Source organism: Humibacillus xanthopallidus (genome assembly GCF_044793955.1).
Lineage (GTDB): Bacteria > Actinomycetota > Actinomycetes > Actinomycetales > Dermatophilaceae > Humibacillus > Humibacillus xanthopallidus_C.
In genome coordinates, this window is the sequence record NZ_CP084995.1 from 3,442,764 (window position 1) to 3,499,096 (window position 56,333).

At 72.4% G+C, this 56,333-nt stretch carries 52 protein-coding genes and 1 tRNA gene (2 of these 53 cut by a window edge); 25 read left to right on the plus strand and 28 right to left on the minus strand.

The features are described from left to right. A protein-coding gene (locus LG278_RS15440) for an energy-coupling factor transporter transmembrane component T family protein (RefSeq protein ID WP_404388232.1) crosses the window boundary here: on the plus strand, positions 1–310 show its final stretch. It extends 314 nt beyond the left edge of the window; the window shows 310 of its 624 coding nt (coding positions 315–624); its start codon lies beyond the left edge, outside the window; it ends in the stop codon at positions 308–310. Between the two features lie 352 nt (positions 311–662). On the opposite strand, the gene LG278_RS15445 is transcribed toward LG278_RS15440, so the two are convergent. From LG278_RS15445 to LG278_RS15455, 3 genes are all read right to left on the minus strand, one after another. Then, the gene (locus LG278_RS15445; protein WP_404388233.1) at positions 663–1,835 is read right to left on the minus strand and encodes an NADP-dependent malic enzyme; all 1,173 of its coding nucleotides are present in this window, start codon (positions 1,833–1,835) and stop codon (positions 663–665) included. A 166-nt stretch (positions 1,836–2,001) separates the two neighbouring features. Then, complete coding sequence (locus LG278_RS15450) at positions 2,002–3,312, minus strand: HD-GYP domain-containing protein (RefSeq protein ID WP_404388234.1); 1,311 nt, start codon at positions 3,310–3,312, stop codon at positions 2,002–2,004. Then, the gene (locus tag LG278_RS15455; RefSeq protein WP_404388236.1) at positions 3,309–4,619 is read right to left on the minus strand and encodes an HD-GYP domain-containing protein; all 1,311 of its coding nucleotides are present in this window, start codon (positions 4,617–4,619) and stop codon (positions 3,309–3,311) included. The genes LG278_RS15450 and LG278_RS15455 overlap by 4 nt, the downstream gene beginning before the upstream one ends. Before the next feature lie 443 nt (positions 4,620–5,062). Between LG278_RS15455 and LG278_RS15460 the strand changes: the two genes are divergently transcribed. Further along, positions 5,063–5,137 carry a 50S ribosomal protein bL37 gene (locus LG278_RS15460; protein WP_369791897.1) on the plus strand — a complete coding sequence of 25 codons (75 nt, stop codon included), beginning with the start codon at positions 5,063–5,065 and terminating at the stop codon, positions 5,135–5,137. Between the two features lie 100 nt (positions 5,138–5,237). On the opposite strand, the gene rsrA is transcribed toward LG278_RS15460, so the two are convergent. From rsrA to LG278_RS15480, 4 genes are all read right to left on the minus strand, one after another. Then, positions 5,238–5,528 carry a mycothiol system anti-sigma-R factor gene (gene rsrA / locus LG278_RS15465; RefSeq protein WP_404388237.1) on the minus strand — a complete coding sequence of 97 codons (291 nt, stop codon included), beginning with the start codon at positions 5,526–5,528 and terminating at the stop codon, positions 5,238–5,240. Next, positions 5,525–6,220, minus strand: coding sequence for a sigma-70 family RNA polymerase sigma factor (locus LG278_RS15470; RefSeq protein ID WP_404388238.1), 696 nt, complete (start codon positions 6,218–6,220; stop codon positions 5,525–5,527). Before LG278_RS15470 ends, rsrA begins: the two co-directional genes overlap by 4 nt. A 125-nt stretch (positions 6,221–6,345) precedes the next feature. Beyond that, entirely contained in the window at positions 6,346–6,984 is a 639-nt protein-coding gene (locus LG278_RS15475) for an alpha/beta family hydrolase (protein WP_404388239.1), read from the minus strand. After that, positions 6,981–7,826, minus strand: a complete 846-nt coding sequence (locus tag LG278_RS15480) for an SOS response-associated peptidase (protein ID WP_404388240.1) — start codon at positions 7,824–7,826, stop codon at positions 6,981–6,983. Before LG278_RS15480 ends, LG278_RS15475 begins: the two co-directional genes overlap by 4 nt. A 122-nt stretch (positions 7,827–7,948) precedes the next feature. Between LG278_RS15480 and LG278_RS15485 the strand changes: the two genes are divergently transcribed. The 5 genes from LG278_RS15485 (at position 7,949) to LG278_RS15505 (ending at position 12,302) form a co-directional block, all read left to right on the plus strand. Continuing rightward, positions 7,949–8,479 carry a DoxX family protein gene (locus LG278_RS15485; protein ID WP_404388241.1) on the plus strand — a complete coding sequence of 177 codons (531 nt, stop codon included), beginning with the start codon at positions 7,949–7,951 and terminating at the stop codon, positions 8,477–8,479. A gap of 70 nt (positions 8,480–8,549) precedes the next feature. Further along, complete coding sequence (aroA, locus tag LG278_RS15490) at positions 8,550–9,851, plus strand: 3-phosphoshikimate 1-carboxyvinyltransferase (protein ID WP_404388243.1); 1,302 nt, start codon at positions 8,550–8,552, stop codon at positions 9,849–9,851. Continuing rightward, positions 9,848–10,888 (plus strand): ribosome small subunit-dependent GTPase A, encoded by a 1,041-nt coding sequence (rsgA, locus tag LG278_RS15495; RefSeq protein WP_404388244.1) that lies wholly within the window; start codon positions 9,848–9,850, stop codon positions 10,886–10,888. The genes aroA and rsgA overlap by 4 nt, the downstream gene beginning before the upstream one ends. Before the next feature lie 101 nt (positions 10,889–10,989). Continuing rightward, entirely contained in the window at positions 10,990–11,775 is a 786-nt protein-coding gene (gene hisN, locus LG278_RS15500) for a histidinol-phosphatase (protein WP_404388245.1), read from the plus strand. Then, positions 11,772–12,302, plus strand: coding sequence for a GNAT family N-acetyltransferase (locus LG278_RS15505; RefSeq protein WP_404388246.1), 531 nt, complete (start codon positions 11,772–11,774; stop codon positions 12,300–12,302). Before hisN ends, LG278_RS15505 begins: the two co-directional genes overlap by 4 nt. A gap of 112 nt (positions 12,303–12,414) precedes the next feature. Here the strand turns inward: LG278_RS15505 and LG278_RS15510 are convergent, their stop codons facing one another. Next, positions 12,415–13,812, minus strand: a complete 1,398-nt coding sequence (locus tag LG278_RS15510) for a M16 family metallopeptidase (RefSeq protein WP_404388247.1) — start codon at positions 13,810–13,812, stop codon at positions 12,415–12,417. Next, positions 13,809–15,110 (minus strand): M16 family metallopeptidase, encoded by a 1,302-nt coding sequence (locus LG278_RS15515; protein ID WP_404388248.1) that lies wholly within the window; start codon positions 15,108–15,110, stop codon positions 13,809–13,811. Before LG278_RS15515 ends, LG278_RS15510 begins: the two co-directional genes overlap by 4 nt. A 114-nt stretch (positions 15,111–15,224) precedes the next feature. On the opposite strand from LG278_RS15515, the gene LG278_RS15520 reads away from it, so the two are divergent. After that, a complete protein-coding gene (locus LG278_RS15520; protein WP_404388249.1) occupies positions 15,225–16,979 on the plus strand; it encodes an aminotransferase class V-fold PLP-dependent enzyme in 1,755 nt (584 codons plus the stop codon). A 31-nt stretch (positions 16,980–17,010) separates the two neighbouring features. Here LG278_RS15520 and LG278_RS15525 read toward each other — a convergent pair whose 3' ends face one another. Further along, positions 17,011–17,199 (minus strand): hypothetical protein, encoded by a 189-nt coding sequence (locus tag LG278_RS15525; RefSeq protein WP_404388251.1) that lies wholly within the window; start codon positions 17,197–17,199, stop codon positions 17,011–17,013. Positions 17,200–17,280: 81 nt separating this feature from the next. Here LG278_RS15525 and LG278_RS15530 point away from each other — a divergent pair, with 81 nt between their 5' ends. Further along, positions 17,281–17,808 (plus strand): MarR family winged helix-turn-helix transcriptional regulator, encoded by a 528-nt coding sequence (locus LG278_RS15530; protein WP_404388253.1) that lies wholly within the window; start codon positions 17,281–17,283, stop codon positions 17,806–17,808. A 105-nt stretch (positions 17,809–17,913) separates the two neighbouring features. Here the strand turns inward: LG278_RS15530 and LG278_RS15535 are convergent. Beyond that, a tRNA-Met gene (locus LG278_RS15535) sits at positions 17,914–17,990 on the minus strand. 140 nt (positions 17,991–18,130) lie between these two features. Further along, the gene (locus LG278_RS15540; RefSeq protein WP_404388255.1) at positions 18,131–21,163 is read right to left on the minus strand and encodes a UPF0182 family protein; all 3,033 of its coding nucleotides are present in this window, start codon (positions 21,161–21,163) and stop codon (positions 18,131–18,133) included. Positions 21,164–21,400: 237 nt separating this feature from the next. Here LG278_RS15540 and LG278_RS15545 point away from each other — a divergent pair, with 237 nt between their 5' ends. Further along, positions 21,401–21,940 carry a PPA1309 family protein gene (locus tag LG278_RS15545; protein ID WP_404393671.1) on the plus strand — a complete coding sequence of 180 codons (540 nt, stop codon included), beginning with the start codon at positions 21,401–21,403 and terminating at the stop codon, positions 21,938–21,940. Between the two features lie 36 nt (positions 21,941–21,976). Here the strand turns inward: LG278_RS15545 and LG278_RS15550 are convergent, their stop codons facing one another. Continuing rightward, positions 21,977–23,116: a PDZ domain-containing protein gene (locus LG278_RS15550; protein ID WP_404388257.1), complete on the minus strand. Its 1,140-nt coding sequence runs from the start codon at positions 23,114–23,116 to the stop codon at positions 21,977–21,979. Beyond that, positions 23,113–23,577, minus strand: coding sequence for a molybdenum cofactor biosynthesis protein MoaE (locus LG278_RS15555; protein WP_404388259.1), 465 nt, complete (start codon positions 23,575–23,577; stop codon positions 23,113–23,115). The genes LG278_RS15550 and LG278_RS15555 overlap by 4 nt, the downstream gene beginning before the upstream one ends. 161 nt (positions 23,578–23,738) lie before the next feature. Here LG278_RS15555 and LG278_RS15560 point away from each other — a divergent pair, with 161 nt between their 5' ends. Both LG278_RS15560 and LG278_RS15565 read left to right on the plus strand, forming a co-directional pair. Further along, a complete protein-coding gene (locus LG278_RS15560; protein ID WP_404388261.1) occupies positions 23,739–25,589 on the plus strand; it encodes a zinc-dependent metalloprotease in 1,851 nt (616 codons plus the stop codon). Further along, positions 25,586–26,149: an NUDIX hydrolase gene (locus LG278_RS15565; protein WP_404388263.1), complete on the plus strand. Its 564-nt coding sequence runs from the start codon at positions 25,586–25,588 to the stop codon at positions 26,147–26,149. Before LG278_RS15560 ends, LG278_RS15565 begins: the two co-directional genes overlap by 4 nt. Here LG278_RS15565 and LG278_RS15570 read toward each other — a convergent pair. Further along, a complete protein-coding gene (locus LG278_RS15570; protein ID WP_404388264.1) occupies positions 26,136–26,687 on the minus strand; it encodes a YgjP-like metallopeptidase domain-containing protein in 552 nt (183 codons plus the stop codon). The two genes, LG278_RS15565 and LG278_RS15570, sit on opposite strands and share 14 nt — an antisense overlap. Positions 26,688–26,890: 203 nt before the next feature. On the opposite strand from LG278_RS15570, the gene LG278_RS15575 reads away from it, so the two are divergent. From LG278_RS15575 to LG278_RS15585, 3 genes are all read left to right on the plus strand, one after another. Continuing rightward, positions 26,891–27,052, plus strand: a complete 162-nt coding sequence (locus LG278_RS15575) for a DUF5679 domain-containing protein (protein WP_141823589.1) — start codon at positions 26,891–26,893, stop codon at positions 27,050–27,052. A gap of 164 nt (positions 27,053–27,216) precedes the next feature. Continuing rightward, positions 27,217–28,266: a hypothetical protein gene (locus LG278_RS15580; RefSeq protein WP_404388266.1), complete on the plus strand. Its 1,050-nt coding sequence runs from the start codon at positions 27,217–27,219 to the stop codon at positions 28,264–28,266. Positions 28,267–28,373: 107 nt separating this feature from the next. Continuing rightward, positions 28,374–29,711, plus strand: a complete 1,338-nt coding sequence (locus tag LG278_RS15585; protein WP_404388268.1) for an ABC1 kinase family protein — start codon at positions 28,374–28,376, stop codon at positions 29,709–29,711. Between the two features lie 412 nt (positions 29,712–30,123). Here LG278_RS15585 and LG278_RS15590 read toward each other — a convergent pair whose 3' ends face one another. The 5 genes from LG278_RS15590 to ppk2 all read right to left on the minus strand — a co-directional run bounded on the left by LG278_RS15590 (position 30,124) and on the right by ppk2 (position 34,284). After that, the gene (locus LG278_RS15590) at positions 30,124–30,258 is read right to left on the minus strand and encodes a hypothetical protein (RefSeq protein WP_404388270.1); all 135 of its coding nucleotides are present in this window, start codon (positions 30,256–30,258) and stop codon (positions 30,124–30,126) included. A gap of 74 nt (positions 30,259–30,332) precedes the next feature. After that, a complete protein-coding gene (locus LG278_RS15595; RefSeq protein ID WP_404388271.1) occupies positions 30,333–30,620 on the minus strand; it encodes a WhiB family transcriptional regulator in 288 nt (95 codons plus the stop codon). A 276-nt stretch (positions 30,621–30,896) separates the two neighbouring features. After that, entirely contained in the window at positions 30,897–31,157 is a 261-nt protein-coding gene (locus LG278_RS15600) for a hypothetical protein (protein ID WP_404388273.1), read from the minus strand. A 140-nt stretch (positions 31,158–31,297) separates the two neighbouring features. Continuing rightward, positions 31,298–33,448 (minus strand): ATP-dependent DNA helicase UvrD2, encoded by a 2,151-nt coding sequence (locus tag LG278_RS15605; RefSeq protein ID WP_404393673.1) that lies wholly within the window; start codon positions 33,446–33,448, stop codon positions 31,298–31,300. After that, positions 33,445–34,284 carry a polyphosphate kinase 2 gene (gene ppk2, locus LG278_RS15610; RefSeq protein WP_404388274.1) on the minus strand — a complete coding sequence of 280 codons (840 nt, stop codon included), beginning with the start codon at positions 34,282–34,284 and terminating at the stop codon, positions 33,445–33,447. Before ppk2 ends, LG278_RS15605 begins: the two co-directional genes overlap by 4 nt. 178 nt (positions 34,285–34,462) lie before the next feature. On the opposite strand from ppk2, the gene LG278_RS15615 reads away from it, so the two are divergent. Continuing rightward, on the plus strand, positions 34,463–34,687 hold the full coding sequence (locus LG278_RS15615) for a mycoredoxin (RefSeq protein WP_404393675.1): 225 nt from the start codon (positions 34,463–34,465) through the stop codon (positions 34,685–34,687). Between the two features lie 54 nt (positions 34,688–34,741). On the opposite strand, the gene nudC is transcribed toward LG278_RS15615, so the two are convergent. Further along, the gene (gene nudC, locus LG278_RS15620; RefSeq protein ID WP_404388275.1) at positions 34,742–35,764 is read right to left on the minus strand and encodes an NAD(+) diphosphatase; all 1,023 of its coding nucleotides are present in this window, start codon (positions 35,762–35,764) and stop codon (positions 34,742–34,744) included. Positions 35,765–35,849: 85 nt separating this feature from the next. Between nudC and LG278_RS15625 the strand changes: the two genes are divergently transcribed. Then, a complete protein-coding gene (locus tag LG278_RS15625; RefSeq protein WP_404388277.1) occupies positions 35,850–37,265 on the plus strand; it encodes a phosphotransferase in 1,416 nt (471 codons plus the stop codon). Positions 37,266–37,268: 3 nt separating this feature from the next. On the opposite strand, the gene LG278_RS15630 is transcribed toward LG278_RS15625, so the two are convergent. The 6 genes from LG278_RS15630 to moeB form a co-directional block, all read right to left on the minus strand. After that, positions 37,269–40,706: an ATP-dependent helicase gene (locus tag LG278_RS15630; protein ID WP_404388278.1), complete on the minus strand. Its 3,438-nt coding sequence runs from the start codon at positions 40,704–40,706 to the stop codon at positions 37,269–37,271. Beyond that, positions 40,703–43,933 carry an ATP-dependent helicase gene (locus LG278_RS15635; RefSeq protein WP_404388279.1) on the minus strand — a complete coding sequence of 1,077 codons (3,231 nt, stop codon included), beginning with the start codon at positions 43,931–43,933 and terminating at the stop codon, positions 40,703–40,705. Before LG278_RS15635 ends, LG278_RS15630 begins: the two co-directional genes overlap by 4 nt. A gap of 186 nt (positions 43,934–44,119) precedes the next feature. Further along, positions 44,120–46,303, minus strand: a complete 2,184-nt coding sequence (katG, locus tag LG278_RS15640; RefSeq protein WP_404393677.1) for a catalase/peroxidase HPI — start codon at positions 46,301–46,303, stop codon at positions 44,120–44,122. Between the two features lie 72 nt (positions 46,304–46,375). Beyond that, positions 46,376–46,804 (minus strand): Fur family transcriptional regulator, encoded by a 429-nt coding sequence (locus LG278_RS15645; protein ID WP_404388281.1) that lies wholly within the window; start codon positions 46,802–46,804, stop codon positions 46,376–46,378. A gap of 67 nt (positions 46,805–46,871) precedes the next feature. Continuing rightward, on the minus strand, positions 46,872–47,588 hold the full coding sequence (locus LG278_RS15650) for an MGMT family protein (RefSeq protein ID WP_404388283.1): 717 nt from the start codon (positions 47,586–47,588) through the stop codon (positions 46,872–46,874). 31 nt (positions 47,589–47,619) lie between these two features. Continuing rightward, positions 47,620–48,798: a molybdopterin-synthase adenylyltransferase MoeB gene (gene moeB / locus LG278_RS15655; RefSeq protein WP_404388285.1), complete on the minus strand. Its 1,179-nt coding sequence runs from the start codon at positions 48,796–48,798 to the stop codon at positions 47,620–47,622. A gap of 88 nt (positions 48,799–48,886) precedes the next feature. Here moeB and LG278_RS15660 point away from each other — a divergent pair, with 88 nt between their 5' ends. The 4 genes from LG278_RS15660 (at position 48,887) to LG278_RS15675 (ending at position 50,691) form a co-directional block, all read left to right on the plus strand. Continuing rightward, the gene (locus LG278_RS15660; RefSeq protein WP_404388287.1) at positions 48,887–49,549 is read left to right on the plus strand and encodes a TetR/AcrR family transcriptional regulator; all 663 of its coding nucleotides are present in this window, start codon (positions 48,887–48,889) and stop codon (positions 49,547–49,549) included. Positions 49,550–49,604: 55 nt separating this feature from the next. Next, positions 49,605–49,826, plus strand: coding sequence for a DUF3107 domain-containing protein (locus tag LG278_RS15665; protein WP_404388288.1), 222 nt, complete (start codon positions 49,605–49,607; stop codon positions 49,824–49,826). Between the two features lie 178 nt (positions 49,827–50,004). Next, positions 50,005–50,280, plus strand: a complete 276-nt coding sequence (locus LG278_RS15670) for a GlsB/YeaQ/YmgE family stress response membrane protein (RefSeq protein ID WP_404388289.1) — start codon at positions 50,005–50,007, stop codon at positions 50,278–50,280. 141 nt (positions 50,281–50,421) lie between these two features. Then, entirely contained in the window at positions 50,422–50,691 is a 270-nt protein-coding gene (locus LG278_RS15675) for a GlsB/YeaQ/YmgE family stress response membrane protein (protein WP_404388290.1), read from the plus strand. An 86-nt stretch (positions 50,692–50,777) separates the two neighbouring features. On the opposite strand, the gene LG278_RS15680 is transcribed toward LG278_RS15675, so the two are convergent. Continuing rightward, positions 50,778–51,485 (minus strand): ferritin-like fold-containing protein, encoded by a 708-nt coding sequence (locus LG278_RS15680; RefSeq protein WP_404388291.1) that lies wholly within the window; start codon positions 51,483–51,485, stop codon positions 50,778–50,780. A gap of 248 nt (positions 51,486–51,733) precedes the next feature. Here LG278_RS15680 and LG278_RS15685 point away from each other — a divergent pair, with 248 nt between their 5' ends. The 4 genes from LG278_RS15685 to LG278_RS15700 all read left to right on the plus strand — a co-directional run. Continuing rightward, on the plus strand, positions 51,734–53,560 hold the full coding sequence (locus LG278_RS15685) for a DEAD/DEAH box helicase (protein WP_404388292.1): 1,827 nt from the start codon (positions 51,734–51,736) through the stop codon (positions 53,558–53,560). Positions 53,561–53,732: 172 nt separating this feature from the next. Then, the gene (locus LG278_RS15690) at positions 53,733–53,993 is read left to right on the plus strand and encodes a hypothetical protein (RefSeq protein WP_404388294.1); all 261 of its coding nucleotides are present in this window, start codon (positions 53,733–53,735) and stop codon (positions 53,991–53,993) included. A gap of 52 nt (positions 53,994–54,045) precedes the next feature. Continuing rightward, positions 54,046–55,866, plus strand: a complete 1,821-nt coding sequence (gene glmS / locus LG278_RS15695; RefSeq protein ID WP_404388296.1) for a glutamine--fructose-6-phosphate transaminase (isomerizing) — start codon at positions 54,046–54,048, stop codon at positions 55,864–55,866. 57 nt (positions 55,867–55,923) lie between these two features. After that, positions 55,924–56,333 carry the 5' portion of a pyridoxamine 5'-phosphate oxidase family protein gene (locus tag LG278_RS15700; RefSeq protein WP_404388297.1) on the plus strand. The gene runs 136 nt beyond the window's last position, so 410 of the gene's 546 nt are visible here — the first part of the coding sequence; it begins with the start codon at positions 55,924–55,926; its stop codon lies beyond the right edge, outside the window.

The following is a 56,333-nucleotide window of genomic DNA, read 5'->3' on the forward strand; positions in this document are numbered from 1 at the left end:
CGCGGCGGGACTGCTCACGGCGACGACGCCGGTCACGACGATGCTCGACGCCGTCGTGCACGGCGCCCGACCGGTCTCGCGCTGGGTCGACCCCGAGGTCGTCGCCCTCACCCTGGCGGTAGTCCTGCGCTCGGTGCCGTGGGTGGCCGGCGCCTTCGGCGTGGTGCGCGACTCCGCGCGGGCCCGGGGCCTCGAGCGCAACCCCCGCGCCCTGGTCGTGCCGACCGTCCTGCAGGTCGTCGCCTACGGCCGAGCGACCGGTGAGGCGCTGGCGGCACGCGGCCTCACCGATCCCGCCCAGCACCCCTGACGCCTCAGCCCACCCACGTCGAGTGCCCACTTCTCGACATGCCCCAACGCCGGCACCGGGCCGGACACCCCGTCAGGAAGTGAGCCCTCGACCAGCAGCGCGAGTCGAGTGCCCACTTCTCGACGTGCGCCAGCGCCGGCGAAGGGCAGGACTCCCTGTCCGGAAGTGAGCCCTCGACCAGCAGCGCGAGTCGAGTGCCCACTTCTCGACATGCCCCAACGCCGGTGCCGGGCAGGACTCCCTGTCCGGAAGTGAGCACTCGACCAGCAGCGTGAGTCGAGTGCCCACTTCTCGACGTGGCCCAACGCCGGCGAAGGGCCGGACACCCCGTCAGGAAGTGAGCACTCGAGCTTCAGCGGGGGGCGTGGCGCGCCACCGCGGCCGCGACGGCGGGTGCCACGCGCTCGTCGAAGACGCTCGGCACGATCTGCTCGGCGGTCGGGTGCGGGGTGAGGCTCGCGATGGCGTGCGCCGCCGCGAGCTTCATCTCCTCCGTGATGGCGCGAGCGCCCGAGTCGAGGGCCCCCCGGAAGATGCCGGGGAAGGCGAGCACGTTGTTGATCTGGTTGGGGAAGTCGGAGCGTCCCGTCGCCACCACCTCGGCGAAGCGCCGCGCCACGGAGGGGTGCACCTCGGGGTCGGGGTTGGCGAGCGCGAAGATGATCGCCCGCGGTGCCATCCTCATGAGGTCACGCTCTGCGACGGTGCCACCGGAGACCCCGATGAGCACGTCGGCGCCCTCGAGAGCCTCTCCGATCGTGCCGGTGACGCCCCCGGAGTTGGTGTCACGCACGAGGTCGGCCTTGTGCACCGGCAGTCCGGCCTCGTCGGCACGGTCCGGGCCGAGCACCCCGCGGGAGTCGGTGACGATGACATCGCCCACGCCTGCCGCGAGCAGGATGCTCGTCACGGCGACGCCCGCCGCGCCCGCCCCTGCCACGACGACGGTGAGCTCGCCCAGCCTCTTCTCGACGACCCGCACGGCGCCCAGCAGGGCGGCCAGGGCCACAATGGCGGTCCCGTGCTGGTCGTCGTGGAAGACCGGGATGGTGAGCCGCTCCTTGAGCCGGCGCTCGATCTCGAAGCACCGCGGGGCCGAGATGTCTTCGAGGTTGATGCCGCCGTAGGTCGGTGCGATGCGCACGACGGCCTCGACGATCTCCTCGACGGTGCCGGTCTCCATGCACACCGGCACGGCGTCGACGTCGGCGAAGTGCTTGAAGAGCACCGCCTTGCCTTCCATGACCGGCATCGCCGCCAGCGGCCCGACGGCTCCCAGACCGAGCACGGCGGTGCCGTCGCTGACGACGGCGACGGTGTTGCGGCGGCTCGTGTAGACGTCGGCCAGGGACGGGTCGACGGCGATCGCGCGGGAGACGTCGGCGACCCCGGGCGTGTAGAGCAGGGAGAGGTCGGCTGCGTCGCGCAGCTCCGACGTGGCGTGCACCGCGAGCTTGCCGCCCTCGTGCACGACGAAGACCGGGTCGCGTGGGTCGAAGAGCTGATGGGTGGGCAACGCACTCATGGCTGGAACACCTCGTTCGCGTGACGGAGAAGGGCAGGCGCCCTGACTGGTGGAACCATGCCGGGGTCATGCCTGCAAGGTCGTTCTCGCGTAACGGGGGTTGCCCGAGCGGCCATCGTCGCACGGGGCCGGTGCTGGCTCAAGGCATTTCGGAGTGACCGGCGTCTCAGGTGGGAGGTTGGTCGCTGTGGTGAGGGGCGACGTCGAGCACGCGCAACAGGGCATCGACGACGCGTGGGTCGTACTCGTAGCCGAGACCGAGGTAGATCCGCTCGAGGGCGGCGTCGCGGGAGCGGCGGCCCCGGGCCCCCCGGTTGAGGTCCTCGTAGGCGTTGACGACCTTGATGATGCGGCTCGTCAGCGGGATCTCCTCTCCGAGCTCACGCACCTGCCGGTAGGGCGTCGTCTGGTGCTCGAGGATGCGGGCGACCCCCTCGAGGACACCGGTCTCGCGCACGATCGCGACGGTGTCGGCCTCGATGCGCCGCTGGTCGGCCGGCGCGGCCAGCACGGTGGCGCCGCCGGGGATCGGCTCGACGAGGGCCACCTGGCCGATGTCGTGCAGCAGGGCGGCATACTCCAGGTCGAGCATCTCGCGCTCCGGCAGCGCGAGCTCCCGCCCGACGCGCAGCGAGAGGTCGGCGACGCGCTCGGAGTGCCCGGCAGGTGTGTAGCCCGCGGCATCCGTGAGGCGTGACAGGGTGCGGATGCTCTGGAGGTAGGTCGCCCGGATGCTGACGTAGCGCCGGAAGGCGAAGAGCGTGAGCACGAGAGGCACGAGGAAGAGCGGCAGGGCCGCGATGCCGAGCGTGGGGGCCGCGAGCGCGATGAGCACGCCGGTGACGGCGACCGGCGTCGACAGCGCCACCGACGACACGAGCTCCTCGGCGACGAGGCGTCGCAGGCCTGCGCCTGCGGAGAGCCGACGCAGCGCCGCCGTGAGGGCCACGTCGGCGAACAGGCCGACGGCCGCGATCGCCAGCATGGTGATGGCGTCGCGCCACGGCGGCTGCCCCGAGTCGATGACCGTCGAGCCGGGTGCCTGCCCGAGGTGGACGGTGCGGTAGAGCAGCGCCACGACGACGACGGCGACCAGGCGCCCCGTCACCTCGACGAAGCTGACACCGTGGCGGGCCGCGAGCCGCGCCCCGACCCCGACGGCCGTTGCCACCGCGGTCACGCCGATCACGACGGCCGCCGCGTAGGTGATGGGCTGGCTCCCGGGCACCTCGACGATGAAGCAGAGCCCGAAGGCGCTGGCGGTCGCGAGCGGCGCCGCTCCGCGCAGTCCGGGCGCCGAGATCTGGAGCCACTCGCCGAGGGCGATGGTGAGTGCGGACGCGGCGAGCAGGCCGAGGCTCGCGCCGCTCCCCCACCCCGGGAAGTCCCCGGCCGCCTGCGCGGCGACGATGCTGACCACGAGGATCACGACCCCAAGGACGAGGGCGACCATCTCGGAACGCGTGCTGCGGCTCATGTCCGATCCCCTGCCACGATGACCGCCGCTGCGGGCCCGTGCTTGTCGAGGGCTGCACTGAGCGCCATCAGCACGGCCGGGTCGAAGCGGCCCTCGTCGTGCGAGAGCGTGGCCACGACCCTGCCGCGCGACAGGGGCTCGTGACCACCGCGACCGACGATGTCCTCGAACGCCGTGACGACGGCCAGCACTCGCGCGACCACCGGGATCGCCTGGCCGGAGAGGCCGTCGGGCGAGCCGCGGCCGTCGAAGCGCTCCCCCTGGTGGCGGATGCCCGACCGGGCGGGCTCGAGGAAGTCGATGCCCTCGATCATCCGCGCCCCGAGCACGCAGTGGCGGTCGACGACCCGACGCTCGGCGGCGCTGAGCGAGCTCCGTGGCCGCCGCAGCAGTCGCGTCGGCACGCCGAGGTGACCGATCTCGTGCAGCATCGCCGCATAGCGCACGGTGCCGATCTGGCTGGGCCCGAGTCCCATCTCCTCGGCGACCCACTCGGCGAGCCGGGCGACGCGCAGGCTCCGGTCCGCGGCAGTGGGGTCCTTGGTGGCGAGCGCCGTGACAAGCGTGTCCACCGTCCGCTCGTGCGAGCGCAGCTCGTCACCGAACTGGATGAAGGCCCACCGCGCGGCCAGCAGCGGAGCGAGGATGAGGACGGCGCTGAACGGCCCCAGGTCTGCCGGGAACCACAGGATGACGAAGAGGAAGCCGATGGCGCCGTAGCCTACGTAGGCCACGCCCGAGCTGACGAGCACCCTGCGCAGGAAGACGAGGAACGGCACACCCTGGAAGAGGTGGATGACCCCAGAGAGCAGCAGCGCGTTGGTGATGCACTGCACGACGTCCGCAATGAGCAGCGGGAGGCCGAGCTGGGTCGCGATGTCGGTCAGACCAGAGAGCGAGCCGAGGTCCTCGGACCCGCGTGACCAGGCATAGGCCCACCCGCCGGCGACCCCGACGATCGCTGTCATTGCAGCGTTGAAGACCCGCTGGAACCAGCGCATTTTGGGGTCGCGGTCGATGACGACCGAGATGAGACCCACGCACCACGCGCCGAAGGGCCCGAGGATCGCCCCCGACGCGAGCAGGATGATCGACAGGAACGAGAAGCCGATGCGCGAGGTGACGGTCGGCTCGCGCAGCTGGAAGCTGAGGATGCCCATCGCCGAGAGCAGCAGCAGGGGCGCGAGGTCGGGCCGCCGCCCCCACTGCCAGGACAGCGCCCCCAGCACCACGGCGGCCACGACGACGGCGGCGATGTAGGCAGGCAGCCAGCGCGACGGCGTCGGCTGCACGGGGCGAGTGGTCACAGGCTATTGAAGCGCGGGCACGCCGATGTCCCGCAAGCCTCGGCCGGAGGGACGAGGGCGCACGGGACGTGGTGGTCCGAGAAGGGCGGGGCGTCGGGGTCTCAGGTGCCCCACGTCCACGTGTTCGCAAGGAAGGCGAGCACGTGGGTGGTGAAGCCACCATCTCCGAGGGCCGACAGCAGGGCGCTGAACATGGGGTCTCCTAACGACGACTTGCGTCCTGACCGTGCACACGGAGAAGGATCCGTGCCACTCGCAGCACGGACGCAAGGGGGGGTCTAGGGCCTCAGCCTGCCAAACCCTCAGCCACGAATCGCCCCCTGACCCCCTCGACCGGGCACTTCTATACCAAGATTTTAAGGTTGACCCCCGAGATTCGGCGTGCGCCGCCGGATGTGGGACCATAGGCCTTTGACCGCAGCACCCGACGAAAAGAGCCGACGATGAGCAAGCGCGCCCGCAAGCGCCGCTCGCGCAAGGGCAACGCCGCCAACCACGGCCGCAAGCCCAACGCGTGAGCTCCTGACACTCCAAAGGCCCGCCTCCGGAAACGGGGCGGGCCTTCGTGTGTCCGGCGACGGTCGGGCCGGTCAGCCGGAGAGTGCGTCGGTGCTGTGCTCAGAAACCGTCGACGCGGATCACGGTCATCGAGATGCGCGACATGATCGTCGTTCGCAAGGTGTCGGGGGCCTGCTCGCACTCGCAGGACCGCTTGACGAGCGCCTTGAGGGTGGTGTCGAGGTCGTACTCCTTGAGGCACGGACCGCACTCGTCGAGGTGCGCCTGGATCTTGGCGCACTCGTCGGGTCCGAGCTCACCGTCGAGGTACTCGTAGACCCGCAGGAGCGCTTCCGAGCAGTCGGCGCCCGAGGTGCTGCGCGTCGCGCCCTCGCTCGTCTCGTCGATCATGACCGCTGTCCTTCCGTGCCCGCTCCACCTGCGCTGCCGGCCGCCACGAAGCCGCGCTGCGCGGCATAGTCCGCGAGCAGCTCGCGGAGCTGGCGTCGACCGCGGTGGAGACGACTCATCACCGTGCCGATGGGGGTGTCCATGATCTCGGCGATCTCCTTGTAGGAGTAGCCCTCGACGTCAGCGAAGTAGACGGCGAGACGGAACTCCTCGGGGATCTGCTGCAGCGCCCGCTTGACGTCGCTGTCGGGCAGGTGGTCGAGCGCCTCGGCCTCGGCCGAGCGCAGCCCCGCGCTCGTGTGCGACTCGGCACGCGCCAGCTGGTAGTCCTCGATGTCGGAGGAGTCGGCCTCGAGCGGCTGGCGCTGCTTCTTGCGGTAGCTGTTGATGTAGGTGTTGGTGAGGATGCGATACATCCACGCCTTGAGGTTGGTGCCGGGGCGGTACTGGTGGAACGCCGCGAAGGCCTTGGCGAAGGTCTCCTGGACGAGGTCCTCGGCATCGCTCGGGTTGCGCGTCGTGCGCAGGGCCGCGCTGTAGAGCTGGTCGAGCAGCGGCATCGCCTCGCGCTCGAAGCGGGCGCGGCGCTCGACGTCGGTCTCGGTCGCGAGATCGACGTTGGCGTCGTCCGGCATGCCCGACGACGTCGGCCGCACGGCGGCAGTGGGGTCTGGGGTCTTGTCCTTGGCCATCGCCCCCCAGCCTAGTCCGGCTGTCTGGGAGGCGAGGAGCGCTGCCGCCCCGGTGGAGGGGTCCGCGGGGGTGGCGCGCTCGGGTGCGCTCGTGGGACAGGGGGCCATGTGGGATGCAACGACACCTACGCGGGGAGCATTCCCGCCACTCGCGTCAGAGCATCGACGAGCGCCGGCCGCGACCCGCGCGGGAAGGAGTGCGCGCCCGGCACCTCGAGCAGCGTCGTGCCGACGGGGAGGTATGCCGTGAGCTCGGCCGGGGTGCCGAAGCTGTCGGCCGAGCCCTGCACCACCCACGACGGGTCGGGCGCGAGGGCGAGCTCGTGGGCGCGCAGCTTGTCGGGCTGGCCGGGTGGGTGCAGCGGGAAGCTGAGGAGCAGCGCCGCATCCGCCTCGAGCTCGGCAGCCGTGCGGCACGCCACCCGCGCGCCGGCGCTGCGACCCCCGACGACGAGCGGGCGGGGCAGCCTGCCCCGTCCGCTGACGAGCGCCTCGACGACGGGCACCCAGGCCTCGTCGAGGGTCGGTGGCCGCCCGGCGACCTTGCGTCCGGCGACGAGCCAGGGCTGCTCGACGACCACGACGGCCCAGCCCCGGTCGACGAGCACCTCGCGGGCGACGGCGAGGTCGAGCGCGCCGAGCCCTCCCCCCGCCCCGTGGCCGAGCACGACGGTGCCCGCGGCCCTGACCGGACGGCATACGTGGGCCCGGGCAGGTCCCTGGGGCGTCGCGATCTCGCGGACCATCTCCCGTGCGCCGCTCACGCCCCGATCACCTCGCCCGTCATCGGGTCGACGACACCGTCGAGCTCTGCCGCGGGCGCCGGGTCGAGCAGCGCCGGGCCGTTGTTGCGGGTCGAGCCGACCGCGCGACCGACGGGGTGGGCCTCGAATCGGCCGGGCTCGGCGAACTCGAGGAAGGTGCGCACGACCTCGGGGTCCTTCTCGTCGGGATCGAGCCAGTGCTCCCACTGCTGGGGCTCGAGGACGAGTGGCTGGCGGTCGTGGATCCGGTCCATGCCGGGGTCGGCCGCCGTCGTGATGATCGTGAAGGTCGTGAGCCAGGCGGCCGGGTCACCGTCGGGCAGCTCGCGGTCGCGCCAGAACTCGTAGAGGCCTGCGAAGGCGACGGGGGCGCCGTCGGCGCGGTGGATGAAGAAGGGCTGCTTGCGCGGCTTGCCCTTGGCGTCGAGGGCGGTGGGCGAGACCTGCCACTCGTACCACCCCTCGGCGGGGACGATGCAGCGGCGCGAGAGCGCCGCCTTGGCGAAGGCGCCCTTGCCGAGCACGGACTCGGCCCGGGCGTTGGTCATGCGCAATCCGGTCGTGACGTCCTTGGACCACGCGGGCACGAGTCCCCACGTCAGCAGCCGGAGCTGGCGGGTGGGATCGGCGAGGTCGTCGGCCCCGGCGTCGCCGCGGGGGCGACGGGTGAGGACGACGGGTGCCTGCTTCGAGGGCGCCATGTTCCAGTCGGGCTCCCCCGCCGGGGGGCTCTGCGGGCTCTTGAGGACGCTGCGCGCGGGCTCGTCGGTGTGGTCCTCGTCGACGTCGAAGGCCTCGATGAGCTCGTCGGGCCGCGCGCTCGCGGCATACCTCCCGCACATGGAGCCCAGCGTATGCCGCGGGGCTGACGTCGCCCGGGGCCGCGCGGCCATTGACGGGCGCGGTGATCACGCGCCGGGGTATGTCGATAACGTAGGTCCCCACCGATCCAGGAGGAAGTCCCATGATCGTCCGCCGTCTCGCCCGTCCCCTGCTCGCCTCTGTCTTCGTCGCCGCGGGCATCGACGCGTTGCGCCACCCCGGCCTGCGCAGCCAGCAGGCCGCGCAGCTGCTCGGCAAGGTGCCCGACCAGGTGCCGGGTGCCCAGTCGGCAGCGAAGGACCCCGACCTGTTCGTCCGCGTCAACGGCGCGGCCCTGCTCGGTGGTGGCGTCCTGCTCGCGACCGGCCGGATGCCCCGGCTCGCCTCGACGGTGCTGGCCGCGTCGATCATCCCGACGACGGCGATCGACCACGCCTTCTGGGACGAGACCGACCCCGACCTCAAGGCCCAGTCGCGCAGCCTCTTCTTCAAGAACGTCGGGCTCCTCGGCGGCCTGCTGCTCGCGGCCGTCGACACCGAGGGACGGCCCGGACTCGTGTGGCGAGCGCAGCACGCGGGCAAGGTCACGCGCCGGGAGGCCCGCCACGCCAAGCGCGCCGCGTCGCGCGAGGCCCGGCTGCTCGCCCACCAGGCCAAGGACGTCGTGAGCTGAGTTGAGTCCCGCCGCGCCGCCCACGACCCGTCCCGGCCCGGACGGGCAGCCCGCGCACTGGCCCGCCCCGGTGGCGGACGGCCCCCTCGACGCCACGGTCGCACTGCCGGGCAGCAAGTCGCTGACCAACCGCTACCTCGTGCTCGCGGCCCTCGCGTCCGACCGCTCGCGGCTTCGGGCGCCGCTGCGGTCGCGCGACACCCTGCTCATGGCCCAGGCCCTGCGAGGGCTCGGGGTCCGCATCGACGACGTGCCGCCCGAGGGTGAAGCGGTCGCGGGTGCGGTGGACGACTGGGTCATCAGCCCGCCGGAGGTGCTCGGCGGTGACACGCGCATCGACTGCGGCCTCGCCGGCACGGTGATGCGCTTCCTGCCGGCCGTGGCAGCGCTCGCCGACGGACCGGTCGTCATCGACGGCGACCCCCAGGCCCGGGTGCGGCCGATGGGTCCGGTGGTCGACGCGTTGCGCAGCCTGGGTGTCGACATCGACGACGACGGGGCAGGCCACCTCCCGGTCACCGTGCGCGGTCGAGGTCGCGTCACCGGAGGCTCGGTGACGATGGACGCGTCGGCGTCGTCGCAGTTCATCTCCGCCCTGCTGCTCGCCGGGGCGCGCTACGACGAGGGCGTCACCGTGCACCACGACGGCAAGCCGGTGCCGAGCGAGCCGCACATCCTCATGACGGTCGAGACCCTGCGCGACGCGGGCGCGATCGTCGATGACAGCGAGCCCAACACGTGGCGCGTCGAGCCGTCGGAGATCAACGCCCTCGACGTGTCGGTCGAGCCCGACCTGTCCAACGCCGGGCCCTTCGTCGCCGCTGCGCTCGTCGCGGGCGGCACCGTGCGGGTGCCCGGCTGGCCGCAGCACACGACGCAGGCCGGCGACCTGCTGCGCGAGATCCTCGACACGATGGGCGCCGACGTGCGGCTCGACCGCTCCGGCCTCACCGTGACGGGCAGCGGTGAGCTCGTCGGCATCGACATCGACCTGCACGACGCGGCCGAGCTGACCCCCACCGTCGCGGCCCTGGCCGCGCTCGCCTCGACCCCCACGTGGATCCGGGGGGTGGCTCACATCCGCGGCCACGAGACCGACCGCCTCGCCGCCCTCACCGCAGAGCTCAACGGTCTCGGCGGCTCCGTCATCGAGACCGACGACGGGCTGCGCATCACCCCGGCGCCCCTGCACGGCGGCCGGGTGCGCACCTACCACGACCACCGCATGGCGACGGCCGGCGCGGTGCTCGGCCTGCGCGTGCCCGGGGTGGTCGTCGAGAACGTCGAGACGACGGCCAAGACGCTCCCGGACTTCGTCGGCCTGTGGCGCACGATGCTCGACGGCACCGCTGCCGTGGTGCTGCCGCGATGAGCTGGCGGGACCTCGACGAGGGCGACATCCGGGTGCGCCCGAGCCGCAAGGGATCGAGGCCCCGCACCAAGGAGCGACCCGCTCACGCCGATGCGATCATCGCCATGGTCATCGGCGTCGACCGCGGCCGCTACACCTGCCTCGTGCCCAAGGGCGCTCTCGGCAAGAAGGAGCCCGAGCGCGTCGTCACGGCGATGAAGGCGCGTGAGATCGGCCGGACCCGGGTCGTCGTCGGTGACGACGTGGCCCTGGTCGGAGACCTCGCCGGGGGGCCCGATGCCCTCGCCCGCATCGTGCGGATCGAGGAGCGCCGCTCCGTGCTGCGCCGCACCGCCGACGACACCGACCCCTTCGAGCGCATCATCGTCGCCAACGCCGACCAGCTCGTGATCGTCACCGCCCTCGCCGACCCCGAGCCGCGACCACGCATGGTCGACCGCTGCCTCGTCGCCGCCTACGACGCCGATCTCGTGCCGCTGCTGGCCCTGACCAAGGCCGACCTCGTCGACCCGTCGCCCTTCCTCTCGCAGTACACCCCGCTCGAGGTCGAGCACGTCGTGACGTCCCGCCGCGACGGCGAGGTGGTGGGCGTCGAGGACCTGCGCGAGCGCCTCGCAGGACGAGTGTCAGTGCTCGTCGGCCACTCGGGCGTCGGCAAGAGCACCCTCGTCAACGCGTTGGTGCCGGGAGCGCTGCGAGCGGTCGGGGTCGTCAACGACACGACGGGGCGGGGCAGGCACACGTCGACCAACGCCGTCGCCCTGCGGCTGCCCGACGACGCCGACGGGTGGGTCATCGACACCCCCGGCATTCGGTCCTTCGGCCTGGCCCACATCGACGTCGACCACATCATCGACCACTTCCCCGACCTCGCCGCCGGCACCGACAACTGCCCGCGCGGGTGCACGCACGACGAGGAGGAGTGCGCCCTCGACGCCTGGGTGGAGGACGGCCACGCGGGACCCTCGGGCAGGAGCCGGCTCGATTCGCTGCGCCGCCTGCTCAGCAGCCGGTCGAGCACCGACGACCACTACTGAGGTATGCCGTCGCGTGACGTGCGCCGTGCCGCCTCGGTGACACGGTGGCACGGTGGCACGTCGCCACCGTCCGGCCACGTCGGCGGCGATAGGTTGACCCGGTGACCTCCTACGACGACGACCTGCGTCTGGCCCACGTCCTCGCCGACGCTGTCGAGCGGGTGACGACCGCACGCTTCCGCGCCGACGACCTCGTGGTCGAGAGCAAGCCGGACCTCACGCCCGTGACCGACGCCGACCGCGCTGCCGAGGAGCTGATCCGCCTGCAGCTGAAGCGAACCCGTCCTCGCGACGTCGTGCAGGGCGAGGAGTTCGACACGACCGGCCACGGGTCGCGACGCTGGCTCGTCGACCCCATCGACGGCACGAAGAACTTCGTGCGGGGCGTCCCCGTGTGGGCCACGCTCATCGGTCTCGTCGTCGACGAGGTGCCGGTGCTGGGGCTCGTCGCGGCGCCCGCGCTGCAGCGACGGTGGTGGGCCGCGGTGGGGTCGGGCGCCTGGTCGGGCCGGTCGCTGTCGTCGGCGCACCGCCTCTCCGTGTCGAAGGTGAGCACCCTCGCCGACGCCTCGATGTCCTACTCCTCCCTCGGCGGGTGGCGCGAGCGTGGCCGGGGCGCACAGGTGCTCGAGCTGATGGACGACTGCTGGCGCAGCCGCGCCTACGGCGACTTCTGGTCCTACATGCTCGTGGCCGAGGGCGCGGTCGACATCGCTGCCGAGCCCGAGCTCGCGGTGCACGACATGGCAGCGCTCGTCGCCATCGTGCAGGAGGCCGGCGGCCGCTTCACGGGGCTCGACGGACGCGAGGGGTGCTGGAGCGGCAATGCGCTCGCCACCAACGGCCTGCTCCACGACGAGGTGCTCGCGAGGATCGGGCTGCCGTGAACGTGATCGTCAGAGTCGCCGGGCCGGGCGACGTGCCCGAGCTGGCCGAGGTCGCCGCCGCCACGTTCGCCCTCGCCTGCCCGCCGGGCATGACCCAGGACCGGGTCGACGCCTTCGTCGCGGAGGTGCTGTCGGCGGGTCGGTTCGACGGCTACGTCAGCGATCCCGACCGGCGCCTGCTGCTCGCCGAGCAGGACGGCATACCCCTGGGCTATGCGATGCTCGTGCGCGGCGAGCCGCAGGACGCCGACGTGCGCGCAGCGCTCACGCTGCACCCCACCGTCGAGCTGAGCAAGATCTACGTCCTCCCGGCGGCGCACGGCACCGGGGCGGCGGCGCTGCTCATGGCGGCCTCGCTCGAGTGGGCCGCGTCGGTCGGCGCCGCCGGCACGTGGCTCGGCGTCAACCAGCAGAACGAGCGGGCACAGCGCTTCTATGCCAAGAGCGGCTTCGTCCGCGTCGGCACGAAGCGCTTCCTCGTCGGCGGCACCTACGAGGACGACTACGTCCTCGAGCGCCGCCTCTGACACACCGCCCCCACCCGCGCGCCCCACCCCCCACGCCCGGTTCGAGGTGATCCCGGAGGTCACGTGCCGCCCAGCATCACCTTGACCCGGGGTCGTCGGGGCGCGGTGGGGGTCAGGCCTGGTCGTCGCGCACGACCGTCACCTCGCCGAGGCCCAGGGCCCTGATCTCCTCGAGATGGGCGTCGGCGTCGCCGACGAGGGCGATCGTCCAGCCGGCACCCGGTCGCGATCCGTCACCGATGCCGGCGCCTGCGGCGAAGCGGGCGTATGCCGCGTCGACGCGCGGTGCGTCGACGGTGCGCAGGTCGCGCAGGTTGCTCGTCACGAACTCGGTCGTGCGTCCGTCGAGGGCCATGCTGACGGCCTCGTCGGCGATGGCGTCCGCCGTCGCGTAGCGGCCCGGGGCGGTCTTGCTGATGAAGTCGACACCGGAGCGGATCTCCTTGTCGGAGAAGCCCGTTGCCCCGCTCTCGAGGAGCTCGACGAGCAGCCGCAGTGACTCCACCGTGGAGTCCGCGCGCACGGAGCCGGACGTGAGGAAGAGACCTCCGGCACGCCTCGGCCGGAAGCTCGAGCGGATGCCGTAGGTGTAGCCCTTCTCCTCGCGCAGCACCGCGTCGACGCGAGCCGTCGGCGAGCCACCGAGCACGAAACCGAGCACCGGGTAGGGCGCCCAGCCGCCGTCGACGGAGCGGTCGGGCCCCGGGGCGCCGACCATGATCTCGGTCTGCACCGAGCCGGGGCGCGACACCAGGACGATGCGCGAACGGTCACCGGCGAGCCTCGCGCGGCGATCGAGGAAGCGGGCCCGCTCGCGCCCACCGCTCCCCCAGCCGCCGAGCGCGGTCCCGACGAGCGCGGGCACGTCGAGGCCAGCGAGATCGCCTGCGACGACCATCGTCACGCCCGCGGCGACGACGTGCTCCTCGTGGAACGCCGCGACGTCGGCGCGGGTGATCGGGGCCACCGTCGCGCGCGACCCGCCGGTGGGTCGCGACGACCGGTCGTCGGCGGCATAGAACGTGCGCACGAACTCGAGTCCGGCGCGGGCCGCGGGCACCGCTCTCTCCTGGTCGATCTCGGCGAGCCGTGTGCGCACCTGCCGAGCGACCTCCGTCTCGGGGAAGGCGGGCTCGGTGACGATCTGGCGCAGCAGGTCGAGAGCCGGCTCGAGGTTGCCCTTGACCACGTCAAGGTCGAGCGAGAGCCCGGCGTCGGTGATCCCCGCCCCGAAGCTCACGCCCTTGCGCTCCAGCAGTCGGGCGAACTCCTCGGCCGACCAGCGTTGCGTGCCCTCGTCGAGGGAGCGGGCCATGATCGTCGCGACGCCCTCGCGGTCACGGGGCTCGTCGCGCAGCGAGATGGGCAGGCCGAGACGCAGCGAGAGGACGTACTGGCCCGGGACGTCGTAGGTGAGCAGCCGCAATCCGTTGGGGAGGTCGTGCGTGCTGGCGTGCGGGAAGTCCCAGGGCTCGGGGGGCGCGACGACGGGGCGGGCGACGGCGGTCATGCGGCCTCCCCCTCCTCGTCGCGACCACTCGTGTCGGAGAGGTAGCGCACGACGGCTCGGGAGCCGGGGTCGAGCCAGGCGGCAGCCGCGGCCCGGGCGTCGTCGGCCCGCACCTGACGGAGGCGGTCGACGTAGGTGTTGACGTAGTCGGGGTCGCACGTCAGCAGGGCGTGGTGGCTGATGTGGTCGGCCCGCTCCTCGATGCTCGCGAGCGCGCTCAGCCAGGAGCGCTCGGTGTCGGCGATCACCGACTCGAGCTCGGCCTCGTCCGGGCCGTCGGCGACGAAGCGCTCGATCTCCTCGCAGAGCGCCTGCTCGACCTCGTCGGGGTCGGCCCCGGCCGACACATCGACCGTGAAGGCGCCCAGGCCCACCCCGTCGACGAGACCCATCGTCCAGCCGCCCACGGCCACAGCGGTCTCGTCGGTGCGCACGAGACGGTGCATGAGCCGGCTGCTCGACAGGCCACCCAGCACGTCGACGGCCACCTGGCAGGCGAGGTAGTCGGGCGTCGTGTCGACGGGCAGGCGGAAGGCGACGTAGAGGCGGTCGTTGGGCACCTCACCCACGCGGTCGACGCGCAGCGGGCCCTTGATGGGGGGCAGCTGCGCGTGCCTCGGCCGGGTCGGGAGCTCGATCGACGGCAGGTGCCCGAAGTACTTCTCTGCGGCTGCGAAGCCTTCGTCCGGGGTGATGTCGCCGACGAGGGTCAGCACGGTGTTGTTGGGGCCGTAGTGCGACCGGAAGAAGGCGTGCACGTCCTCGAGCGTCGCGGCGTCGAGGTCCTCCATCGAGCCGATCGTCGGGTGGTGGTACGGGTGGCCGTCGGGGAAGACGGTCGCGTAGATGTCGATGAGAGCCGCGCCGTAGGGCACGTTGTCGTAGCGCTGGCGCTTCTCCTCCTTGACGACGTCGCGCTGGTTGTCGAGGTTCTCCTGCGTCACGGCGTCGAGGAGGTGACCGTGCCGGTCCGCCTCGAGCCAGAGCGCGAGCTCCAGGGCCCCCGTGGGCACGGTCTCGAAGTAGTTGGTGCGGTCGAACCACGTCGTCGCGTTGAGCCGGGCGCCCTGGTCCATCAGGGCCGAGAAGTGCTCCCCCGACGCGACGTTGCGGCTGCCCTGGAACATCAGGTGCTCGAACAGGTGCGCGAGGCCGGTGCGGCCGGGGCTCTCGTGGCGGGAGCCGACACCGACCCAGAGGTTGACGGCGACGTTGGGTGCCGTGTGGTCCTCAGAGACGATGACGCGCAACCCGTTGGCGAGCGTGCGCTCGACGAGGGGATAGGAGATCGCAGTCACGCGATCGACCCTATGCGACGTCCATCGTCCCTTCCCGCCTCGCGCCCCGAAATGGCTCGAATAAGCAGGCGTTATGCAAATTTTGTTTATCATCACCAGCGGTATGCTGTGGGGATGACCCCGACCGACCCCTCCGCCTCGGGCGCTACCACCTCTGACGACCTGCTCTCCCTGATCCGCGACAGCGTGATCGGTGACGACCAGGTCATGCAGGGCCCCTACGGCCCGCGCCGTGTCACGTACGCCGACTACACCGCCTCCGGGCGCGCACTCGGCTTCATCGAGGACTTCATCCGCGACGAGGTGCTGCCTCGCTACGCCAACACCCACACCGAGAGCTCCGGCACGGGTCTGCAGACGACACGGCTGCGTGAGGATGCTCGGCGCGAGATCCGCGACGCAGTGGGCGGCGACGACGAGACGATCGTCGTGTTCGCCGGGTCGGGGTGCACGGGCGCCATCGACAAGCTCGTCGGCATCCTGGGCCTCCGCGTCCCGTCGAACTTCGAGGACCGTTGGCACGCTGCAGCGCTCGTGCCTGCAGACCAGCGGCCCGTCATCTTCATCGGACCCTACGAGCACCACTCCAACGAGGTGATGTGGCGTGAGTGCGTGGCAGACGTCGTGGTGATCCCCCAGGACCTCGACGGTCACATTGACCTCGACGTGCTCCGAGCGCGTTTGGAGGAGTATGCCGCTCGCCCCCTGGTCATCGGATCCTTCTCTGCCGCAAGCAATGTCACGGGCATCGTCACTGACACCGACAGGATCTCGACGCTCCTGCACGAGCACGGAGCGCTTGCGTTCTGGGACTTCGCGGCCGCGGCGCCCTATGTCGACATCGAGATGTACGGCGAGGGTGGACGCGGCGTGGCCGACCCCGCGGCCTACAAGGACGCCGTCTTCCTCAGCCCCCACAAGTTCATCGGCGGCCCCAGCACTCCCGGGGTCCTCGTCGTGCGCCGCGAGCTGCTCACCAACCGGGTGCCGGACGTGCCGGGCGGCGGCACCGTGGCCTTCGTCAACCCCACCGCGCACGACTACCTGACCGACCCGGCCCACCGCGAGGAAGGCGGCACGCCCGCCATCATCGAGGCGATCCGTGCCGGCCTCGTCTTCAAGCTCAAGCAGGCGGTCGGCGTGCCGACGATCCGCGCCCGCGAAGCGGTCTTCCTCCGCCGGGCCGTGGAGGCCTGGGAGCAGGAGCCCACCATAGAGATCCTCGGCAACCTCGCCGCCGAGCGGCTCTCGATCGTCTCCTTCACGGTGCGGACCACCGGCGGTCGCCACCTGCACCACAACTTCGTCGTCTCCCTGCTCAACGACCTCTTCGGCATCCAGGCCCGCGGGGGCTGCTCGTGCGCCGGCCCCTACGGCCACGCACTGCTCGGCATCGACCTCGAGCGCTCCCAGGAGTTCGAGCGCGAGATCGGGCGGGGCTGCGAGGGCATCAAGCCGGGGTGGGTCCGCGTCAACTTCAACTACTTCATCTCCGATACCGTCGCCGACTACGTCATCGAGGCGGTGCGCCTCGTCGCTCGCGAGGGGTGGCGACTGCTCGGCGACTACGACTTCGACGCGACGAGCGGGCTCTGGCGCCACCGCAACGGCCCGGTGGAGCCGCCGCTCAGACTGCGTCAGGTCGGCTTCGATGCGCAGGGCCTGCACTACCCCCAGCAGCACGACCGCGCCGGCGAGGAGGTGCTGGCCGACCATCTGGAGCAGGGGCGCCGGATCCTGGCCGCCGCCTCACCGGCCTCCTGCCCCGAGGCGAGCGTCAACACGGACTTCGACCACCTGAGGTGGTTCGACCTGCCTGCGACGAGCCTGCACCGCGCCGCGACCGCTCCCACCGGAGCCCGAGCCTGAACCTGCGCCTCAACCGGAGCCGCGGGTCCGCTCAGGTGCGTGCGTCGCGCCGGGCCCGGGCGGCCGCGACCTTGCGCTCGCGCTCCCGGCGCAGCTTGGCCTTGGGGTCGTTGTGCTCCTCGAGCTCCGCCGGCCCGAGCAGGGTGAGGGCGGCGAGGCGCAGCCGGTAGCCCAACCGGTAGGCGAGTGAGAGCCCTTCGCCACGAGAGGATCGGGTCATGTCGAGCCACCTTGCTGTCATCGGTGCACAAATGGTTAGTGCACATACTATCCTGCGAGGAGCAACCAGGAGGACGCCCACATGAGCCCGCCCCGATCAGCCGACCGTGCCGACCGGTCGGAACGGTCCGACTCGGCCGGCCCGTCGCACGCGGTGGACGGCCACTACCCCGACGACCTGCTGCGCCTCGACCAGCAGGTCTGCTTCGCGCTCGCCGTCGCCGCACGCAACGTCATCGGTCTCTACCGACCGGTCCTCGAGCCGATGGGCCTCACCCACCCGCAGTACCTCGTCATGCTGGCGCTGTGGGAGCGGGCCCCGCTCACCCAGAAGGAGATCGGCGACCTGCTGAGTCTCGAGCCCGCCACCGTCTCCCCCCTCGTCAAGCGCCTCGAGGCCGCCGGTCTCGTCGCGCGCGAGCGCCACCCCCACGACGACCGGGCCCTGCAGGTGACCCTCACGCCGCGGGGGGCCGACCTGCGCGCCCAGGCGCTGCTCGTGCCGCCCCAGATCATCGAGCGCCTCGGCATGGAGGTCGCGCAGCTCCAGCAGTTGCACGCGTCGTTGACGCGCGTCATCGCCGCATCCCGGCCGGACGAGCCAGCCTGAGCGAGACGGCGAGACGGCGAGACGGCGAGACGGGGGCTCCACCGGCAGCCCGTGACATGACGAAGGGCCCCAGATCTCTCTGGGGCCCTTCGTCTGCCTTGCGATTGGTAGCGGGGGCAGGATTTGAACCTGCGACCTCCGGGTTATGAGCCCGGCGAGCTACCGAGCTGCTCCACCCCGCGTCGGCAAGAGCAACGTTACGCGAATCCTCCGCAGACACCAAATCGAGGTGCCCGCACCACGTGCGGACGTTGCCCGAGACCGGATCTCGTTGTGCTGGTGCGTGATCCACGCACCAGCACAACGAGAGGCCAGCCTGCTGTCAGGGGGCGGTGGTCGGCACAGCGCCCTGCGGCGAGGCGTCGACGGCCCGCGCGAGCGCGTCCTTCAGCTTGGTCTGCGCCGCACCGTAGGCCGCGAAGTCGCCGCGCTTCAGCGCGGCCTCGCCCTCGGCGTACGCCGCCTCGGCATCCTTGAGCGCCTGTGCCAGCGCCGCGGCGTTGGGAGTGCCCGCGGGACTCGGTGTGGCCGTCGCCGTGCCCGAGGGGGTCGGGGTCGTGGTCGGCGTGCCTGTCGAACCGGGTGTCGGCGTCGCAGGCGTGTTGGTGCCCGTGTCACCGGCCGAGGCACCCGAGGAGCCCCCGAAGAGGTCGTTGAGCGCCCCGTCGAGCGACCCCGCCCAGGCGATCTTGTTGCCGAAGGCGACCGCCACTGCGACGAGTCGCGGATAGGTGCCCGACGCCGAGCGGGCCTGGGAGTAGATCGGCTGGACGTAGAGCAGACCGCCGCCGACCGGCAGGGTCAGCTGGTTGCCGAAGATGACGACGTTGCCGTTGTTGGAGGTCGTGCCGATGTACTGGGCGAGCGTCGTCGGCAGCTCCGGGTCCTTCGAGGAGACAGCCGAGCTGCGCATGTCGTTGTAGACCTGCCCCGGGCCGTTGACCGTGCCTCCGGTCGTCTCGAGCAGACGCATCGTGCCGTAGCCGGCGGCCTTCTTGCCGGTCGTGTTGCCGGCGTCGCCGTCGACGGCGAGGAATCCGGTCAGCACGTTGCGGTCACCCACGGGCATGAAGGTCGAGGTCAGCGAGAAGGCGGGCTCCTCCTGCCCGGGCATCGCGAGCGAGAGGTAGTAGGGCGGCTGGAGCAGGTCGACGCCCTGCTGCGTCGGGTCGTCGGGCACGCGCCAGAAGTTCTGACCACCGTAGAAGGAGGCGGCGTCGGTGTCGTGGTACTTCTGCAGGAGCTGGCGCTGCACCTTGAAGAGGTCCTCGGGGTAGCGCAGGTGCTCCATGAGCGAGCCCTTGATGTCGGCCAGCGGCTTCACGGTGCCGGGGAAGATCGACATCCAGGCCTTGACCACGGGGTCGGCCTCGTCCCACTGGTAGAGCATCACGGTGCCGTCGTAGGCGTCGACCGTGGCCTTGACGGAGTTGCGCACGTAGTTGACCTTGCCGGCCTGCACGGCGCGCACCGACTGGCGCACGCTCGTGACCGAGTCCTCGGTGGCCTGGTCGAGGGTCGTCGTCTCGGAGTAGGGGTAGTTGGCCGACGTCGTGTAGCCGTCGAGGATCCACAGCACCCTGCCGTCGACGACGGCCGGGTAGGCGTTGCCGTCAAGCGTCAGCCACGGGGCCACCCGCTGCACGCGGTCGCGCGGCGTGCGGTGGTCGAGGATGCGCGAGTCGTTGGTGACCGCGTCGGAGAGCAGGAAGTTGATCTCGCGGTACTTGATCGCGTAGGCCATCCGCTTGACGGCGTCGAGCTCGACGCCACCCGCGCCCTGGTAGGTGTAGGTGATCTGCCCCGTGCCCTCGGGGTCCGGGTAGTCGAACTCCTTCTTGTCGCCGCCGACGATGGAGTACTCAGGCGACTGCTCGCCGAAGTAGATGCGCGGCTCGTACTTGCCGAGCTTGCCCTCCGAGCCGATCTGCGACTCGAAGAAGCTCGGGCGGCCGTCGTCCTCGCGGGTGTTGCCCTTGGCGGCCACGACGCCGTAGCCGTGGGTGTAGACGGTGTGGTCGTTGAGCCAGTTGCGCTGCCCGTCGGGCACGCCGCTGAGGTCGAGCTCACGGGCGGCGATGACGGTGTCGGTCGGCTCACCGTCGATGACGTAGCGGTCGACGTCGAGCACGTCGGCGAACTGGTAGTAGCCCTTGCTCGCCTCGAGCTGCTTGAAGGTGGGGCTGACGACGTTGGGGTCGATGAGGCGGATGCCCGGCACCGTGGCGGCATCGTCGCGCAGCGCGCCGGGGGCCGCGACCGTGTTGGTGTCGTAGGAGTCGACCTTGACGGCGTTGAAGCCGTAGGCGATTTGCGTCGCATCGATGTTGCGTTGGATGTAGGGCACCTCGAGCGACTTCTCCGACGGCCCGACCTTGAGCGACTGGACGAGAGCCGGGTAGATGCCACCGACGGCGACGACGATGACCGCGAGCACGGCGACGCCGACGAGCGGCAGCCGCCAGGACCGGGTCCAGATCGTCACGATGAACATCACCGCGCACATCACCGCGGCGATCGCGAGGATGCCCTTGGTCGGGATGACGGCGTGCGCCTCGGTGTACTGGATGCCGGTCATCCGCGTCGACTGCGCCGTCGCGAGGTTGTAGCGGTCGATCCAGAAGGCCACAGCGCGCACGAGCACGAGGGCAGCCGCGATGACCGACAGGTGCACCCGGGCCGCCTGCGTCGAGCGCATCTTCTGCCCCGCCACGATGCCGCCGTAGAGGTAGTGCGTGAAGGCGGCGGTGATGAAGCCGATGACGAGGACCATCGTGAGGAAGGCGACGACGAAGTTGATCCACGGCAGGTCGAAGACGAAGAAGCCGATGTCGAGGCCGAACTCAGGGTCGGTGGTGCCGAAGGGAGTGCCGTTGCGCCACAGCAGGAAGGTGTCCCACTGCGTCGCGGCCGAGAGCCCGGCGAAGAGCCCGATGGCGAGCGGAGCGGCGATCGTCGCGGTGCGACGCATCGGCTCGACGAGCTCGCGGTAGTGCTCCATCGCCTGGGTGTCGGGCGAGGGCGCGTAGATCGGCCGGTTGCGGTAGGCGACGTGGATGCTCGACCAGACCACGGCGGCGGTCAGCAGACCCCCAATGACACCGAGGACCACCTTGGTGATGATCTGGGTGCTGAAGACTCCGGAGAAGTCGACGGACTGGTACCAGAGCACCTCGGTCCAGAACTGTGCCGCGATGCCGAGCAGGACGACGAGCACACCGGCGACGACGAGTGCCGTGACGAGCGGCTTGCGCGTCGGTGGCAGCGTGGCCGTGTCGCCCCGCCGCGGGGGTCCGCCGGTGCCGTCGCCGTCGTTGAAGTTGCTCGGAGGGGGGCCGAAGTTGCTGTCGCTCACGTGGAGTGCCTTGTGGTCGCCGGGCTGAGAGAGCGGCCGGGGCCGCCTGGCGCAACCATAACCCGGCTCCCCATGAGTCAGAGCGGGCCGATGCCGCACCGTGACCAAGCGCTCGACGTGACGCAGCGTGAGCACGGGTCCAGCACGGGCCCAGCACGGCGCCGACCCCTGGCTGAGACCCCTCGACCCCACCCGCTGCGGTATGCCGTGGGGCCGGGCCACGCGGCATACGGCAGCATGGGTGCCGTGAACGTGCAGCCGGTCGCCGACCCCCTCGCCATCGCCGCCCTCGACGCGGAGCGCCACGTCGCGGCCGCCGGCTGGGACCAGCCGCCGCGGCTCTTTGCCCTCGTGCGCACCGCCGACCTGCTCGCCCGCGAGCCGCACCTGCGCGGGCAGATGGGCACCTCCGACCTCGCCGAGGGCGCGCTGAGCGCGGTCGAGCAGGAGGGCCTCCCGGCGACGAGCTCGCTCGAGACGCTGCTCGGGCGCCTCGCGTGGCCGCCGGAGGTCGACGGGTGCGCCTTCGCGATCGAGCGGATGGTCGTGCCCCCGGACGCCGAGCGTGACCTCCCGGAGCGCCCCGAGGCGGCCGTCGACCACCTGGCCGCTCACCCCGACCGCCAGGACGTGCGCCTGCTCGTCGCCGTGCTGCGCGACGGCACCTCTATCTGTCTGCTGCGCCAGCGGGCGCACGACTCCGACGACGCGGTGGCCACGGGACGCGACCTCGCGCCGGGGCTCGTCGCCGCCCTGCAGGCGACCTTCGAGGACTGAGCCTGCGGGTCTGCCGGCTCGTGCGAACGGGTCGGTTCAGCAGCGGGGCAGGGCGCCCGTGCGCCCCTTGGCGATCGCCTCGACCGCGGCACGACCCTCGTCGAAGGTGGCGACCTTGAAGACCTCGAGCCCGTCGGGCACACTGCCGACGACCTCGGGGCAGTTGAGGGCTGGTGCGAGGAAGAACTCCGCGCCGCCGGCGCGCGCGCCGGCCAGCTTCTGCCTGATGCCGCCGATCGGCCCGACCTTGCCCGCGTCGTCGATCGTGCCGGTGCCGGCCACCTGACGGTTGCCGGTGAGGCCGCCGGGGGTCAGCTTGTCGTAGATGCCGAGGGAGAACATCAGGCCCGCCGAGGGTCCCCCGACGGAGCCGGCGTCGATGGTGACCTTCGCCGGGAAGTCGTGCGTGAGGCCGACGCCGATGCCGAGGGCGGTGCGGCCGCCAGCGCCCTCGATGGTGGGCACGTCGACCGTGACGTCCTTGCCGCCCCGCTCGACGGTCAGCTCGATCGGGTCGCCGGGGTCGACCTTCTGGAGGGCTTCGCGCAGGCTGTCGGCCGTCGTGATCTCGGTGGAGCCCACCGTGACGAAGCGGTCCTTGACCTCGAGCAGCCCCTTGGCCTTGGACGTCGGGGACAGCCCGGCGACCGTGACGTAGGTGGGCACCTCCTTGCCGAGGGCGCGCAGCGCGACAGCGGTCGCCTCCTCCTGGGAGCCCTCCATCTGCACGGCGTTCTCCTCGGCGACCTGCTCCTGCGACACGTTGGGGTCGAAGATGGCGTCGACCGGGAAGACGTCGCGCGACGGGTCGACCCATGCCTGCAGCACGTCCCAGACGTCCACCGGGTAGCCCGGACCACCCTCCACCCGCACGGTCGTGAACTTCAGGGCGCCGTCGGTGGGGTAGGTCGGCAGCCCGTCGACGGCGATGATCGGCGTCGAGGTGCCGGGGGTGTCACCCAGGGTGTTGACGGTGGGTCCGGGGCTCATCACGGCATAGGGCAGCTTGACGAGCGATCCGGCCACGAGCAGCGCGAGAAGGGCGAAGAAGAGGCCCAGCGTGATCTTGTTGCCCAGCGTCAGGCGAGCCGTGCGCGGGTCCCCCTCGACGGCCCCGTCCCACGCGGCATACCCCTCGTCGGGGCGCTGGTCGGGCACGCGCTTGATCGTCTTCACGGAAGGCCCACCCACTCGTCGCCCCCGTCGGCGAACTGCTGGTGCTTCCAGATCGGCACCGTCGCCTTGAACTCGTCGATGAGCGCCCGGCAGACCTCGAAGGCCTCGGCGCGGTGAGCGGCGCTGACCCCGCAGACGACGGCGAGGTCGCCGACCTCGAGGTGGCCGACACGGTGCACGACCGCGATCCGCACGACCCGGCCCTCGGCCGCGAGCCGGTCGGCCAGTGCACGCGCGACGTCGCCCGCCTGCGGGTGGGCCGAGTAGTCGAGGTGGCTCACGCCCCGGTTGCCGTCGTCGGCGCCGTCGCCCTGTGCGTCGTGGGGGCCGTCGTGGTCGCGCACCGTGCCGACGAAGAGGCACGTGCCTCCGGCTCGGGGGTCCGTGACGCTCGCGAGCACCTCGTCGACCGACAGGGGTGTCTCGCGGATCTCGGCAAGGGCGACCGTCACGACGAGCATCGTATGCCGCCGAGAGGGCTGGCGCTGCTCGCCATCGTCACGCTCCGGCCACGGCCCTCCCCTGCCTGTGCGAGCCGTGAACCCGGGGAACCAACGACGCCGATCCGTGGTTGTCTTGGTGGTAGCACGATGACACATCTGGTGAGTGGGGATGAGCTGACATGGCGGACGACCGCGGGCCCGACGGCAGCGAGGGCGAGCAGCGCCCCGACGAGCATTCCGGTGACGAGCAGACCGGCAGCGAGCAGACGAACGCCGAGCAGACCGGCCAGCAGACTGGCGAGGAGACCGGAGCGGCCACCGGCCGCGACAGCGGCGACGACGTGACCCGGCGCGACCCGAAGGACTCCCCCTTCGGCCTGCCGTTGCGCGGCGGCAGCCGCGACGACGCGTCCGACCCGTTCGGGGGCCTGCCCGACCTCCCCGGTTTCGGCGGGTTCGGAGGCATGGGCAGCCCGGGTGGCCCGGCCGGCTTCGGCGGCGGCGACCTCGGCGCGATGCTCGAGCAGGTGCTCGGCGAGGCCGCCAACAACCCCGAGCTCGCCGAGATGATGCGCAGCATGGGCGTCGACCCCACCGACCCGGCGACCCAGGCCGCGATGCGCGCCCAGCTCGGCACCTTCATGCAGGCCCAGCAGTCACCGACGGGCTCGCGCGACCTCGCGACCGAGGTGGCGCGCAAGCACGTGCTGGCGAGCGAGGGCAACGACGTGCACGACGCCGCCGCGTCCCAGGCCGTCGCCGACGCCGTCGCGGTGGCCACGCTGTGGCTCGACGAGCAGACCACCCTCGCGGCGCCCGCGTGGCGGGCGACCGGCCTCTCCCGTGCCGAGTGGGTCGAGGCGACGATGCCCCGCTGGTTCGAGCTCATCGAGCCGGTGAGCGACGGCGTCACCGCGGCGACCTCCGACGCCCTGCGCAAGCAGATGGGCGAGCTCGGGCCCGAGGCCTTCGGCGAGGCCCTGCCCCCAGGCCTGCCCGAGGGCTTCGACCCGCGGTCCATGGTGGAACAGTGGGCACCGATGCTGGGCAACCTCAGCCGGCAGATGTTCTCCGCCCAGCTGGGCCAGGCCGTCGGCACGCTGGCGACCGAGGTCGTCGGCGGGACCGAGGTCGGCCTCCCGCTGACGGAGCCGGGCCTCGTGGCGCTGCTCCCGGGCAACGTCGCAGCGCTGGCGCAGTCACTCGAGATCGACCTGCCCCAGGTGCGGCTCTACCTCGCGGTGCGCGAGGCGGCGCGGGTGCGCCTCTTCTCCGAGGTGCCTTGGCTCGGGCCGCAGCTACTCTCGGCCGTCGACGACTACGCCCGCAACATCACGATCGACACGGAGGCCATCGAGTCGGCCCTGACGACGATCGACGCCTCCGACCCCGAGGCCCTGCGCGGGGCCTTGCAGGGCAACCTCTTCCGCCCGCACCCGACTCCTGCACAGCAGGCGGCACTCACTCGCCTCGAGACCCTGCTCGCGCTCGCCGAGGGCTGGGTCGACCACGTCAGCGACCGGGCCACCGCCACCCATCTGCCCCAGTCGGCGGCGCTCGCCGAGACGATCCGCCGCCGCCGGGTCGGTGGCGCGGCGCAGAAGACCTTCGCCGGTCTCGTCGGCCTCGAGCTGAGCCCGCGGCGTCTGCGTGATGCGGCCAACCTGTGGGCGGCGCTCGAGAACGCCGGCGGCGCCGACCTGCGAGACAGCCGCTGGGCCCACCCCGACCTCGCGCCGACCGCTGCCGACCTCGACGACCCCATCGGCTACGTCCAGCGAGCGACGGGCGGCACCGGCCGGATCTCCGGTGCGGAGTCGTCGGCCCCGGGCGAGGCGACCGTCTCGGGCGCCGCTGCAGCGGGCGGATCGGGGGCCGAGCCGAGCGGCGACAGCCTGGGTGACGACCTCGACGCCGTGCTGCGCAGCATCCTCGAGGAGGCCGACCGCGAGCGTGACGCCGGCGGTCCGCGCGGGCCCGGCGACGACACACCCGACCCCGACGGACCGTCCACCGGCGAGCGGGAGTGACCTCGGCGGCATACCTCTCGCTCCGCGAGGACGCGATCACTCGGCTGACGACGTGGACTGCGCCCTCGGAGGCCCAGGAGCGGCTGCGGCTCGACTACCTGCACCACCTCGCGGAGCACCCCGACGCGATGGCGCGGTCGGGGCCGCCGGCGCACCTGACCGGCAGCGCCATCGTGCTCGACGAGAGCGGTGAGCACGTGCTCCTCACGCACCACCCCAAGGCACGGCTGTGGCTGCAGTTCGGGGGGCACTTCGAGGAGGGCGATGCCACGGTGTGGCACGGCGCCGCCCGCGAGGCGCTGGAGGAGTCGGGCATCGACTCGCTCACCGTCCTGCCCGACATCGTGGACCTCAGCCGGCACGCCCTCGCCGCGTCGTTCGGTCGCTGCCGTGAGCACCTCGACGTGCGCTTCGCTGCGATCGCCCCGGCCGACGCCGGGCACAGCGTGAGCGAGGAGTCGCTCGACGTGCGCTGGTGGCCCGCCGCCCGTCTGCCCGACGGCGCCCCCGCAGTCCTCGTGCCACTCATCCGGGCCGCCCAGCGGCTCAGTCGTCGCTGAGGTCGAGTCCCGCGGTCGCAGAGACGCCGTGGAGGTAGCCCCGGGCCCGCTCCAGACGGGGATAGCCCTCGATCAGCCGCCAGAACTCGGGACCGTGGCCGGGCTGGAGCAGGTGTGCCAGCTCGTGGAGCAGCACGTAGTCGACGACCCACGCCGGCATGCCCTGGAGCTTGTCGGACAACCGGATGGTGCCCTCGGCGGGCGTGCAGGACCCCCAGCGGCTGCTCTGGTTGGACACCCACCGCACGCTCGAGGGCACGGCTCGGCCGCCCAGGTGGTCGCGGGAGAGCTCGAGCGCTCGCCGCTCGAGGTCGCCGTCGCTGCGCTGCCGGCGCTGCTCGGAGGCCGCGACGCGCGCGACCATCGTGCGCACCCACTCTCCCTCCTCGGCGGCGCTCATCCGGGCCGGCACGAGCACGACGAGCCGCCCCTCCTGGCGGTAGGCCGACACGGTGCGGCGGCGCTTGGCGCTGCGGCGGACCTCGACGGTGACCCCGTCGACCACCGTCTGCACCACCTCGCGCCGCGACGTCGCCATGACCGCAGGGTAAGCCCCGCCGGTGACACTGCCACGGACCCACGCCGCCCCGCACACCGCACCGGCGCCCGCTCGCGCGTACTACCGCATGTCGCGCTGGCGCGCCAAGCAGGGCATGAGCATGATTTCGTGCTCAGCGTGCTCTAGGGTTGTGCGAGCCGAGGCACCCGTCGGATGGGTGCCAGCAACGAGGAGACACACCAATGGCTGACGAGACCTACAAGGGCGAGTTCTACTGCGTGAAGTGCAAGGAGAAGCGCGAGGCCGAGGGCAAGGTTGTCGTTTCTGACAACGGCCGCCGGATGGCCAAGGGCGTGTGCCCCGTGTGCGGCACGAACCTCAACCGCATCCTGGGCAAGGCCTGAACAGGTCGTGACGGCGTCACCGACGCCGTCTGAGGAGGGGCGGGACCACCATGGTCCCGCCCCTCTCGCTTGCCTGTGGACGACCGGGTCCCCCCGACGGATTCGACTGCGACGCTGAGCCCCTGAGCCGCTGCGGCTTTCTGCCGCCCCCTCTCGGAGGTCCGATGAACAGCGCCCAACCCGGCCCGTATGCCGGCATCCCCCGCTGGCTGCGCCCGATCACCCGGCGCCCGGGCGAGGTGCAGTTCGGGGTGATCGAGGGCGGCCCCATCGTCACGGGCGTCACCCCGGACGAGGCCCGCCTGCTCGCCCGGCTCGACGGGAGTCTGCCCGCCGAGGCGCTCGGCGCGGTCGCCAAGGCGAGCGGTGTCTCGAAGCGCCGCTGGCGGGTGCTGCTCGACCTCGTCGTGCGCCTTGGCCTGCTCGAGCCAGCGCCGGGCCGTCCCACTGTCGCCACGCTGCCTGACGGCTCCGCGGCGCCGGATGCCGCGGCGCACGTGCTCATCGAGGGCGGCGGAGCCCTGTCCCGCGACCTCGCCCGCCTGCTCGGGCACGACGCGCTCGGGACGTCCGACGCGCCCTGGTCCGCCGCGACGTCGTCGTCCCCGGCGGCCACGGAGGCCCCGGAGGCCCCGAGTGCGGTCAGGTGGGCGGTCTCCTCCGCGGAGCCGCGTGCGTTCGAGCGGGAGGCGAGCCCGCCGTGCGCCGTCGTCCTCGTGGCCGACATCGCGCTCGACCCCCGTCGAGGAGACGTCTGGCTGCAGCGCGGAGTGCCCCACCTGCCCGTCGTCACCACCGGCGCACGGGCCGTGGTCGGGCCGCTCGTCGACGGTGGTCCGGGTGCGCCCTGCCTGTGGTGCCTCGACCTGCACCGCAGCGACCGCGACGAGGCGTGGCCGACGGTCATGGCCCAGGTGGCCGCCCTTCCCGACGACCGGGGCACGCTGCGGGTCGGACCCGACGCCGGGGGGGCCCGTGCGCACCCGAGTGAGCCGGGGCTGGCGCAGCTCGTCGCCGGCACGGTCGCGGCCCTCGTGGCGCGATCGGTCGCCGGTGAGCGACCCCCGCCCGGAGTGGCCGTCGAGGTGAGCCTGCCCTGGCCGAGGCTCGACCACCGCCGCTGGCGCCCGCACCCGCGGTGCGGCCGCCACGCCTTTGCCCGGGCCGCCCCTCCCCCTGGGTCGGCTCGGGCCGGCGAGGCCGGCATCGCCTGACGGACCGCGCGAGGCGCCTCCCGGCGCCCCGGGGGCACCGCCTCAGCGCGAGGCGCCGACAGAACGTAGGCTCGCAGGTGGCCCATGACGACCACCGAGGAGGTGCCGTGACCGATCTGCCCCGCAAGGCCGTGGTGCGCAGTGCCAAGCTCGCGACAGTGCCGCTCGGTTTCGCCGGTCGCACGGCGCTCGGATTCGGCAAGAGGATCGGCGGCAAGCCCGCCGAGGTCGTCGCCGCCGAGCTGCAGGCCCGCACCGCCCAGCAGCTCTTCCAGGTGCTCGGCGAGCTCAAGGGCGGGGCGATGAAGTTCGGTCAGGCGCTCTCGATCTTCGAGGCCGCCTTCCCCGAGGAGATCGCGGTCCCCTACCGCGCGACCCTCACCAAGCTGCAGGACAGTGCGCCCCCGATGCCGACGAGCTCGGTGCACGAGGTGCTGCGCGCCGACTTCGGCACCCGCTGGCGCAGCAAGTTCGCCTCCTTCGACGACCACCCCGTGGCGTCGGCGTCGATCGGTCAGGTGCACCGCGGGGTGTGGGCCGACGGGCGCGACGTCGCGATCAAGATCCAGTATCCCGGCGCGGGCGCTGCCCTCATGGGCGACCTGCGCCAGATCTCCCGCGTCGCCAAGGTCGCGGCGGGATGGGTGCCCGGACTCGACCTCGGGCCGATCCTCGACGAGCTGCGCGACCGGATGGCCGAGGAGCTCGACTACCGCCTCGAGGCCGAGTCGCAGGCCACCTTCGCGGCGGCCTTCGCCGACGACGAGGACTTCTCCATCCCCGCCGTCGTGGCCCATGCCGAGCACGTCATCGTGTCGGAGTGGCTCGAGGGCAAGCCGCTGTCGCAGATCATCTCCGACGGCACTCCCGAGGAGCGCGACGACGCCTCGCAGCTCTACCTCGAGTTCCTTCTCGCCGGGCCCGCGGAGGCCGGTCTGCTCCATGCCGACCCGCACCCCGGCAACTTCCGGATGACCCCGGACAACCGGCTCGGCGTCATCGACTTCGGGGCGGTCAACCGCCTGCCCGACGGCATGCCCGCCGAGATCGGCCCGCTGCTGACGACCGGCCTCGAGGGCAGCGCCCAGGGCGTGCTCGACGGCCTGCGCGACCTCGGCTTCGTGCGATCCAGCATCGACCTCGACCCGCAGCGGCTGCTCGACTACCTCGAGCCGTTCATGGCGCCCTTCCGCGAGGACGAGTTCACCTTCAGCCGCGACTGGTTGCGTGGCGTCTTCGCCCACATCAACGATCCCCGGCAGCCCAACTACGCCGTCGGCTACAAGCTCAACCTGCCCCCGGAGTACCTCCTCATCCACCGGGTGTGGGGTGGCAGCATCGGGGTGCTGTGCCAGCTCGGTGGCACGGTGCGCGGACGCGAGATCGTCGACGCGCTCCTGCCGGGCGCCGACCTGCCGCCGGTGGGTCAGCGCGGCACGGGCTGACGACCAGGGAGGTCGCTCACCACCAGGCTGGGTCGAGCTTTCCCTCGATCGCGCGGAGGTGCTCGCGGCTGCACCGGTCGCACGTCCACGTGACGACGTCCCCGCTGGTGTCACGGCTCCAAGTGAGCCGGGCGGTGGCTTCGTGGCCGGGGTCCGGGCGCTGTCCGCACGTCGCGCAGGTGAGGGCTGCGGTGTCACCCGGATCGTCGTGGTGCGCCGGCGGCTGCTCGATCATGACCACCCCTCTCTCCCCCTCGATTATCCGGCTGTGGTGGCCGCAGACAAGGTCAGGTGCGTGGTCGCCGGACGCGCGTGGCGTTCCGGACATGCAAAACCGCGGGTGACGTGCGCGTCACCCGCGGCTTGCTCACTCGGTTCGGTTGTCCTGCAGGGCGCCCCTCCGGGCGGTCCCTCACTTCTGGTCGTGGCGTCGGCCGGCACGGATCTCCTGCGCGATGAGCCGGGCGCTGCGACGGATGCCGCTGCGGTCCTGGCGCTGGCTGCGCTGGTTGATCCGGTCGCGAGCCAGCATCTCGAGCTGGTTCATGGCGATCTCCTGGTCTGTGGAATGGGTTGGTGTCGGGGGCCGGTGGGGTCTGGGTCATGCGTGGTCACGCAGGCTCAGGCGGCCACAGGGTGCTTGCGGGGGCGGCCACGAGGCCGCTTGCGGGCGACGACGGCGCCCTGGACGAGGAGCTGACCGCCCCAGACGCCCCAGGGCTCCTGACGCTCGAGGGCGCCGGCGAGGCACTGGAGTCGTGCGGGGCAGAGCCCGCAGAGCGTCTTGGCGAACTCCACGTCCTCCGGTCGCTCGGCGAACCAGAGCTCCGCGTCGTAGTCGCGACACGGGATGGTCTCGCCGAGTTGCTCCGCCTCGGTCCCGAGGTCGAGCAGTTCACTGAGTGGCATCGTCACCTCCGTCTCCGGGGCCACCGTGCGGGTGGCCGCCTCTTCACTCGTTCCTGGCCTGGCCCGAAGGCCCGCACCGGAGGTGCGCGTCTCGGTCCTGCTGCTCGGCATGCGAGGAGTCATGTCTTGTCCCTGATCTGTCTGGCACCGGTCGGTGCGCTGTTGGCGGTGCAGCTGTGTCGGTCTTCGTTGAGCGGCAGGTGTCCGGAGACAACAGAAAGGCCGCGGACCCGGTGATGTCGGGTTCGCGGCCTGGGAGGTGAGGCTCGGTCTGGGTCAGACCGGTGGCCTCCCGAAGCGGGAGCGAGCGACATCGAGGGTCTTGTACGTGGGGGCGACGGTGCGGACCTCGTCCGAGACCTGTCCCAGGAAGCCGGCGCCGATGGGGGCGACACGGACACCCGCGGTGGTGGCGACGGACAGGGTGGTCCCCTGGTCCATGAGGAGCGCGGCGGCAAGGCGAACCGGGCCGGCGATACGCGGACGCACGGACAGCACGCAGCTCGCTGCGTTCATCGTCATCGTGGTGTTGTCCATCAGACCGGCCCTCCTCACTTCTTCTCGCGCTCCCAGCTGGCCACCTGAGCCACTGGGCTTGACTCCGACAAGGGTACGCGGGCCCCTCGCAGGCGAACAACCGAATTAACGAACTTTTCCGGAACATTTTTCGGCGCAGGTCAGGAGTCGTCCGATTCCCTTGCGGCAGAAGCCTTTTGGAGGAGCTCCTCCGGGTCGGCGCCCTGCAGGATGGCGAGCACGTCGGCGCCGTACTGCTCGAGCTTGCGCACACCGACCCCGCTGATCATCGACAGCGCGCCCTGGTCGACGGGCTCGGCCTCGGCGATCGCGGTGAGCGTCGCGTCGGTGAAGACGACGTATGCCGGGACGCTCGCCTCGCGGGCCACAGCCAGTCGCCAGGTGCGCAGCCGCTCGAACGTCGCCTCGTCATAGGTGGGCGGGCAGGTGTCGCACCGACCCGTCTTGCGCTGGGCCGCGGTGACGAGCTCGGCTCCGCAGCCGCGGCAGTGGGCGATGCGTGCCACCTTGGGGCCGCCGCGCCGGCCGCCTCCGCCGCGCTGGGCCTGCTCGGGGCGGGCGCCCTGGCCGAGGATGCCTGCGGCAGGGGCGAGGAAGCGCGAGACGCGACGGGTGCCACGGGCCCCCGGGGTGCGCGCGCCGGACCAGGAGATGAAGAGCTGACGCCGCGCTCGGGTCAGGCCGACGTAGAGCAGCCGGCGCTCCTCCTCGACCGCCTCGGGCCCCTCGGCCATCGAGATCGGGATGAGCCCGTCGGAGGCACCCACGAGGAAGACGACGTCCCACTCGAGGCCCTTGGCGGCGTGCAGGCTCGCCAGCGTGACTCCCTGCACTGCGGGCGCGTGCTGCTCGGCGGCCCGGCGGTCGAGCTCCGCGACGAGCTCGCGAAGCCGCGCGTCGGGTGAGGTCGCCGCGAGGTCGTCGGCGAGCGTGGCGAGGGCGCTCAGCGACTCCCACCGCTCGCGCGTCGCCCCACCCCCGGTCGGAGGGTCGTGGCTCCATCCGGCGCCCGTGATGACGTCGCGGGCGAGCGCGCCGAGCGGCTTGTCGCCGTCGTCGCTGCGCGCCGCACCCCGCAGCAGCAGGATGGCGTCACGCACCTCCTTGCGGGCGAAGAAGCGGTCGCCGCCCCGTACGAGGTAGGGGACCCCGGCGTCGGTGAGCGCGGTCTCGTGGGCCTCGGACTGCGCGTTGGTGCGGAAGAGGACGGCGATCTGTGCCGGCGGCGTGCCCCCGTCGACGAGCTGGCGCACGCGGGCAGCGACGGCAGCGGCCTCGGCCGGGTCGTCGGGGTGTGACTCGAGCACCGGCTCCGGCCCCGCCTCCCCCTGGGCCAGCAGCCGCACGGCGCCGTCACGGGCCGCCTGGGTGCCCGCCGCGACGATGGTGTTGGCCAGCCCGACGATCTGGGGCGAGGAGCGGTAGTTGCGCACGAGGCGCACGACCTGGGCCCCCGGGAAGCGCTGGGGGAAGCCGACGAGATGGCGCGGGCTCGCCCCCGTGAAGGAGTAGATCGTCTGGGCCGGGTCACCGACGACGCAGAGGTCGTTGCGCTCGCCGAGCCACAGCTCGAGCAGCCGCTGCTGGAGGTCGTTGACGTCCTGGTACTCGTCGACGACGAACTGGCGGTACTGCCCGCGCACGGCCCGGGCGATGTCGTCGCGCTCGTCGAGGATGCCGACGGTCAGCAGCAGCACGTCCTCGAAGTCGATGACCCCGCGCCGCTGCTTGACCTCCTCATAGGCCTCGAAGACGCGGGCCATGGCGGTGAGGTCGACGCCCGGCGGCTCACGGCGGGCAGTGCGGGCCCGAGCGGCATACGACTGGGGCGTGAGCAGGTTGACCTTGGCCCACTCGATCTCGGCGGCGAGGTCGCGGATGGCGGTGCGGTCGACCTGCAGGCGCAGCCGGCTCGCGGCCTCGGCCACGGCGGCCGCCTTGTGGCTCATGACCTCCGGCGCGGCCCCGCCGACGGCCTGCGGCCAGAAGTAGTGCAGCTGACGCAGCGCGGCGGCATGGAAGGTGCGGGCCTGCACGCCCTGCACCCCGAGCCCCCGCAGGCGGGTGCGCATCTCGCCGGCCGCGCGGGCGGTGAAGGTCAGCGCGAGGACGCGTTGCGGCTGCTGGGCGCCCGAGTGGACGGCATACGCGATGCGGTGGGTGATGGCCCGGGTCTTGCCGGTGCCCGCACCGGCGAGGATGCAGAGCGGGCCCGGGGGCGCGAGCGCGACCTCGCGCTGCTCGGGGTCGAGTCCGGCCAGGATGTCGTCGGCCGAGGGAAGTGCGGTCAGGAGGACTCACCCTTGGCGAGTCGGAGCACGTCGGCGGCGTGGTCGTGCACGTAGTTCTGACCGTCCTGCGGGGGCCGTTCGTAGCCGCGCGGGGCGGGGCGCTTGGGGATGGGCGGCACCGTGGCGACCATCGGCTCGTGCGGGATGGAGGTGAGCAGGTGGTTCATCATGTTGACCCGCGAGCGCCGCTTGTCCTCGGACTCCACCACATGCCACGGCGCCCACTCAGTGCTCGTCGCGGCCATCATGATGTCCTTGGCCTCGGAGTAGTCCTCCCAGCGGGTGATCGACTCGAGGTCCATCGGCGAGAGCTTCCACTGGCGCATGGGGTCCTTGGCGCGCGACCGGAACCGGCGCTCCTGCTCGACGTCGGACACGCTGAACCAGTACTTGCGCACGATGACGCCGTCGTCGACGAGCATTCGCTCGAAGAGGGGCGCCTGCTCGAGGAAGCGGGCGTGCTGGTCGTCGGTGCAGAAGCCCATGACGCGCTCGACGCCGGCGCGGTTGTACCAGGACCGGTCGAACAGCACCATCTCGCCGGCGGCCGGCAGGTGGGCGATGTAGCGCTGGAAGTACCACTCGGTCTTTTCGCGGTCGGTGGGCGCCGGCAACGCGGCGATGCGGGCGACGCGGGGGCTGAGGTACTCGGTGATCCGCTTGATCGCCGACCCCTTGCCCGCCGCGTCGCGCCCCTCGAAGACGACGACGACACGCTGCCCCGTGGCCCGCACCCACTCCTGGAAGGTGACGAGGTCGGCCTGCAGCCGTCGCATCTCGGTCTCGTAGACGTCGAGGTCCATCTTCTTGGGTCGCTTTGCACCGTGGCGGGCCATGGGCTCATCCTTGCACCGAGAGCCGACCGCGCGTCGGGGCCCGTCCCCCGTCGTCCACAGAACCGAGGAACCCCGCATGTCCGACGCGACACCAGCTGCGACCGACGGCCCCGACCTGGGGCCCGATGGGTGGCCCGACCTGCGGCCCGACCTGCGGCCCGACACGGGCTCGGTCACGATGTTCACGACGTCGTGGTGCGGCTACTGCCGCCGCCTCAAGTCGCAGCTCGACCGCGACGGGGTGCACTTCACCGAGGTCGACATCGAGGCCCACCCCGAGCACGCCGACTGGGTCGAGTCCGTCAATGGTGGCAACCGCACCGTGCCGACGGTCCTCTTCCCCGACGGCTCGGCAGCGACGAACCCGTCCCTCGTCGAGGTGCGGGCGCGGCTCAGCGCCTGAGCGCCGTCGTCGGCCGAGCCGACGTTCGAGGACGCGTCGACGGTCGTGGACGCGTCAGCGGTCGACGACCGACGGGCCGGCCACCGACTCGACGGTCGCCCCCAGCCAGTGCTCGATGAGGCGCTTGGCGATCGAGATGCCGCTCGGGGTGCGGATCGTGTTGCTGGACAACAGGTCCCGATACTCCATGCGGGTCACCCACCGCGCCTCGGCGATCTCGGCCGGGTCGGGTCGCAGGTCGGTCTCCGACGTCGTCGCGGCGTAGCCGACCATGAGCGAGGAGGGGAAGGGCCACGGCTGGTTGCCGAGGTAGCGCGCGTCGGCGATCCGGATGCCGACCTCCTCCGCCACCTCGCGGGCGACCGCGGCCTCGAAGGACTCCCCCGGCTCGACGAAGCCGGCGAGCACCGAGAAGCGACCCTCCGGCCAGTGCGCACCGCGACCGAGCAGGAGCCGGTCGTCGCGGTCGATGACCGACATGATGACGGCCGGGTCGGTGCGCGGGTAGTGCTCGCTGCCGTCACGCCCGCACCGGCGCACCCAGCCCGCCTGGGTCGGCTCCGTCTCCGCCCCGCAGCGCGGGCAGTGCCGGTGCGTCGCGTGCCAGTTGGCGAGCGCCAGTGCCGTCGTGAAGAGACCGGCGTCGCGGGCACCGAGCGCCTCGCCCGCCTGCCGGAGGGTCAGCCAGGTGGGCGCCTCGGCCCCGGGCTCCTCGCCGTGCTTGGAGGCCGGCTCGGAGGCATGCTCGGGGGCGGGCTCCGGCGACACGACGCCGAGGTATGCCGCGCCGTCGGGTCCGCGCCCGAGGTGCAGCCCCAGCCGGGCGCGGTCGGAATCGACGGGCGCCCGCAGCTGCAGGGCGAGGTCGTCGGCTGCGGAGGCACGGACGGGCAGCCGCTCACCGCGCAGCTCGACGACCCGTGTCGCGGGGTCGCCGAGCAGCTCGTCGAGGATCGAGGTGCGCGCCCGCTCGTGGGCGACCCGGTCGAGGCCGCTTCGCGCGAGCGCGAGGTCGCGCAAGCGGTCGTCGTCGCGGGATCCGCCAGTCAGCGGGGCATCGGGGGTGGTGTTGGGCACTCTCCCCACCCTAGGACCAGGGCTCCCGGCACGAGCGTGGGCTCGCCTCCCACGCTCGGCCCGCCCCGCGGCATACCGTGGTCGCGTGAGCCGCAGCCCCCTCGTCCTCGCCGCCCTGGCGAGCTCTGCCGTGCCGGGACTCGACCCGGTCTCGGTCGAGGGCGTGCGCGTGCGACCGGGTGACCTCTTCGAGATCGCCCACGTGCAGGACAGCCAGGACCGGCGATGGGTCGTCAAGGCACCCCGCACCGCGGCTGCCGGCGCGATGCTCGACGACATCTCGGCGCTCTCGGGTCTGCTCGGGCGGCGGCTCGACGTGGCGATGCCCATGGTGCGCGGTCACGCGCCCGTCGCGGAGGGACGTGCCGCCGTCTACCTGCGGGTGCCCGGACGACCCCTCGACTTCGGGGCGATGCCGCCCGGCCCCCTCGCCGAGGCCGTCGGGCGCACGCTGGCGCACATCCACAACGTCGAGCACCTCCTCTTCGAGGAGGCCGGCCGACCGAGCTACGACGCCGAGTCGCACCGTCGCCGGCAGCTCTCCGAGCTCGACCGGGCCGCGGCCACCGGGCACGTGCCCACCGACCTGCTGACCCGCTGGGAGCGGATGCTCGAGGACGTCTCGCTGTGGCGCTTCGCGCCGAGTCCCGTGCACGGCACCTTCACGGGCGCCAACGTGCTCGCCTCCTTCGACGACGAGCAGGACGCCGGCAGCGGCCACGTGCGCGGCGTGCTGGCGTGGGAGGAGTCGCGCATCGGCGACCCGGCCGACGACTTCGCCGACCTCGTCGCACGGGCGGCTCCCGACACCCTCGACTCCGTGCTGGAGAGCTATGCACGCTCCCGGGTCGAGCGTCCCGATGCAGCCCTCGTGGCGCGGGCGCGGCTCGCGGCCGAGATGACGCCGCTGCGCACGCTGCTGCGGGCGCTGTCGAGCGGGGAGCTGGCCCTGGTCGAGCGCACTGCAGATCGACTGCGCGACCTCGACGAGCGCATCGAGCAGGACGACGCGAGACACGCGCGTGAGGATGCGGCCCGGAGTGAGCGCTCGCGCCGCGCGAGCGAGCAGGCGGCCCGCGCGGCCGCGCTCGACCCCGACGACCCCGAGGCCGGCCCCGGACCCGAGTGGGACGCCACGCAGCCGCACCACCCCTTCCCGATGCTGGCCGAGACCCAGGCTGTGGCGATGGCAGGGCTGCTCGCCGACGAGCGCGGCGACACCGGTGAGGCCGAGGCCCCGGAGATGGAGCCCGCGGACGCCCCACCCGCACCCTCGAGTGGCCCCGCCGTCACACCCGAGCCGGAGATCGACGCGGACACCGAGGCGAAGAGCGACGCGGTGACCGTGCCCTTCGTCGCCTCGGGCCACAGCGACACGACGTTTGAGATCGACGAGGTCGAGGCCCTGCCCGACGGGGACGGCGGCCTGCTCGACCTGCACGAGGGGGCCTCCGACTTCATCCCGGTCGAGCCCCACCGCCCCCGCGACGACCGGTCCTGACGGTCACTCGGGCAAGGTGCGCAGCAGGTCGATCAGCTCGGACTCTCCGGGCAGGTCGGGCCGCACGGTGACGCCTTCGGCCGCGTAGTAGAAGGCGGCGTCGACGAGCGACGGGTCGACGCCGCGCAGCCTGGCGAAGGCGACGGCGTAGGCCGCCAGCTGCAGGGCGCGCACCGTGGCGTCGCGGCCGGTCGGCCGGGCACCGGTCTTCCAGTCGACCACGGTCCACCCGCCGTCGTCGCGGGCAAACACCGCATCGACCCGGCCGCGCACCGCGATCGCGTCGATCACCGTCTCGATCGACAGCTCGATCTCCTCGGGGATGCGGTCGGCCCACTCGCTGGCGAGAAAACGCTCCTTCATGACGTCGAGGTCGGCGTCGTCGGCGGCTCCCTCGTCGGCGCTGCCGGGCAGGTCGAGCAGGTCGACGAACGCCGCACGGGAGTAGTGCTCCTCGATCCACGCGTGGAAGGCAGTGCCCTGCCTCGCCGCGACAGCGGGCGGACTCGGCATCGGTCGCCGGAGCGACATCGCGAACGCCTCGACGTCGCGGGCCAGCGCGACGACTGCCGAGGCCGACAGGTGACGTGGCACGTCGACGACCGGCTCTCCGCGCGATCGTCGCGCCGCCTGCTCGGCGAGCAGGATGCGCAGGTCATCAACCCGCGGGTCACCTTGCGGCACAGAGGGACCCGAGTCGACGAGGGCCGCGATGCGCCTGCGGGTCTCGAGCAACCCCTGCCGGCGGGCTCCCATCGGGTCGTGCGGCCACAGTTGCGAGACCGGCACAGCGAGGTGCGGGTTGCTCGGCGCGGAGGCCTTGCCCTTGTCGTCGACGACCGGCTCGGGGGCAGCCACCCACCTGGTGCGGGTGACCGCACCGGCGAGGGCGCCCTCGACCTCCACGAGGAAGCGCGACGGCACCGACAGGGTCTTCTTCGCGGCACCCCACAGGTGGGTGGTGAGCAACATCGCGGAGCGGGCGCGGGTCAGCGCCACGTAGGCCAGTCGCCGCTCCTCTGCCACCGCGTGGCGGCCGCCGTCGAGCACGAAGGCGCCGATGGCGACGCCCAGGGCCTTGCGGTCCGGGGCGCCGCGCCAGTCGAGGTGCGGCAGGCCCGCGCGGTCGCCGCGCAGGTCGTAGGGCAGCGAGTCGAGACCGATCAGCCAGCCCTTGTCCTTGACGTCGCCGGTGCAGGCGTAGTCCACCGGGTCGCTCTCGGGCACGGGCGCGACCGAGGTGGCACCGCCGTGCGCCGGGAAGACGCCCTCCACGAGGGTCGGCACCGCCACGACGTCCCACTCGAGGCCCTTGGCGGCGTGGACGGTGAGCACCTGCACGGCGTCGGCGTCGGACTCGACGTGGCCGGCGTCAAGGCCCCGCTCCTGGTCGCGGGCCGCGTCGAGCCAGCTGAGGAAGCCCGAGAGCGTGGGCCGGTCTGCCGACGTGGCGTAGCGCGCCGCGACGTCGGCGAAGGCGTCGAGGTGCACGCGTGCGGTCGAGGCGGTGTGCTCGGGTCGCGAGAGCACCTCGATGTCGAGGCCGATGGAGACCTCTGCCTCCGCGACGAGGTCGACGAGCGGCAGGGCGGTGAGGCGCCGGAGCCGTCGCACCACGTCACCCAGGTCGCGCAACCGCGCGAGGGCCTCCTCACCGATGCTGGCGCCGTCACGGCTGACCCAGCCCGGGCGAGGGAGGTCGTCGAGGGCCTCGACGAGCGTGGCGGTGTCGGCACTGTCGGCGGCGAGGTCAGAGCCCCGGCGGTCCGCGACGGCCGGCTCGCCCGGTGCTGCGGGCTCGCCCAGCTCGCCGGCCTCTGTCGTCCCGCCATCGCCGCTGGGGGCCACGGTCGTGTCGGGGGCCGCCGCGGAGCTCACCCCCGAGCGGGTCGGGCGCGAGTGCAGCTCGCGTGCCCACGCCCAGAGGCCGGCGAGGTCGGCGGCTCCCATCCGCACGACCGGCCCGGTGAGCAGCCGCATGAGCTGGTCGCCCCGGGTGGGGTCCTGAACGACCCACAGTGCCGCCACGAGGTCGCTCACCTCCGGCGTCACGAGCAGGCCGCCGAGCCCGACGACCTCGACGGGCAGCTGGTGGCGCCGCAGGGCCTCGAGCACGAGGGGGAAGGAGGATCGCCGCCGGCACAGCACGGCGGCGCTGAGCCCGGTGCGCCGGCCGCTCGGGCTGGACCACCGGGCGGCGATCCACGCGGCGAGGTGGTCGGCCTCCTCCTCGGCGGTCTCGAGTCGGGCCACGTCGATCGAGCCCAGTCCAGCGCCGGGCCTCGGCCGCAGGGGCTGCACGTGGGCGGTGGCGAGCGGGGCCGAGACGGCGTTGGCCGCGTCGAGGATGAGGGAGTCGTTGCGCCAGCTCGTCGAGAGCGGCAGCACGTCCGCCGGCCCCTCCTCACCCGCGAACTCGGCCGGGAAGCGCAGCAGGGTGGTCGCGCTCGCGCCGCGCCAGCCGTAGATCGACTGGTTGGGGTCGCCGACCGCCGTCAGCGCGACGCCCGGGTGGTGGAAGAGCGACCGCAGCAGCTCGAGCTGCGCCTCGGAGGTGTCCTGGAACTCGTCGAGGAGCACGGCCCGGAAGCGCTGGCGCTCGATCTCACCGACAGCAGGGATCGACCGCGTGAGGCGGGCGGCGATCGCCATCTGGTCGGCGAAGTCGAGCGACTCCCGCTCGCGCTTGAGGGCGAGGAAGGCCTCGACGATCGGCAGCACGGTGCGCCGCTCGCGCAGCACTGTGGCGGCCTCGCGAGCCGCGACGAGCGACCCCTTGCCCTCGCCGTCGGGCAGCGCGTCGAGGCGCGCGAGCACGACGTCGAGGTGCTCCATCACCTCGGCCGGGGCGCGCACGTGCTCGGCCATCTCGCCGGCCAGCGCCATGACGGCCTGGATGACGGTCGCCTCGCTCTTGACGACGGCGTCCATGGGGCCGTCCCAGCGCGACACGGCCTCGGCCGCCAGCTGCCACGCCCCGGCCTCAGTGAGGACGCGGAACTCGGGCTCGATGCCCACCCGGAGCGCGTGCTCGCGCACGAGCCGGCCGGCATACGCGTGATAGGTCGACACGGTGGGGGTGCCGCCGAGCACCTCGGCACCCGTGCCGTCGTCGGCGGGCGGCGTCCAGATGCCGGCCCGCTCGAGCCCGCGCAGTCGCTTGGCGATGCGCTGCGACAGCTCTGCGGCGGCCTTGCGCGTGAAGGTGAGGCCGAGCACCTGGTCGGGGTCGACGAGCCCGTTGGCGACGAGCCACACGACGCGGGCCGCCATCGTCTCGGTCTTGCCGGAGCCCGCGCCCGCCACGACGAGCAGCGGCCGGGGGCCCGCCTCGATGACGGCGGTCTGCTCGTCGGTGGGCGGGGGCATGTCGAGGGCGGTCGCGATGTCGAGAGCGGAGTGCCGCACCACCGTCGCGGGCCGGGTGCGGGTCGCGGTCACAGCGCGTCACCCTCGGGCTGCACGGGGCACGACGAGCGCACGGGGCACGTCTCGCACGCCTTGCCCTGGGCGGCGCGGAAGTCGCGGGCCCCCATGCCCTCGGCCGTCTGCTCGACGAGCGTGCGGGCCCACGTGGGGTCGTCGCTGCGCGCGAGCGGCGGCTGCGTCTTGACGCTCGGCTTGAGCCCGCTGAGGCCGCCCTTGCCGATGAAGACGAGTGCCGCCCCCGCGCTGCGCTCACCGAGACCGGCGAAGCCGCCCTCCTCGACGGCCACCTGGTAGGTGCCCAGCTGGCCGTGCCGGTCGAGCTCGGCCTCGGTGGGCTTGGACTTGCCGGTCTTGAGGTCGACGATGCGCAGCCGCCCCTCGGCGTCGCGCTCGATGCGGTCGACCCGCCCTGCGACGACCGCGCGGCCGACCTCGACCCGGAAGCCCTCCTCGATGCCGACGCGCTCCCAGTCGCGCTCCGCCGTTTCGCGGTATGCCGTGAAGCGGGCCACCATGTCGTGGGCGTCCTGGCGCGTGCGCTCGGTCATCCAGCCCGGCCGGAGTCCGAGGCGCCCCCAGCGCGCGTCGACCTCGTGCTCGAGTTCGGTCAGCGTGGCGTCGGGCAGCTCGGCGACGATGTCGTGGACGAACGTGCCGACGGAGGCTGCTCCGAGCGACACCCCCTCGCCGCCCACGGAGGTGAGGAACCACCGCAGACCGCACTCGGAGAAGTAGGTGACCTTCGACGGTGAGACGGGCACCTGCTCGTCGGGCCGTCGCACGGGCCGGTCGCTCGTGACGCCCCGCAGCGCCCACCACGACGCCGGGTCCGCGCCGCGCACCCCCTCGCGGGCCGCAGCGGCGAGCAGGTGCAGCGCCGGCTCGGCGACGCCGGGGTCGGGGCTCACGACCTCGCGGCGCAGCTCGCCGACGAGCCCGGGCAGGGTCATCGTGCGGGCGACGTCGGTGTGCGGTCGCACCTCGTCGGCGAGCCTGGTCGTCGCCGGAGGGTCGACGAGGTCGAGGTAGACGGAGGGCTGCTCGTCCTCGTTGCCGACCGCGGTGACGAGGAGGCGCTCGGTGGCGCGGGTGACGGCGACGAGGAAGAGGCGCGTCTCGTCGTAGCGGACGGCGGCCTGCGCGGCACGGAAGCCGAGGGGACGCTGCGCGACGACGTCGACGAGGTCCTCGGAGCCGAGGACCGAGCCGCGCAGGCGCAGGTCGGGCCAGACGCCCTCCTGCACCCCGGCGACGACGACGATGCGCCACTGCCGCCCGGCCGCGGACTGCGGGGTCAGCAGGGCGACCCGACCGCCGGACTGGCCGCCGACGAGCAGGGTGTCTCCGGGCACGTCCTGGCCCTGGATGTGCTCGAGGAACTTGTCGGGCCCAGCGGTGGGGAGCCGGTCGACGAACGCGCCGGCAGCGTCGAAGAGCGCCAGCACCGCGTCGAGGTCGCGGTCGGCGCGCTCGCCCGACGAGCCGCCCGCGAGCGCCTGCCGACGCCACGACTCGGCGACTCCCGCTGCCTGCCAGATCGCCCAGAGCACGGACTCGGCCGTCACCCCGGGCGCCCACCGCCCGTCGTCGCCGACGCGGGCGGCGGCCGCACCTGCTGCGAGGGCCGCGCCGAGGCGCTCGGCCGCACGCCCGGTCGGGCCGAGCAGGTGGGCGCTCACGGGGAGCTGGAGCAGCTCGGCGAGCAGCTCGTCACTGGATCGTCCACCGCCAGAGGCGAGCTCGTCCTGACGCAGCGCCCGCCGGAGTCGGCGCAGCCCCACCGTGTCGGACCCGCCGATCGGAGAGACGACGAGGTCGGCGGCCCGCACGGGGTCGATGACGTGCTGCTCGCCGCGATGCTCGGCACGCGCGACCGCGATGCTCTCCTCGAGGAGGTGGAGCAGCGGTCGCACCGCGCTTTCGTCGCGCACCGGCGTCTCGGCCGAGCCGGCCTGCACGGGCACGCCCGACTGGACGAGGAGGCGGCGCATCGTGTCGGCGCGGCCCGACCCGCGCACGACGACGGCCATGTCGGTCCAGGGCACGCCCTCGACGAGGTGGGCCCGGCGCAGGAGGGCGGCCACGTGGGCAGTCTCCTGCGCCGCCGAGCGCAGCAGCGCGACCTCGACCGTGCCGCGGTCTGGCTGCGACACCGCGGTCGTGAGGCGCCGCTGCTCCCCGCCGCCGAGGGCCCCGATGCGGCGCGACACCCGGTCGGCGACCGCCGTCATGGCCGTGCCCAGGCGGTGGGTGCGGCCCAGCACGACGGTGTGGCTGTCGCCACTGCTGTCGTCGAGCAGGTCGAAGAGACCGCCGACGAAGCGCGGATCGCGTCCTCCCCTGGCGAGGTCGGTCCAGCCGTCGGCGAGGAAGCGTGGGTCGGCGCCGCGGAAGGTCTGCACGGCCACGTCGGGGTCGCCGATGAGCACGATGCGGGGACCGCCCCTCGCGACGACGCGCAGCAGCCGCGCTGCGGCCGAGGTGAGCTCCTGGGCCTCGTCGACGACGACGAGCCGGACCCGCTCGTGCAGCCGCGCGAGCGCCGGCGGGTCGTCGTCGAGCAGGTCCGCCACGGCCGTGAGCACCCACGCAGGGTCGTAGGAGCCGTGCCGGCTGAAGGACGTGACCTGGTCGTACTCGCGCAGCACCTGCGCCGCGGCGAGCCACTCGGGCCGTTCGTGCTCGGCGCCGAGCCGGGCGAGGTCGTCGGGCCCGAGGCCGAGCTCGACGGAGCGCATCAGCAGGTCACGCAGCTCGTTGCGGAAGCCCCGGGTCGTGAGCGCCTCCCGGAGCGCGTCGGGCCACGGCGGACCGGGCACCTCGCCGGACGCGTGGCCGGCGAGCAGGTCACGGAGGATGACGTCCTGCTCGGGACCGTTGAGCAGACGTGGTGGCGGGTCGCCGCGCAGCGCCGCCTCGGCCCGCAGCACGCCGAAGCCGAAGGCCTGCCACGTGCGCGCCAGCGACTCGGTCGACGTGCCGCCCAGGCGCCCGGTCACCTGCTGGCGCAGCTCGGCCGCCGCGCTGCGGCTCGACGTCAGCACGAGGCAGGCGTCGGCGCGCAGGCCCTGCCGCTGCACGGCGTCGACGACGAGCTCGACGGCGAGGGTCGACTTGCCGCTGCCCGGCCCCCCGAGCACGCGCAGCACGCGGGCGTCGGAGTCGAGCGCGGCGCGCTGCCCCTCGTCGAGCCGCACCTGGGCCGGGACCACGGCAGGAGCGCGACGAAGGATGACCACCGGAGGATTCCATCACGTCCCTCCGACACCGGCGCGGGCGCCGAGCAGGTATGCCGTGGGCACCGGACGGCATACCCCCTGCGGCGCTGCTGCGCCTCCCTCGTCGACAGCGGGCCGGGCACCCCGGTGCGGGGTGCCCGGCCCGGGCTGCGCGGCTCCGTCAGCGGTGCCGCGCGAGCCGACCCGTCACTTCACGTCGAAGCGGTCGGCCTCCATGACCTGCGCCCACGCGGCGACGAAGTCGCGGACGAACTTCTCCGTGGCGTCGTCGCTTGCGTAGACCTCGGCGAGCGCACGCAGCTCGGAGTTGGAGCCGAAGAGCAGGTCGACGCGGCTGCCGGTCCAGGTCTGCTCGCCCGCGGCGTTGGTCGCGGTGAACTCGTCGGCCGCCTCGCTGGTCGGAGTCCACGTCGTGCCCAGCTCGAGCAGGTTGACGAAGAAGTCGTTGGTCAGCGTGCCGGGTCGGTCGGTGAGGACGCCCGTCGTGGAGCCGCCGGTGTTGGCGCCGAGGACGCGCAGGCCACCGACGAGCACGGTCATCTGCGGGGCCGAGAGCCCGAGCAGGTTGGCGCGGTCGACGAGGAGGTACTCGGCGGGCACCCGACCCGGCTTGCCGACGTAGTTGCGGAAGCCGTCGTGCTTCGGCTCGAGGTAGGCGAAGGACTCGACGTCGGTCTGCTCCTGCGAGGCGTCGACGCGGCCGGCTCGGAAGGGCACCTCGACGGTGACCCCGCCCGCGGCAGCGGCCTGCTCGACCGCGACGTTGCCGCCGAGGACGATGAGGTCGGCGAGCGAGACGGCCCGGCCACCTCGGCCGTTGAAGTCGGCCCGCACGCCCTCGAGGGCACGCAGGACCGTCGCGAGCTCGGCGGGGTCGTTGACGTCCCACCCGCTCTGCGGCGCGAGGCGCACGCGGGCACCGTTGGCGCCGCCGCGCTTGTCGCTGCTGCGGAAGGTCGAGGCCGAGGCCCAGGCCGCCTTGACGAGCTGGGTCGTGGTGAGGCCGGAGTCGGCGATCGCCTGCTTGAGGGTGGCGACGTCGTCAGCGGTGATCGGCTCGCCGGAGGCGGCCGGCAGCGGGTCCTGCCACAGCAGCTCCTCCTGCGGCACCTCGGGGCCGAGGTAGCGCTCGACGGGGCCCATGTCGCGGTGGGTCAGCTTGAACCACGCGCGGGCGAAGGCGTCGGCGAACTCGGCCGGGTTCTCGTGGAAGCGGCGCGAGATCTGCTCGTAGGCCGGGTCGACCCGCAGCGCCAGGTCGGTCGTCAGCATCGTGGGCAGTCGCTTCGCACCACCCTCGTCGGGGGCGGGGATGATCGCCTCCGCGTCCTTGGCCACCCACTGGGCCGCACCGGCGGGGCTCTCGGAGAGCTCCCACTCGTGGCCGAAGAGCATGTCGAAGAAGGTGTTGTCCCACTGCGTCGGCGTGGGGGTCCACGTGACCTCGAGACCCGAGGTGATGGCGTCCTGGAGCTTGCCCGTGCCGTAGGACTGCTTCCAACCGAGACCCTGCGCCTCGAGCGGCGCGGCCTCGGGCTCCGGACCGACGTTGACGAGCGGGTCGGCGGCGCCGTGCGTCTTGCCGAACGTGTGGCCGCCGGCGATGAGGGCGACGGTCTCCTCGTCGTTCATCGCCATCCGCCCGAAGGTCTCGCGGATGTCGCGGGCCGACTGCAGCGGGTCGGGGTTGCCGTTGGGGCCCTCGGGGTTGACGTAGATGAGGCCCATCTGGACCGCGGCGAGGGGGTTCTCGAGGTCGCGCTCACCCGTGTAGCGCTCGTCGCCGAGCCACTCGGCCTCCGAGCCCCAGTAGACGTCGTCGTCGGGCTCCCACACGTCCGCCCGTCCACCCCCGAAGCCGAAGGTCTCGAAGCCCATCGACTCGAGCGCGACGTTGCCGGTGAGGACGATGAGGTCGGCCCACGACAGGCTCTGGCCGTACTTCTTCTTGACCGGCCACAGCAGGCGGCGGGCCTTGTCGAGGTTGCCGTTGTCGGGCCAGGAGTTGAGGGGAGCGAAGCGCTGCTGCCCGGCTCCGGCACCGCCGCGGCCGTCCTGCACGCGGTAGGTGCCCGCGCTGTGCCAGGCCATGCGGATCATGAACGGCCCGTAGTGGCCGAAGTCGGCCGGCCACCAGTCCTGCGAGTCGGTCAACACGGCGGCGATGTCGGCCTTGACGGCGGCGAGGTCGAGGCTGCTGAAGGCCGCGGCGTAGTCGAAGTCCTCACCGAGCGGGTTGGCGACGGCCGGGTTCTTGGCCAGCACCTTGAGGTTGAGGCGGTTGGGCCACCACTCGTCGTTGCTCGTGCCCCCCGGACGGGTGGACCGGTCGTGGGCCACGGGGCACTTCGCGGCCTCCGGCTCGTTCATCTCGCCGACTTCGGCATTCGGGTGGTGGAGCTCAGACACGAGGACGTCCTTTTCTCTCAAGGGGTGGGCACTTCAGGAGGCTGCCGCTGCAGCGCACGGGGCACAGAGTCCCCAGTACGTCACCTCGGCCTGGTCGATGAGGAAGCCGTGGTCGGCGGAGGCGTCGAGGCACGGGGCCTCGCCGACCGCACAGTCCACGTCGGCGATGAAGCCGCACGAACGGCATACGACGTGGTGGTGGTTGTCACCGACGCGCACCTCGTAGCGGGCGACCGACCCGCTGGGCTGGATGCGGCGCACGAGACCGGCGTCGGTGAGGGCACGCAGCACGTCGTAGACGGCCTGGTGCGACACGTCACCGGCGACGTCGCGGACGCGCCTGATGATCGTGTCGGTGTCGGTGTGCGGGTGGTCGCGCAGCACCGTCAGCACGGCGACGCGCGGGCGCGTCACACGCAGTCCCGACTGTCTCAGCTGCACTTCGATGTCCGTCTCGACCACGACCCGAGTCTGGCCCGTTATCTGGAGCGGATCAAGTCTCAATGTGAGACCGGCCCCGCCGAAGAGGTCAGTCGGCGACGAGCTCGACCTCGAAGCCCTCCCCGCTCTCGAGGTAGGCGGCGTAGTGATCGGGCCCACCGGCATACGGGTGCCGGTCGGCAAACATCAGCGTCCAACCGCCCGCCTCGCAACCCGCCACCAGCGCATCGACCTCGGCGCGCGAACCGCCATGGAAGGCAAGGTGATTCACCCCGGGCCGTCGTCGCTCGTGGCGACCCTCCTGCACGTCAGGGCCTGCCTCGACGACGAGGTAGAGCGACCCGCGCTCCCACGCCCTGCCATGGCCCCAGTCGTCGCCGAGGCGGTAGCCGAGCCCTTCGAGCAGCCAGCCCCACTCGCGCCCGGCAGCCTCGATGTCCGCGACCCAGATCTCGACGTGGTGCAGCCCGCCCCGCGCCCCGGCGGGCCGGGCACCGGGCGCCTCCTCCCAGCGGGCGCGCGCCATGTCGGCGCGGCCCCCCTCGACGAGTCCACCGACCATCGGGGTGCCCTCGGCGCGCCAGTGCTCGAGCGCCTCGGACTCGAGGCCCTGCGGAGGGCGCCCGTCCGACCGGATCACCCGCCACCACGGCACGTCGGAGCCGTAGCGGCTCATCACGGTGCCGACCGTGCGGGGCCCCAGGCCGCCGAGTCGCTTGGCGATGTCGCCGTAGGCGAGCACTCGACCGGGTGGGATGCGGGCCACGAGGTCGAGCACCCTCGCGGCGTGGTCCTCGACCGACATCGGGCGCGCTCCTCGGGGCTGGTCGGGTGGGTCAGTACTCCGGCTGCGTCGGGTCGATCTCACGCAGATAGGCGAGTATGCCGCCCTCGACGTTCGCGACGTCGGTGAGCCCCGCGCGCAGCGCCAGGCGGGTCGCCTCCGCGGAGCGCGCGCCCACCTTGCAGTGGATGAGGACCCGCCGGTCGTCCGGCAGCTCCTCGAAGGCCTCGCCCGACCTGAAGAGGTCGAGGTGGATCGCCACCGCCCCCGGGATGCTCGCGATGGCCCGCTCCTCGGTGCCGCGCACGTCGACGAGCAACGGCGGGCGGCCGGAGGCCAGCTCTCCCACCATCTCGTGCACCGTCACGGTCGGCAGGTCACCCTCGTCGGGGGCAGCCGCGCCGGGCACCCCGCAGAACTCGACGTAGTCGATGAGCTCGGTGACGCTCGGGTCGTCACCGCAGACCGGGCACTCGGGGTCGGCCCGCACGGTCAGGGTGTCCCAGCTCTGGCGCAGCGCGTCGTGGACGAGCAGCCTGCCGGTGAGGGGCTCGCCGATGCCGAGGAGCAGCTTGATCGCCTCCGTCGACTGCACCGAGCCGATCGCGGCGCAGAGCACACCGAGCACGCCACCCTCGGCGCAGCTCGGCACCGACCCCGGCGGTGGCGGCTCGGGGAAGACGCAGCGATAGCAGGGTCCGTGGCCCGCCCACCACACCGAGACCTGGCCGTCGAACCGCAGGATCGAGCCCCAGACGTGCGGCTTGCCGAGCATGACGCAGGCGTCGTTGACGAGGTAGCGGGTCGGGAAGTTGTCGGTGCCGTCGACGACGACGTCGTAGTCCGCGATGATCTCGAGGGCGTTGGACGAGTCGAGTGCGAGGTCGTGCCGCTCGACGGTGACGTGCGGGTTGACCCGGTGCACGGCCGCCTCGGCGGACTCGGTCTTGGGCCGACCGATGTCGGCGTCGGAGTGGATGACCTGGCGGTGGAGGTTGGTCAGGTCGACGACGTCGGCGTCGACGACGCCGATGGTGCCGACCCCGGCGGCTGCCAGGTAGAGCAGGGCCGGCGATCCGAGGCCACCCGCGCCGACGACGAGCACCCGGGCGGCGGCGAGCCGCTCCTGACCGTCGCGCCCCACGTCGGGCAGCAGCACGTGCCGGGCGTAGCGCGTCAGCTCGGGTCGGCTGAGCGATCGACCCGTCTTGACCAGCGGATCCGTCGACATGCGATCACGGTACTGCTCGGTATGGTGACAATGACATCGTCGTCCCGAGAGGGACGCTCGCAGCACCGAACCGCTCACGAGGACCCGCATGCCTGACGACTCCCCCGCCGCCGTTCGCGGCCAGCGGCTCCCCCGGTCGGAGCGACGCGCCCAGCTGCTCGACGCAGCTCTCGGCGTCTTCGTCGAGAACGGCTACCACTCCGCCGCCATGGACGACATCGCCGCTCGCGCCGGCGTCTCCAAGCCCGTGCTCTACCAGCACTTCCCGGGCAAGCTGGAGCTCTACCTCGCCCTCATCGACCAGCACACCGGTGAGCTGGAGCAGCTCGTCCGCGACGCTCTCGCCCTCGAGGACAACAAGGCCCGCATCAACACGATGACGCGCGCCTACTTCGACTTCGTCGGGCAGGAGGGCGCAGCCTTCCGCCTCATCTTCGAGTCCGACCTCGCCAACGAGCCCGAGGTGCGCAAGCGGCTCGACCAGATCGACCTCACCTGCGCGGAGGCGATGGCCGAGATCATCACGAGCGAAACGTCGATGGAGCAGGAGGAGGCGGTGCTCGTCGGCGTCGCCTTCGTCGGCATGGCCCAGACGGCGGCGCGGCACTGGCTGACCCACGAGGCGACGTTGTCCGAAGACACGGCGGTCCGCGTCACCGCGGCGCTCATCCGCCGCGGTTTCGGGGCCTTCCCGTCCGTGCGATCCGGCGCCGACAAGCCCAAGGAATCCGTGGGCACCACCGCTGGTTAAGGTGACGACGGGCGCCGATCGCGCGCCCGACGACGTGTGAGAAAGCAGGTATGACGTGGAGATCCGCATCGGCGTCCAGAACGTGGCGCGCGAGATCGCCTTCGAGACCGCGCAGTCGACCGACGAGATCCTCGCCGCGGTCAAGGCGGCGCTCGACTCCGACGTGCTCGAGCTCGTCGACGACAAGGGCGGTCGCATCATCGTGCCGTCGGCATCCATCGGCTACGTGACCACCGGCGCCGAGCGCCGTGGCGGGGTCGGATTCGGCGCCTCCTGACGGTCGGCGCGACGACGGCCGGGACCCGTGCTGTGACCTGGGACGCCCGTCCCAGGTCACAGGTGCGTATCGCCGTGTGGCTCGAGCCGCTGATCCGGGTACAACACTGACGTCAGGGGCCGGTTCATGCCGGTCCGCCGTCAGCCCGACACCCGCGGGCCGTCCGGAGGAGGCCAGCGTGCTGTGGACCGTCGTGTTCGCTGTCGTCGCTGGCGCCGTCGTCGGCCCCCTCGCCCGCCTGGCGTTGCCAGGCAGGCAGTCCATCAGCCTCCCCCTGACGATCGCGCTCGGCGCTGCCGGGTCGCTCGTCGGGACGCTGATCTACTACTCGATCAGCGGTGACCGCGACACCGTTGCCGTCGACTGGACCTCAGGACTCATCGGGGTCGTCGTCGCGGCGATCCTGATCCTCGGCTACGGCCGGGTGAGGGGCGCGAGCCACCCCACCCGCTGACGGGTGTCCGACGCGAGTTTCCGCGCGTCACACCCACCACTCCCGCCCCAATGGTGGGACAGTGGAATGCTGCAACTGTCGTCCGTGCTCCCGCGCGGACCAAGAGGTCGCCCCGCACGGGGGGCCAGAAGGAGCAAAGACATGATTGGCGCAATTATCGGAGCGATCGTGGCCGGCCTCATCATCGGCGCCCTGGGCCGTCTCATCGTGCCCGGCAAGCAGAACATCTCGATCGTGATGACGATCGTCATCGGCATCATCGCCTCGCTCGTCGCGACGCTGATCCTCGGCGCGATCTTCGGCTACGAGAACGCCAACGGTGGCATCCAGTGGTGGTACTGGATCGTCGGTGCGATCCTCGCCGCGCTCGGCATCGTCGCCTACGGCCGCATCACCAACAAGTCCGTCTGACACGGACTTTCGCCCCGCGGCACACCCCGCTCGGCATGACGAAGGGCTCGGCCTCACGGCCGGGCCCTTCTGTCGTGTTCGAAGGGTCAGGCCGACAGCCCGAGCCGCTCCATGCGACGGGTGTGCTCGTCGGTGAGCCGGGCGAACATCCGGCCCAGCTCGGCGAGGTCGGCACCAGCGCGTCCGGGTGCGCCGACGAGGATGCTCGCGAGCGCGTCGCGCTCGACCCCGACGCGCTGCGCCTGGGTGATCGCCTCGCCGACGAGACGCCGGCCCCAGAGGGCGAGCCGGCCCGACAGGCGCCCGTCCTGCTCGATCGCCTCGCGCACCGCAGCCACCGCGAAGTCCGACTGTCCCTCGTCCTCGAGCACCTGCAGCACGAGCGCCTGGGTGTCGGCGTCGACGTAGGTGGAGATCTCGCGGTAGAAGTCCTGGGCGATGCCCTCGCCGACGTAGGCCTTGACCATCCCCTCGAGCCAGTCCGACGGCGCCGTGCGCTCGTGGAACGCGTCGACAGCCGGCACGAAGGGCTCCATCGCCGTCTCCGGCTCGACCCCGAGCGACGCCAGCCGCTCGCTCAAGACGGTGAAGTTGCGCAGCTCGTGGGCGGCGAGCTGGGCGATGGCCGACTTGTGGCGCAGCGTCGGCGCGAGCTCGGCGTCCTTGGCCAGCTGCGAGAAGGCGCGCAGCTCGCCGTAGGCCAGCGCCCCGAGCAGGTCAGTGACCGCCGCGAGGTAGCCGGGCTCCCCCGCGGTGGCCGGGAGGGGCTCGAACGGTGCGTCAGCGCTGGTCATGCACACAATCTAGTGATCGATGGCGGGCCCCGCGCCGACGTGCCGGTAGGATGGGCTGGACAACTCGGTGCCCGGTCGGCCCGAAGGTTTGCCCAGATGGTGCCCGCGAGGAGCAGAGACTCACCCCGCACCGGTGGAGCCCGCATCGATGCGAGAGCCACCGACCGTCAACGACACGCTCCGATCGGCCCGTCACGCGCCACTGAGCTCCCGCCCCGCGGGGTGCTCGTGCCGATCGAGAGATGCCCATGACCCAGCCCACCCAGAGCCCGATCGAGCCTGCCGCGGCAGTGGCTCCGGAGCTCACCTTCGCCGACTTCGACGTCCACCCCGACATCGTGGCCTCACTCGCCGACGCCGGCATCATCATCCCCTTCCCCATCCAGGCGATGACGCTCCCCGTCGCGCTCGGCGGCCACGACATCATCGGCCAGGCCAAGACCGGCACGGGCAAGACGCTCGGCTTCGGCGTGCCGATCCTCAACCGTGTCGTCACGCCCGCCGACGAGGGGTATGCCGCCCTCGCCCGTCCCGGCAAGCCGCAGGCTCTTGCTGTGGCACCGACGCGTGAGCTCGCCGTGCAGGTCGCCGGCGACCTCGAGCGGGCCGGTCGCCGTCGCGGGGTGCGCGTGCTCACGGTCTACGGTGGCCGCGCCTACGAGCCCCAGATCGAGGCCCTTCGCACCGGCGTCGAGGTCGTCGTCGGCACGCCCGGCCGCCTCATCGACCTGGCGAAGCAGGGGCACCTCGACCTGTCGCAGGCCCGCACCGTCGTGCTCGACGAGGCCGACGAGATGCTCGACCTCGGCTTCCTGCCCGACGTCGAGACGCTGATGTCGCTGACGCCGGCCTCGCGCCAGACGATGCTCTTCTCGGCGACGATGCCCGGCGCGATCGTCGCGCTGGCCCGGCGCTACATGAGCCAGCCCACGCACATCCGCGCGATGGGCGACGACACCGAGAACGCCCACACGGTCAAGGCCGTCGAGCAGTTCGTCTACCGCGCCCACGCGATGGACAAGGTCGAGATGCTCTCGCGCATGCTCCAGGCGACCGACCGCGGCCTGACCATCATCTTCAGCCGCACCAAGCGCACCGCGGCCAAGGTCGCCGACGAGCTCGTCGAGCGCGGCTTCGCGGCCGCCGCGATCCACGGCGACCTCGGCCAGGGAGCCCGCGAGCAGGCGCTCCGGGCCTTCCGCAACGGCAAGGTCGACATCCTCGTCGCCACCGACGTCGCCGCCCGCGGCATCGACGTCGACAACGTCACGCACGTCATCAACTTCCAGTGCCCCGAGGACGAGAAGACCTACCTGCACCGCATCGGCCGCACGGCGCGCGCCGGCAACACCGGTGTCGCCGTCACCTTCGTCGACTGGGACGACCTGCACCGGTGGGCCCTGATCAACAAGGCGCTCGACCTCGGCATCCCCGACCCGCAGGAGACCTACTCGAGCTCTGACCACCTCTACAGCGACCTCGGCATCCCGACCGACGCCAAGGGTCGCCTGCGCCGCTCGCAGCAGACCCTGGCTGGCCTCGGGGCCGAGGAGATCGAGGACCTCGGCGAGACCGGCAAGCGGCACGGCAAGTCCGGCGGTCGCGACGGTGGGCGAGACGGTGGGCGCGACAGCTCCCGCGACGGCGGTCGCGGCGGCTCGCGCAGCGGGGGTCGCGGCGACGGCCGCGGCCGTGACTCCGGATCGCGTGACGGCTCCCGCGATGCCGTGGCGCGCGACACCGCCGCCGATGCGCCCGTGGGTGGCACCGGCGCCTCCGGCGACGAGGCCTCCGGCGTGGCTGGCGGCACTGCTGACGGTGAGAGCCGCCCGCGCCCCAACCGCAACCGTCGCCGCACCCGCGGCAGCGGTGCGGCGGCTGCCGGCGCCGAGGCCGGCGGCGCCGACGGCGCCACGGGAGACGCGCCGAGCGCCAACGGTGCATCGCCCTCGCGCGGCAACGGTGAAGGTACCGACGGTGCGCCCGAGTCCGATGACACCCGGCCCCGTCGCCGGCGCCGGCGCGGCGGCTCGGGCCGCGGCGAGAGCGCGCCCGCCCCGGTGGCAGCCGAGTGAGCTGACGCTCCTGCTCCGACGTGTGGCCACCTCCTGCGGGAGGTGGCCACACGCATGTCCGGGCCACGCGGCATACGACACCCAGCATCGAGGGACGTCCCCATCGGGTCCCGTCTGCCCGAAATCGGGCAGATTCTTGGCGTCAGGAGCAGGCGTGGTGCATCCTCGTCGAGTGCCTGACCGTGATCTCGTCGCCCGAGTCGCCGGATCAACCGGCCTGAGCGAGGCCGAGGCAGCGCGGGTCATCGGCGACGTGCTCGCGCACTACGCCGAGCCCGTCGAGGACTTCGTGCGCCGCCGGCACTCCGCCCTGCAGCTGCGCGGCACCCGCAACCCCGCCATCTACCGGACGATCGCCGGCGAGCTGAGCCAGCGCCTCGTCGCCGCGCCCACCCTCAGCGAGCGCCAGCTGCGCCGGATCATCTACGGCTGAGCCCGGCCCGTCCAGTCCCGTCCCCCACCCCGACCATCAGGAGAGTTCACCCATGTGCGGAATCGTCGGCTACGTCGGACGCCAGCCCGCCGCCCCCATCCTCATCGAGGGCCTGACGCGCCTGGAGTATCGCGGCTACGACTCCGCCGGCATCGCCGTGCTCGGCAGCGCGGGGGCCACCGTCGTGCGGCGCGTCGGCCGGGTGCGTGAGCTCGAGGGCGCGCTGCCCAAGCGGCTCTCCGGCACCGTCGGCATCGGTCACACCCGGTGGGCGACCCATGGGCCGGCCACCGAGGCCAACGCCCACCCGCACTCGAGCGAGGACGGCCGCATCAGCGTCGTCCACAACGGCATCATCGACAACGCCGGCGCGCTGCGCTCGCGGCTCGGCGCCGAGGGCGTCACCTTCAGCTCCGACACCGACACCGAGGTGCTCGCGCACCTCGTGGCACGCTCCGGCGCCGCCACGCTCGAGGACCGCGTCGTCGAGGCGCTCGAGCAGGTCGTCGGCACGTATGCCGTCGCCGTCCTCGACGCCCAGCAGCCCGATCGCGTCGTGGTGGCGCGCAACGGCTCCCCCCTCATCATCGGGGTGGGCGACCGGGAGATGTTCGTCGCGTCCGACGCGTCCGCCCTCGTACGGCACACCTCGTCGGTCGTTCACCTCGACGACGGCGAGCTGGCAGTCGTCACGGCCAAGGACTACCGCACCTTCACCCGCGACAGCCACGACACCGGCCGCGTGCCGACCGAGATCGAGGTCTCGGCCGACGACGTCGAGATCGGGGCGCACGGGCACTTCATGGCCAAGGAGATCGCGGAGCAGCCGGAGACCGTCTCGCGCATGCTCCGCGGCCGGCTCGACACCCGCTTCGGCACGGCTCGGCTCGACGGGCTCAACCTGTCGCCGCGCGAGCTGCGCGCCTTCCGCCGCGTCAAGATCCTGGGTTGCGGGTCCGCCTACTACGTCGGTGAGCTGGGGGCGCTGATGATCGAGGAGCTGGCACGCATCCCGGCGCACGCCGAGGCTGCCTCTGAGTTCCGCTACCGCAACCCCATCATCGAGCCCGACACCCTCTACGTGGCGGTGAGCCAGTCGGGCGAGACGGCCGACACCGCCTTCGCCGTGCGCGAGATCAAGCGCAAGGGCGGTCAGGTCATCGGCCTCGTCAACGTCGTCGGGTCGACGATCGCCCGTGAGTGCGACGGAGGCATCTACCTCCATGCGGGGCCCGAGATCGCGGTCGCCTCGACCAAGGCCCTGACCCACATGGGCGTCGGCTTCGCCCTGCTCGCCCTGCTGCTCGGGCGGGTGCGCGACCTCTCGGTCGCCGACGGGCAACGCGTCATCGCCGGCCTCGAGCGGCTGCCGGCCGACATTGCGGCAGTCCTCGCCGACGAGGAGCGCATCGCCCGCCTGGCCGAGGAGCTCTCGAGCGCCGAGAGCCTCTTCTTCATCGGTCGGGTGCGCGGCTTCCCCGTGGCACGCGAGGGCGCCCAGAAGTTCAAGGAGATCTCCTACCGGCACGCCGAGGCCTACCAGACGAGCGAGCTCAAGCACGGGCCGCTCGCGCTCATCGAGGAGTCCAGGCCCACGGTCGCGGTCATCCCGGACGACGAGCTGACCGACCGCAACCTCGCCGCTGCCGAGCAGGTGCTGGCGCGCGGCGGGCGGGTCGTGGCGATCTCGCACCCCGGAGTCGACCTCGGGCCCCTGCAGGACCGACGCGTCGACGTGCCGCGCAACGAGGTCGAGCTCGACCCCATCCTGCTGATGATCCCGATGCAGCTGCTCGCGTATCACGCAGCGGTCGCGCTGGGGCTCGACATCGACAAGCCTCGTAATCTGGCGAAGTCGGTCACCGTCGAGTGAGCTCACGTCCAGAGCCGCTGCGCTGCTGAGGCGCACGGGGCCGGGTGAGGAGCGGTCATGAAGCTGCACGAGTCGATCACCGATCGCCTGCGGGCCTTCATCGAGAAGCAACACGTCTTCTTCGTCGCGACCGCACCACTGGCTGCCGACGGCAGGGTCAACCTCTCCCCCAAGGGTCTCGACGGCACGTTCGCCGTCGTCGACGAGCACACCGTGGCCTATCTCGACCTCACGGGGAGCGGCGCCGAGACGGTGGCGCACCTGCGAGAGAACGGCCGCATCACGGTGATGTTCTGCGCCTTCGAGGGACCGCCCAACATCGTCCGGCTGCACGGCCACGGCCGGCACACCGTGCCCGGAGAGGGCGAGTTCGACTCCCTCAGAGAGCGATTCGCAGACCACCCCGGTGTGCGCGGCATCGTGGTCGTCGACGTCGACCGGGTCTCGGACTCCTGCGGGTATGCCGT

What these genes read in the sequence shown, in the direction of transcription:
- LG278_RS15600 (WP_404388273.1), bottom strand. Translation starts at nt 31,157, where the DNA reads ATGGACAACACCACGATGACGATGAACGCAGCGAGCTGCGTGCTGTCC.
- LG278_RS15595 (WP_404388271.1), bottom strand. Translation starts at nt 30,620, where the DNA reads ATGCCACTCAGTGAACTGCTCGACCTCGGGACCGAGGCGGAGCAACTC.
- rsgA (WP_404388244.1), top strand. Translation starts at nt 9,848, where the DNA reads ATGAGCTGGCGGGACCTCGACGAGGGCGACATCCGGGTGCGCCCGAGC.
- glmS (WP_404388296.1), top strand. Translation starts at nt 54,046, where the DNA reads ATGTGCGGAATCGTCGGCTACGTCGGACGCCAGCCCGCCGCCCCCATC.
- LG278_RS15470 (WP_404388238.1), bottom strand. Translation starts at nt 6,220, where the DNA reads ATGGCCAAGGACAAGACCCCAGACCCCACTGCCGCCGTGCGGCCGACG.
- LG278_RS15525 (WP_404388251.1), bottom strand. Translation starts at nt 17,199, where the DNA reads ATGACCCGATCCTCTCGTGGCGAAGGGCTCTCACTCGCCTACCGGTTG.
- LG278_RS15555 (WP_404388259.1), bottom strand. Translation starts at nt 23,577, where the DNA reads ATGCTCGTCGTGACGGTCGCCCTTGCCGAGATCCGCGAGACACCCCTG.
- LG278_RS15520 (WP_404388249.1), top strand. Translation starts at nt 15,225, where the DNA reads ATGACCCCGACCGACCCCTCCGCCTCGGGCGCTACCACCTCTGACGAC.
- LG278_RS15650 (WP_404388283.1), bottom strand. Translation starts at nt 47,588, where the DNA reads ATGTCGGTCGAGGACCACGCCGCGAGGGTGCTCGACCTCGTGGCCCGC.
- LG278_RS15510 (WP_404388247.1), bottom strand. Translation starts at nt 13,812, where the DNA reads ATGACCGCCGTCGCCCGCCCCGTCGTCGCGCCCCCCGAGCCCTGGGAC.
- LG278_RS15675 (WP_404388290.1), top strand. Translation starts at nt 50,422, where the DNA reads ATGATTGGCGCAATTATCGGAGCGATCGTGGCCGGCCTCATCATCGGC.
- rsrA (WP_404388237.1), bottom strand. Translation starts at nt 5,528, where the DNA reads ATGATCGACGAGACGAGCGAGGGCGCGACGCGCAGCACCTCGGGCGCC.
- LG278_RS15660 (WP_404388287.1), top strand. Translation starts at nt 48,887, where the DNA reads ATGCCTGACGACTCCCCCGCCGCCGTTCGCGGCCAGCGGCTCCCCCGG.
- LG278_RS15450 (WP_404388234.1), bottom strand. Translation starts at nt 3,312, where the DNA reads ATGAGCCGCAGCACGCGTTCCGAGATGGTCGCCCTCGTCCTTGGGGTC.
- LG278_RS15685 (WP_404388292.1), top strand. Translation starts at nt 51,734, where the DNA reads ATGACCCAGCCCACCCAGAGCCCGATCGAGCCTGCCGCGGCAGTGGCT.
- LG278_RS15570 (WP_404388264.1), bottom strand. Translation starts at nt 26,687, where the DNA reads ATGGCGACGTCGCGGCGCGAGGTGGTGCAGACGGTGGTCGACGGGGTC.
- LG278_RS15560 (WP_404388261.1), top strand. Translation starts at nt 23,739, where the DNA reads ATGGCGGACGACCGCGGGCCCGACGGCAGCGAGGGCGAGCAGCGCCCC.
- LG278_RS15530 (WP_404388253.1), top strand. Translation starts at nt 17,281, where the DNA reads ATGAGCCCGCCCCGATCAGCCGACCGTGCCGACCGGTCGGAACGGTCC.
- ppk2 (WP_404388274.1), bottom strand. Translation starts at nt 34,284, where the DNA reads ATGGCCCGCCACGGTGCAAAGCGACCCAAGAAGATGGACCTCGACGTC.
- moeB (WP_404388285.1), bottom strand. Translation starts at nt 48,798, where the DNA reads ATGTCGACGGATCCGCTGGTCAAGACGGGTCGATCGCTCAGCCGACCC.
- LG278_RS15615 (WP_404393675.1), top strand. Translation starts at nt 34,463, where the DNA reads ATGTTCACGACGTCGTGGTGCGGCTACTGCCGCCGCCTCAAGTCGCAG.
- LG278_RS15445 (WP_404388233.1), bottom strand. Translation starts at nt 1,835, where the DNA reads ATGAGTGCGTTGCCCACCCATCAGCTCTTCGACCCACGCGACCCGGTC.
- LG278_RS15590 (WP_404388270.1), bottom strand. Translation starts at nt 30,258, where the DNA reads ATGAACCAGCTCGAGATGCTGGCTCGCGACCGGATCAACCAGCGCAGC.
- LG278_RS15485 (WP_404388241.1), top strand. Translation starts at nt 7,949, where the DNA reads ATGATCGTCCGCCGTCTCGCCCGTCCCCTGCTCGCCTCTGTCTTCGTC.
- LG278_RS15480 (WP_404388240.1), bottom strand. Translation starts at nt 7,826, where the DNA reads ATGTGCGGGAGGTATGCCGCGAGCGCGCGGCCCGACGAGCTCATCGAG.
- LG278_RS15545 (WP_404393671.1), top strand. Translation starts at nt 21,401, where the DNA reads ATGGGTGCCGTGAACGTGCAGCCGGTCGCCGACCCCCTCGCCATCGCC.
- LG278_RS15575 (WP_141823589.1), top strand. Translation starts at nt 26,891, where the DNA reads ATGGCTGACGAGACCTACAAGGGCGAGTTCTACTGCGTGAAGTGCAAG.
- katG (WP_404393677.1), bottom strand. Translation starts at nt 46,303, where the DNA reads ATGAACGAGCCGGAGGCCGCGAAGTGCCCCGTGGCCCACGACCGGTCC.
- LG278_RS15580 (WP_404388266.1), top strand. Translation starts at nt 27,217, where the DNA reads ATGAACAGCGCCCAACCCGGCCCGTATGCCGGCATCCCCCGCTGGCTG.
- LG278_RS15680 (WP_404388291.1), bottom strand. Translation starts at nt 51,485, where the DNA reads ATGACCAGCGCTGACGCACCGTTCGAGCCCCTCCCGGCCACCGCGGGG.